Raw genomic sequence first — 57,671 nt, forward strand, 5'->3', positions numbered from 1 at the left:
CGATGCTGGCGACTGCCCGCTGTCGTCCCCGCGTTGTGCCGCTACTTGTGACGGATAAAAAAAGACCGATTTCTGGCCCGACATGCTCTAGCCAATGCCCACGCACTGCTTTCTCTATCCCTTCCAAGCTCTTGACGGCTTCTGGAGCCGTCTCTTCGTAGAGCAATTCGGCTAACTCCTGAGTGAGTTCTTTGAGGCGGGCTTGCTTAGATGCATCCATGGGTCTGACCGGTTTCGTTATGAACTGCCCAAAGCTTAGCTCTTATGCTGCTCTTTAAGGGTAAGCATTTTTGCTTATTGCATAACTGGGATGCACCCGATAGGCGCATAAAAAAAATAGATTTGTCTGGAGTAAACCTGAGCGGAGCGATTTTTCGGGACGCTGTTCGTTCTGGAATTGGGACTCCTCGCTATCGTCTAAATTTACGGAATGCCAACCTTTCAAATACAGACCTAAGAAATGTTGATTTTTATGAAGCCAATCTAGAAGGTGCCGATCTATCGGGGGCAGACCTCAGAGGAGCCAATCTCGCGAGTTCTAAAACGACTGGAGCTAACTTGAGTCGTGCCAATTTAACGGATGCAAGTATATCTGACGCTCGGTTAGACGAAGTCGATCTACGTGAAGCAAACTTGACGCGAGTTTATGCAGGCGGATGTGACTTTAGTGGAGCCGATATGACCGATGCGATTTTGATTGAAGCAGATTTGAACGAAGCTCCCTTCATGGGGACAAATTTAACGAGAGTCAATCTTCGTGGCGCGAAGTTCGGCTATTACTATTACGAAGAGGATGAAAATTATCAGGAGATAGGGGAAGAATTGTTCGAGCCTCAGGTACCGTTAATGCGCGAGGCAAACCTGACGGAGGTTGACTTCAGTGTAACAGACTTAGCTGCTGTAACAGATGTAACAAACATATCTTCTGTCTGTGACAGAAAGTGGCAGAATGCTGTTTTCTGCAATACAGTCATGCCAGACGGCACAGTCAGAAATTAGAGAGGTCGTGTTGAGGGATTGCGACCCTCAACACGAGAACTTGTTGAATTTTTTTATATTTTATGCTGTTAGGCTGACGCAGAGGGAAAATCTTCTACTCTGTCGGTTCCGCTATACTCCTTGCCTTTGAGTGCATTTCTAACCTCTTCAGGAAGATTGGAAAGTAAGCTCAGTCCAGTCTTCTCTTCAATGTATCCAATTCGACTTTGTGTGCTGCACCCAACTACCACTTTGTCGTGCTGGATCGTTCGGCAAGACTACGCCAATAACTGTTGTGTCTGCGGTGATGTCAACCAGATCTTGACCGGGTTTGAGAAGAAGGTTAACCTGCCAGATACTTTCAGGAATATTTACCCCATTCGGCACGAGAGGGTTGTTTGGAAAACTGTTATTCAAGCTTCCAATTCCACCAGCAATCGTATAGATATTCCAATTTTTACTATCGACGAGTCTTTTATTGAATACTTCTAGATTCCTCCACATTCCGTTCTGATTAGTAAATCCTTCCTTCATGAGGAAGAAGATTCGAGGTAAAGTAAGTTGCAAGCTGATCTTTTGGAGTTCTGTTTCGCAATTCTCTAGCCATTACATGACCTCGATCGAAACTACGAGCGGGATCGGTATAATCTGAAGATTTGACCGAGTTAATTCCAGCGTTCCTGAGAAACGGATCGATCCTCCATCTATCAGAAGTTTCTTCTCGCTTCAAATCTCCAAGCCATGCTTTATTCGTGTGCCAGCTCACCCAATTTGCCCCTTTATCACTCTCATTATAAGAAGCACTGTACTGCGGTCGCTCGATTAGGAAATTGTTTTTGTCTTGACCTGCAATCCGATGGTTGAGAGTTGGATTCCCCAGTAATAAGTGTTGGCTCTTGAAGAATACATCATCTAATAAAACCTGAGTGCTACCTTCAACATCAAACTCTAATGTAGCAACCTTTCCGCGAAGTTCTTGAGGAATTTCAACGTGAAACGTTTCAAACCCTTGGTTTCCATAGCCAATACGGTATTTATCAGCTGCATTATAGCTCTTTGCATTGCTAGCAGGTTCTAAAAATATAGTTTCAGTTTTACTTGAAGAGTCTCCTTTGACGGTCACCTTAACCTCTCCACCATTGGGTTCAGGAGCATAGAGATCGAAACGCAATACGCCCCAATCGGGAACCACAAAGCGATTGTGTGTAATCTTGTTACCATCTCCCAGCTTCAGCGCGTAATCCATTTGATACCCATCCGAACTTGGATTGTTCCCCACTTTCTGTAAATGCTCGGCCAACAGGTCATCCCGGACTGCTTCTGCCTTCAAATCCACCAACTGAGAAGTCGAAACCCGATTCCCCCCATTGTGGAACGACCAACCGGGAACCGCATCAGAAATCAAATTACGGAACCCATCCTTCGGCTGAAACACCGCATCGAAATTTCCATTAAACAGCGTCGGCACCGCAAAATCTCCCCGCATCGGCGCATCGTAAGTATTATCAAACGCCACCGGAACCCGTTCCACATCCGATGACGGACGCAAATCTAACGCCGCACCGCCTCCCAACACCGAATAGAACCAACCCGTACCAATCCCTTCCCAAGGCGCGCTCTCCTCTCCATGAGCGAACTCCGACCCCAGATGGTCCGGCGAATACCAAGGACTCACATGAGGAAACGCCTCATCATATAAATGGTCGTAGTAACCATCTCCCCGACGGCGGAATAACGCTCCCTCATCCGACTCGGAATCGAACGGGAAATGAGTCGGGAACAAATCAGCCGTTCCTGCATACCAGTTGGGAACGCGAGTGTGAGTTCCCCCGAACCCGAAAAGAGGATCGGTTTCGCGAGTAAAGCCAACTCGTCCGTCTTCGTAACCCTCCTCTCCCTGACGAGTTCCCAACTGTATTGAAACATCGGGTTCTCCCAGCAACGGCGCGTTGGGGTCGGGATTCCAATTCGCCCATCCTTGACGGGGAAATTTTAGACCAGCGGGATCGATCGTTTCTGTTGTGGGAAGACGAGGAATATCTCGACCGCCCGGCGTGAACGTCATTCCTTCAAGCTCGGGAACCGTCTGATAGTAATTATCGGCAAAGGTGACGTTCTCCCAAACTTGTACTTTCGGCTCCCGGAAATCGGAGAAATCTAAGTCCAACAGTCTCAGGCTCGGTTGATTGAAATCATGGGGGTCGAGGGTCGTCATTTGCAAATCCCGAACGCTCGAACCGATTTTTCCACCCGCATTGGGGAAATACGTTCCCAATCGCTGTACGATTTCACTGTTGACCACCGTACCGCGACTGAAGCCGATGAAGTGTAGGGGAGAGTCGAACAGCGCTCCCTGTTCGGCATCTGAGTTCGGTTTGAGCAAGTTGTCGAGCTGGACTAAGGAAGAAAACAGCGAGTCGCCGGGGGCTGCATTCAACGACACGACATCGACTGTCGAAGCCACTGTGAGACTGTAATCTTCACCGTCTGTCGTTATGGGAGCCAAAGGATCGTCCGGATCGACCTCGTAGCGCCGTTCTCCTGTTATTGGGTTTTCTGTGGTTTTCAACCGTCCCGCCAGGAAAATATTCGGATTGAGTTCCTCAATCGGTTGAGAGCGCAAGTCCTCCCAATGACTCGGGTTACTCGCCGTTGCCAACATCTGCTCGACATCGAAAACGAAGGTACTTTCGAGTCCCGGATAGGCAGCGTACAAGGCTTTTCCATCACCGGAGAGCGCCACGCCGTTAACCTGAGCTTCGGGGAGCGATCGCGTCCCCGCCACCAATTGCGGGTTGTCGCTCAGGGCGTCTTTAATAATGCCGATGTTGCCTTTACCGTTCCAACCGGGGAGTCCGAGACCCAAGGCGCGATAGTTATGACCGGCGACAAAGGCGTAGTGAGTATCTTCGTAAGGAACCACAACCACTTCAACGGCTTCGTTGACATCGAAATCGTCGAAGGGACTGCCCAGAGACAGCGGCGTATAGTGAATCGTGGCTTGGAAATCGCTGGGGTCGTTGTGGGTAATCGACAGCACGCCGTATCCCTTCCCGTCTTCGTTGCGGTTGGTAAAGACCATTTTGTCGGGGTCGGGAGTGGCAGCCAATCCTTCGGGTCGCCAGCTCGTTTCGATCGCGGCAATGGATTCGTGCCAGTGTCGGGGATTGGCTTCGCCTTCAAGGGGGCGATCGGCCGGGTCGATATTGAATACGAGAAGCTGACCGTAAGAGTTGCCGCTATTGGCTTTCGGCGTATCCGTGGTCGCGAACAGGCGAGTTCTATGTCGTTAGCGATACGTTTTCCACGTATGACCGGTTTTACTCAGCGAAACAACGGATTGGGGTAAGGTGCATCGACAGGTAGGAGATGTGCTTGACTCAAATCGACTTCAGGCGGAATCTGTGCGTCACCGTAGATATAGGTATTTGTGAAGTCAGTATTTTCAAACTGACAGTCTTGAAATGAGACGTTTCGTAAATGTGAATTCTTAAAACTTGCATATCGCAAGCTCGATCCAGAAAAATCTGTATCTCGTATTAGAGTGGTAATAATTTGACAAAAACAGAGTTGAGCATTCTGTATATTTCCTCTAAAAATATATAGTCCTACTAGAGAAGCATGATTTAAATTCGCAAAATTCAGATTGAGATCGTAAAAAGTAATAGGAGAAATTTGAATTGGGTTGACCTCATTCAAGTTAATTTCTTTTTTATCAACGAGACTCAAATTGGCATAGCTCAAATTAGCATAACTTAAGTTAAGATTACTAAGACCAACACTATTTTCACCAGCTAAACCTTGGATTCGGCTAAAGTCAGCATGACTCAAATTAGAGTGTGGCTTCAAAATATAAGATTTTGTAAGTTTGTCTAAGGACACATCTGGTACATAATATAATCGTATCTGTTTACCTTCTTTATTTCTGCCAAAATTACGATAATTAGAGTTATTATAGTAACGAAACAAAGAACCTTCAAAATCCACTTCTGTAAAGATGCAATTCTCCTCAATATAGGAATCTAAGAAGTTAGAGTATTTAATTATCGTGTTGTTAAAATAACAGTCTTGTAACCATAGCTGCCTTGCCACACAGTAAGATAAGTTTGTTTTGTTGAAATTGACAAACTTCAGTGTCATATCAGATAAGTGTGAATAACTTAAGTTAGCACTTGAGAAGTCAGTGTAGTAATTTTGAGAGCTGCAAATATATGAAGATCTTAAATTAGCTTTGTCGAAAGTAGTACCATTTAGGGTTTTACAGTAATCGATACGACATCTTTCTAAGTTTGCACCTGTAAAATCTGCATCTTCTAAGTTTGATTCAATAAATTTAATTTCAGGTATATGAAACTCTCGAAAGCTTTCACCACTTACATCTTTTGATATAAAATCTCTTATACCTAAGTTATACTGCTCCAGTAATTCTAATGCTGAAATCTTGTCCATGTTCATTTTAAAACGGCTTGATTTTTTATCTATTTAAATGATTTTGGATTTGGTTTTTCTCCTTTTTTGTTTTTGAATTTTACTTCATATTTTTTCAGATTACTAGCTAATTGATTAGGTAGGCGGTTGAAAAAAATCAAGTTAGTTTGGTCTTCGATAAATTCAACAGTTCGTGTCCAATCTTGCCAGGTAGTAGTTTCTTGTGGCAAATCTTCTCGAGTATTAGGCATCCGAACAGCAATGACATTTTCAATGTCTTCAGCCTGAATTTCTGCCAAGTTTAAGCCAGGCTTATTCAGGATCAGAGCGACTTTCCAAAAATACTTGGGAACTCGAATTTCTTTATCTGAAATTTGTTCCTGCTCTCCATAACTTCCTGTAATAATATGTACATCTTTTTCGAGATTTGCTTGTTCTTGAAGATATTTTTCAAATTCATCCCATATTCCCTCATTAACAGTCTGATACTGAGGATTAATATTTGACAAAATAAATGTTGCCATATAGTCTTTTTCTGTTCGAGTGCGATCAGTTGCAGCAGTTAGATGGCCTTGAGCCCAGCCCCCACGATAGTCCTCTGTGACTGGATGAGGGGCAAATTCATCAGGTAGCGTTAAATCCATGACAAAGTTGTCTGGTCGTTTTTGCTTCCCCGATAACCAAGATTGATTGAGCTGAAAGCTAACCCAGTTAGCATTTTTTGCCTCATTATTATAAGAAACAACATACTGTGGCTTTTCAATCAGATAATTATTTTCATGTCCAACAGCCTCTTTTCTAGATTCAAATCCGTCTAGTATAGGAATCCCTGATTGTGTATGTTTGCTACTAAACAAGACATTGTCCAAATAGATTGACTTATTTCCCTTGACTTCAATTTTCAACAAACCTGGTTTTCCACGCACCTCACTTGGAACGTTAACAACAAAAGTTTCAAATCCTATTGCACCGTAATCAACCCGATTTAAATTCTCTTGCACCCATAAAGGTATATCTGTTGAAGTTACTTCAGGCTCTACCTTTAAGTATGATGGGCGAAGATCGACTGCTAAGTCAGTGTTGGCGACTACTTTCTGTTCATTTATTTTAGGCTGAGGTTTCGTTGCCAAACTAGGCTCAGCAATACTCTCTAGAGTATACTGTTGACCATCAACCTCCAAAGAAATATCTATATAATTCCCCGTTTGAAGAAGCAGGCGATTCCGCTCCTCTTCCGTTTCCGCTTTCAGATCGGGAACAAACACATCGAGATGCAGCGAACCCGAATCGGGAATCAGGAAGCGATTGTGAGTAATACTATTATTCTGACCCGGATTGAGATGGAGAGCAAAATCGGGTTGCGTTCCCGATCGATCGAAAGAATTCAAATTCGGAATGTCGCTCCGCTCAACTAGATTGTCTGTCGTTGCACTAAGATTAAGTGGTTTTCCATTATGGAACGACCATCCAGGAATGGCTGTCGAGAACCAGGGCTTTCGAGAAAGTCGATCGTTTTCATCAACGATCGCTACATCGAAGTTGCCATTAAACAGTGTCGGCACCGCAAAATCGCCCTTCATATACGATTGTGCCGTATTATCGTCTTTCACACTGGTCTGCCGTCGTATCAAAGGGTTTGGATATTCAGACCATCCCGGCCGACGACCCTGTCCTCCTCCAAGAACCGAGTAGAACCAACCGTGACCTGTTCCTTCTTCGGGTTTATTTCCATCCAGGGAAGAATACCAGGGTCGAACTGAAGAGCCTGAAAAATCATCCCCCAGAATTTCTGGGAGATCCGAATCACCGCGTCGATCGTAAATCGGTTCGGTTCTGGGTAAAGGAGCGCGATCGAGCTGAGAGGGCAACTGTAATTCCTCCAAGGCCAAATCCACAGTTCCAGCATACCAAGATAGAGCTTTTAAGTGCGGGCCGCCTACGCGATCGTCTGGCTTAAAGCCACTTAAATCGTTCAGACGATAGTTGAGATCCGCCCCATCGGGGGTCAGGATATCGATCTCTTGACTCTCATCAACATTGCCGAGCGATCGACCGTTAGGGGTCAGAGTCGTTCCCTGTTCGTCGGCAACAGTTTGGTAGTAATTGTCAGCAAACGTAATGTTGTCCCAAACTCGTACTTCAGGTTCTTGAAAATCGCTAAAATCTGCGATGGGAGAACCAAGATTTTCTTGCTTGAAGTCGTGAGGATCGATGGTTGTCATGTGTAGGTCTCCATCTCCCTCTTCTCGAACACCCGCATCGGGATAGTAAGTTCCCAAGCGTTGCACGATCTCACTATTGACAACTGTTCCCCGACTGAAACCGATAAAATGCAATGGTGAGTCAAAAACTGCACCTTGTTCTCGAATGAATTTCCCTTGTTCTGGATCGTATTGGGCGCTACCGCCAAGTAACCGATCGAGTTCGACTAGGGACGCGAAAATTGCATCGGCTGCTCCCTCAGTAAAGCCAGTATCGGAAATTACCGATTCACCACCTGATGACCATTCAGGTAATAGAACCAGTGGCTTAAGTAGTTTTGGACGATCGGGATTACCTCCAATAAATTTTTCAGTAATTATCTGTTTCAAAGCATCTAGATAACTTTGCCTAGCATTGAGATAACTTGGTCTATCATTCGCGTTTTTGATATCATTTAGGCTGTCAATTAGCCCCAACTGGATGTTGCCTGAACTGTCAGTTGGAACCCAAACCCCCTCTCTTTTATCGTAGCGCAAGATTAAACCGGCGCTGTCAGCACCAGTTGTAACGTTAGCAATCTTGTCAGCCATTTTGTAGAACGACTGGGGAATTCCAAATGGTACTGGTAGAAGCGTAAAGCCATGTGTCAAGATACTCACACTACTGAAAGGTGTAGAGTAGTCAAGCGAACTATAAGTTTGAAGAACTTGCGTCTCGGTTTCTACTTCACCGCTACGGCTAATTGCCTCAACTCCCCAGTGATAGGTTTGTCCTGCCATTAACTGGCGATCGTCCGGTAGTGTCAACTGCGTCGCCGTATTGGGTGGAGCGCCTTCTGAGGTAGCCAGTAGCGTCGAACCGTCATAACTGTACCACTGTCCGTCTCGCCAGGTTGCCGTAAGAATCCGACCGGGATTGAAATCGTCGTAACCGTTCCAATCTCGCGTTAGCAAGTCTCGCTTCTCTGACGAACTGAGGTTCGGCAGCACTGAATTATCCGAGAGATCGACAACTTCGTCCCAAGGGAACAACCCTTCTCCTTCCTCAAACGTGCTGACAAATACATGAATTTCCGAAATGTCGTCCTCGTCGATTTCTTCAAAATCCCAAGTTAACGTCGGCGTGAGATCGTCGCTAGGTGGTGAATTCAACGACACGACATCGATCGTCGAAGCCACCGTGACGCTGTAATCTTCACCCTCAGTACTGAGGGGAGCCAAAGGATCGTCCGGATCGACCTCGTAGCGTTGTTCCCCAGTCGCGGGGTTTTCAATCGTCCTCAACCGTCCCGCCAGGAAAATATTTGAATTGAGTTCCTCAATCGGTTGAGAGCGCAAGTCCTCCCAATGACTCGGGTTACTCGCCGTTGCCAACATCTGCTCGACATCGAAAACGAAGGTACTTTCGAGTCCCGGATAGGCAGCGTACAAGGCTTTTCCGTCACCCGAGAGCGCCACGCCGTTAACCTGAGCTTCGGGGAGCGATCGCGTCCCCGCCACCAATTGCGGGTTGTCGCTCAGGGCATCTTTAATAATGCCGATGTTGCCTTTACCGTTCCAACCGGGGAGTCCGAGACCCAAGGCGCGATAGTTGTGACCGGCGACAAAGGCGTAGTGGGTGTCTTCGTAAGGAACCACAACCACTTCAACGGCTTCGTTGACATCGAAATCGTCGAAAGAGCTGCCCAGAGACAGCGGCGTGTAGTGAATCGCGGCTTGGAAATCGCTGGGGTCGTTGTGGGTAACCGACAGCACGCCGTATCCCTTTCCGTCTTCGTTGCGGTTGGTAAAGACCATTTTGTTGGGGTCGGGGGTGGCGGCCAGTCCTTCGGGTCGCCAGCTCGTTTCAATGGCTGCAATGCGTTCGTGCCAGCGTCGGGGATTGGCTTCGCCTTCAAGGGGGCGATCGGCCGGGTCGATGTTGAATACGAGAAGCTGACCGTAAGAGTTGCCGCTATTGGCTTTCGGCGTATCCGTGGTGGCAAACAGACGAGTTCCGTCGGGACTGACGGCGAGGCGGTTGAGTCCTTTATCGCCGCCCTCGAAGTCCAGCGTGTCGATATGCTGGTTGAACGTTTCGGAGTTGGGGTCGATATCGATGACGTAAATGGCTCCGAGGCGACCGTCGGCAACGTAGGCGTAGCGATCGCGCGCGCCGATGGCGATATCGGTCAGAAAAGCGTTAACCGGAAGGTCGATGGCATCGAGAGCCTGAGTTTCCGGCAGCGCATCGACCTGACGCAGTCCCAATAAATCCACTACGGCGACTTTTGCCGAATCTTCTAAGGTCACGTAAGCTCGAGTGGCATCGCTGGTATTGGCAACAAATTTCGGTCGAGCGTCGATGCCTTCCCCCAGAGGAATCTTCGCTTGCAGCAAGTCTTGAGATCCCGTGGCAGCGACCACCTCGTGAGGATTGAGAGCATTGAGAACGTTGAGGGTTTTCCCGTTGGCGGTTGGTACTAACGCCAAGCCAATCGCATCGGGAACGGGGAGCTTGACCGTTTCTGAGGTGAGGGTTTCTTCAGCCGTCCTACCTAAACCTATTTCAGGGGTTTGAGTGGCTTCAATTTCGAGTGTGGCTACAGTTTTTTCCACAGAAACGCGAGCTTCCCCATAAGGAACTTTATCTGTCACCACTGCTAACCGAGCATCAGTTTCCGTCAACTGGCTCAATTGAGGTAGGATTTCTCCTTCGTAGGTTTTGTCACCGAGATGGAACTGAACGGTGAGGTTGTCGAGATTTGTCCCAAAGTTTTCTCCAGTTAGGAAAACAACTGGCCCGGCTTCTGGAGCGTCGGGAGAGACGCTCACCTCGACTTTTGTAATAGCGACCGCGTCGGGATCGGCAGGAGGCGGAATAATATCGGTTAGAGTACCAACTTGGCCGGGATTGAGTTCGACACCCGACTCAGTGGTAAACGGCAATCCAACCCTAGGAATTGAGACAACATTAACCCGTGGTCGCGCGGCTTCTTTTAAAATGAGAATCGCCTCGGCATACTGAAGTACACCATCAGTCACCTGTCCGATTCCCCGGCTCAATCCAACACCTCGAGAAAGGGGATTTGAAGCTGAATTCCCCCCCGAACCTCCAGTCAATTGTCTTAGAAGACTGTGCGATGTTATGCCATAGGCTGAAGCCACGCCTTGAGCGGTTAAAAACACTGCTGACATTGCACGATCCAACGCCACCAAAACTCGCTCGACAGAATACTCAAATGTAGGAACAACTAACGAAAACTCACCGGAACGAACTGCACCCGGCCAAGGTGGCGACTGCGTTAAGATTCGCTGTCCGTCTTCGCTGACGATACCCGACTCTCGAGCGAACCACATCGGATTGAGAGTCCCCGTCTCGTCGGGTAACTCGCCCTTCCGCAAGAAAAATACTTCCGTTCCAGGTTCCAAGTTCGCCCCATCCGGAACGGGGATCGCCAGTTGTGCGGGAACGGCTAACGGCTCGTCACCGACGTCTAACTTAAAGCCCCCCACAAAACTGTATTCCTCGGGAACGGGTGTCGAGAGTTCGCTTTCGGCTAGGGGTTCGATACTCACCGTCGTCGCCTCGGACAGCGCCCCCGGTGCTAACAGAACCAGAGAGCCGTCCGATCCGGCGATCGCCCCCTGACAAGGCTATGATTGTAAGAGAGAGAGAAAGAGCCGACAAAGAGAAAGCCGTAGACTCGTTTAGGAGAAGCCATGAAATACAACTCAGCTTACCTCAAACAGTGGTCGCAAGAAGTCAGTCGTCATTTTCCGAATCTTTCCTTGCCACAAGTATCAGGGCTAGCCACCTGGAGCTTTGGCATGATGATGAGTCGCTCTTCAAGTCTGACTCAAGTGTCAGAGTGTATTGCCCAAGTCAACGGGGAAAAATTCACCAACGTACGTCAAAGACTACAACAGTGGTACAAAGAAAAACGCCAAGCTTACGGTCGTAAATATGCTGAGCTAGATGTAGCCAGTTGTTTCGCGCCGCTGCTGAAGTGGGTCTTAGAGCTATTAGGAGAGAGCGACGACCTGTTCCTGGCCTTAGATGCGACCCATATCGGTCAAAAATTTATCGTCTTGTCACTCAACGTACTCTATCGCGGCAGTGGCATTCCCGTGGCCTGGAAAATCGTGAAAGCTTCCCAGAAACACCCCTGGAAGCCCCTGTGGCAAGACTTGCTCCGTCGCTTGAGCGGAGTGGTTCCCGAGTCGGTCAGGGTTTGGGTTTTGGCCGATCGAGGACTCTATGCTTGTTGGCTGTATGAGGAAATTGTGGCTCTGGGATGGCATCCTTTGTTACGTATTAACTCACAAGGCTATTACCAAGTGCGCTCGGGGGAAACTCTCGCCGACTGGCAACCTCTCGAGCAAGTGGTTCGAGTTGGTGAGAGTTTTAGTCAACCGGTACGCTGCTTTCGCCAAAATCCTCTCGATTGTACCCTGTTAGCCCGATGGGACGAGGATTACAAAGACCCTTGGCTGTTGCTGAGTGACGCCTCACCTCAATCGGCTTCGGCTGCCTTTTATGGCTTTCGCTCTTGGACTGAAGCGGCTTATCGCGATCTCAAGAGCGATGGCTTTAATTGGCAACGCACCCGTTTGACTCATCCTCACCGGGCTGAGTGTCTTTGGCTGGCCATGTCTGTGGCTTTACTTTGGCTCATCACCGAAGGGGCTTGTCGGGAAGACTCCCAAAAGCCTTCGACTTCCCCTCGGACTGACTCTGACTCGACCGGTCTGGCCGCCGCGACCCTCAGACCGAGAACTCTTTCTTGTTGGCGCCTTGGCTGTATCTCTTTTGTCGTCCGCCTCTTTCAAGGACTTCCCTTGAGTTGGGGACGCCACCGTACTTCTCCCTATCCTGGGGCTTCTTTGGCTTTCGATACCTCCTAAGTAAAAGTCATAGCCTTATCAGGCGATCGCCCCTCCCTCTTCCGTCACCACATCCGGGCCGGGAACGGGAATATCCACCAGCAGCGGAATTAAGGTTTCTGCGCCTCCGTGAACGACGGTCACGTCTGCAATTCCCGTCTGTTTGACGGAAATGCGTCCGTCTTCAGAAATCTCTAAGACCTCTGTATTGCCAGCGTAGTAGCGCGTTCCCGCATCGCCAAACTTCAGATCGGGAGAGTCTTCTAACCCGGCAATTCCCACTAACAACTGTCGTTGAATGCCCTCCGCTAACGTAATCGCCGGAGGATAGACATCGAGACCGTAGGATTCGGCCAGACTCACGTTGAACTCGTCTTCCGTCGTAGGAGGCGGAAGTTCGCCAACGCGCAAAGCCGTCACCGCCTGAACCGGCCCTCGCGAAGCCCGCAAGACCGAAACTCCATCGGCGATCGCGGTGACTAAACCCGTTTCGTCGAAAGTGGCAACAGCGATCGCGTCAGAGTCGTAATCGAGATAGGAATCCGGTAGGACGACATCTTTTTCATCGGCAAAATCGCCGACAACCACGAGTTCGGTGGTTTCGCCCGCATCGAGGACTGTGGCGCGATCGACGAAATCCAATCGCACTAACGGCGCGTCGCTCACCTCCAAGGAAATGGTTTGTCGAACGGGGTTATCAAACCCGTCGTCTACCACTAACTCGAAGCTGGCACTGCCATCGATATCGACATCGGGGATAAATACCGCTGTCTCGCCGTCGCTGGCTAAGGATACCGTTCCGTTCGTGACGTTTTCAACGCTGTAGGCGAGCGAATCGCCGTCGGGATCTCGCACGAGATCGGACAGCGAAATCTGCTTTTCGAGTCCCTCGTGGGTGAAGAACGTATCCGGCTCGATCTCTGGCGGACGGTTCACGGTTCCGTTGCCAGTTTGATAAACTTCAACTCCACCTTCAGAGTTAATTACGCGAACGATCCAGTGGGCGGGGTCTTCACTGTAGACGAACTGAGTCGTCTCCATTTGAAGGTCTTCGTAATCGAACGCCTTCGCGCTGACGAGATCTCCGGCGGCATCGTATCGATAGACGGCGTCGTTGGCTCCCGGAACGTCTACGGCAGTGATTCGTCCCTCGCGATCGCGATCGAAGGTGATTTGCACGCCCGACTCGCTCGAAACGCCGTTTTCGGTAAAGTACACCTCACCGCCACTTTCGCCGATCGCCTTCACGAGATCGCCACTCTGACCGTCGATGACGTACTCGATACCGTCTCCCGTTTCCAGAACGTACTGACCGCCGAAAAAGGGATTCGCCGGGTTGTAAGGTTCTCCGATCGCCCAACCGTAGTATTGGTTGCCCACTTTCTGCAAGTTGAAATCGGGAACCGTCAACTGACTCGTCGAGTTCGGGTCGTCGGGAACGAAGGCTGGATGGTAGATTCCGGGGTCGCGACTGCCAAACTCGCGATCGAACTTCTCGGCGATGTCCGGATCGGGGGATTGCGGAGGAGCGCTCACCTTCAAGTAAGAATTGATGAAGTCGGGACGTGGCTCGAAGGTAAAGCTTTCGCGTTTTCCGTCGGGCGTCGTGACGTAGACGCGCGTTCCTTCTTCAAAGGCAATGGTGGGACGACCGAGTTCGTTAAAGACGTCGTCCGGTGGCAAACTGGTCCGCAAGTCCGTATCGAGCATTTCGAGCCGCCAACCGTACCCCAGTCGTTCGGTGGCGTCGGCGAGGCGACTGTCGTAAGACCGGGTAATTTTGACTGGCACGCCGTCGAGGGTATCGAACCAGTCTGTATAGGACAGTTCCAGATGTCCCAGCTTAAATTCTCCGCCGATGTGAACGGTTTCGTCGGTAAAGGCAGAGTTCCCTTCTAAGTCGATGGCGGTGAGTCGCAGGCGATAGCTGTCGTTGATGAGGGTTGCCGGATCGATCGCGCCGAGAAGTCCGTTTTCAATGGGATTCGGATCGTCGTCGCGGAAAAATTCAACGAACTCCCCTCCCGAAACGGGGGCAACGGCGAGGGTGTAGTAATCGAGATCGACATCGTCAACGGTTCCGACGAGGTCTGTGGCTTCGGTGATGAGACCTTCACCGAAGTCGGTGGCCAGAGATACGGTCGGAGCCATGCCGTTTCCAGCATTGTAGACGGGGAAGTCGATGGCGACAGTTGCCTGTTTGCCCGAGCGGTCGGTGGCGATCGCTTCGATGGTGTAGGTTCCACTTTCGTTAAAGTCGAGGCGAGTTCGTCCGTTGGGATCGAGGGCGATCGCTTCTCCATCGATCGTCAATCCCAGCGAAGAAATACCCGTATCGTCGGTGGCGGAAACGATAAAGGCGACGGACTCTCCGACGGTGGCCGATTCCGAACTTTGGAACAGTTCGACTTCGGGTAACGCCGTGTCTCCGATCGCTTGGAGTTGATAGCGGGACTTAAACGGTAAAAAAGGTAAAATAAAAGCAAAACCCTTGACTGACAAGGATTTAAGGTGGAGAGTGTCCCCATGAGAGAGACCACCCCAGCCGCTATGCCACCCTGCTTTGAGAAGTGGTGCAAGCGTTTCGACCCCGACTTCAAAACCCAAGCACAAAAAAAGGGGTTTAGACACTATTTGGGAGGATTACTCGGGGAAAGCCAGCGAAAAAACATAACTCAGATGGCAAACGACTCGGTGGGAGTGGTTTACAACCGCTTACATCATTTTATAACGGAATCCCCTTGGGAGGAGAAGCGTATTAACGAACGTCGTTTAAAGGTGGTGGACTCCTGCCATCAAACCCGAGTGGGTCGGGGATTTGCCTTGCTGCTCGATGATACAGGACATCGAAAAAGCGGCAACTTCACCGCAGGTGTGGGAAGACAGTACATCGGAGAAATCGGCAAGCTCGACAACGGAATCGTGGCGGTAACGACCCATCTCTATGATGGCAAAAAAAATTTGCCTCTGGATGTAGAAATCTATCAGCCAGCCAGTTCCTTACCCTCAGGCAAGAAAGATCCCTCTTTCAAAAAGAAACCCGAAATCGCCTTAGAATTAATTGACCGGAGTTTAAAGAGAGGGTATCGACCGGGAATCGTCCTCATGGATGCCGGCTATGGTAACAACACAAATTTTTTAAAGGGACTCGAATCTCGCCGACTGAAGTATCTAGGAGCCGTCGCCAAAAATCGGAAAATCTGGCTGAATCAATCGGGAGAAAATTGGCAAAAGATTCGCCTTGATGAATATGCCAAAAGCTTACCAGAAGAGGACTTTACGTCAGTTTCTCTAAATTCAAACAAGCCCAAAACCCTGTGGGTGGCGACGGGTACGGCAGAGCTGTCACGTCTACAAGGAGAAAGAACCTTTGCTATCGTCATGAATGCAAGTTCTTATGCGGACGCGACAGAAATTGATTATTTTATCACGAATGAAGACTCCGAAAAAGTGACTGCCGAATGGGTCGTGAACACTTACTCAGGGCGAAACTGGGTAGAAGTCTTCTATCGGGAAGCCAAAGGATGGTTGGGTTGGAGGGAATGCCAGGCGAGAGGTTTGAAGAGTTTACAGCGGCATTTAATTTTGGTATTTTGTGCCTACACTTTTATCCTTTGGCATAAGTTGACGGGCGGTTTACGAAGGAAGTGGGCGAACCAACCTTTGGAAACTTTTGTAGATGCTTTAGAGGCTTTTCGGACAGCCATGTCTTTTCGTTTTGTGGCATGGCTGAACGAGAATCGAGACCTGTTTGCCGCTCACAAAGCGCGTTTTGGCTTGGTTTGGGCTTGAAATTTGTTTAAGTACCGATAGGACTGAACGTCGGTCGCCCCGAAACGATCGGTGACGGTAACTTCGACGGGGAAACTGCCCTCGTCCGTTGCTTGCCACTGCACCCGACCGAAGCGATCGAGACTCATTCCCTCTGGGGCTTCGGTTAACTGATACGAGAGCGCGTCGCCATCGATATCCAAAGCTTCGACGGTATAGCTGTAATCACCGCCGACGACTGCTGTGGCGATCGGTTCGGACGTAAACCGAGGGGGTGAGTTATCGACAACGGTTAGAGTAAAGCGCTGTGCGCCCCCCAAACGTCCGTCGTTCGCGCCGACAGCAACGGTATAAGTTCCCGCTACGGGTTTGTCCCAAAGAACTTCGCCGGTGACAGCATCGACGGCCATTCCCTCGGGAGCTTCGAGGAGTTGGTAGTTTAGGGTATCGCCGTCGGGATCTTCGGCTTCGAGGGTATAGGTATATTCCGTCCCTACACCGGTCAGTCCTTGGGGGGTCGAGGTAATGCGAGGGGCTTGGTTGACGGCCGTCGGTTCGACGACGAGGGTGTAACGCTGGCGGTTGAGGTCGTTGTGAGAGTCGCTGGCGATAATTTCGACGGTGTGGGTGCCGAGGGTGGGTGCGTCCCACAGTACCTCTCCCGTCAGCTCGTCGACCGTCATGCCTTCGGGTCGTTCGCCCAAACTGAAGCGTAGAGCGTCTCCTTCGGGGTCGGTGGCTTCGACGGCGTAACGGTAGGGTTGTCCGACTCCGGCGGCGGTGGGGGGGACGGAGGTAATCGCTGGGGGCGTGTTGGTGCCGTTGACTTGGACGGTGAAGCCCTGTCCGCTGAAGCTACCCCGGCTGTCGGTAACGCGGACGGCAAATTCGCGATCGCCGAGTTGAGTTTCGGTCGGTTGCCAGCTCAAAACGCCCGTCAGCGGGTCGAGGACGGCTCCGGTGGGGGCGCTTGGCAATGCTGGCAGGTCTCGGGTTGATACTCGATGATCTCGCTACAGTGACTCGGTTCGTATAACTGTCGTCCAAATCCTTTGTGTCCTTTTTGCCCTCCCCGTTTACGTCTGCTTCCTTTGTCTTTCTTCTCTTGTTTGGCTTGAGGGGGTTGCTTTGAGGGGGGATGGAGCTGTTTGAGGCGTTGAGTCCCAGACGTTCTTCGATGGCGGCAATTCGTTGCTCTTGATTCCTCACTAAATTTTTCACGCTTCCTGGAGTCTTTTCCCAGTCCACGCAAGGAATCTTGATGTCGCCTATGGTTATGCTCTCTTCCATGTCCCTCAGTTTACACCATACCCCCCTGAATGGTTACAATGATTCTGCTATAGTTTATCCAAAAAACTGACTATTTCAGTATTTTTTAACTTGCGTGCTTTCATTAAAGGAGTATTTCCATAGCTATCCTGAACAGCCAAATTTGCTCCTGCATTTACAAGCAGCCTGACTAAGTCTAAAGATTGATTTTCTATAGCAAACATAAGTGCTGTTTTTTGTGTATCTTCATCACACAAATTTGGATTTGCTCCAGACTCTAAAAGTTTTTTGGCTGCCAGGAATTTCCCTTCTTGCACAGCCAACATGAGTGCTGTCATTCCATTTTCACACCAGACTCCACTTTGGCGACAAGTATCCACATCTATATCTGTATCAAGCAGAATTTCAATAGCTTGAATGTTTCCTTCAATAGCTGCGCCAATTAAACAAAATTCTCTTGTTTTTTTATCTGTAAATAGAGATAAGTACCTGAATGCTCCCCACTGCTCTGTGCTAGCCGCATACATTAATGCTGAATCTCCTTCCATATCAATTAGATTTATATTTGCTCCATTTTCAAGAAGTAGAGCGATTGCTTCTAAATTTCCATTAGAAGATGCCCTCATGAGGAGGGTTTCTCCACATTCATTTTGGAAATTTACATCATACCCATCAGCAAGAATTTGAACAATGTCTTGGATATCAACTTCTGAAATTAGATCGTCAAAGTCTTCCATATTATGAACCTACTGAAATATCCGATCGGGTTGCACGAAATAGACGATCCAAAAAGGACATATAGCCAGCCCCACTGATTCGTAAAATTCTGCAACCTGGAAGTCCCTTAAAAAGAGATCCCAACTGTAGAGGTCGTTTACAACTCAAATGATTTGGCCATATAAAACAGTAACTTCTATCTCGTTCGACTCAAAATAGGTGCAATTGCTGCAAAAACACCATAAGAACTAGAAAGACGCTTAATTCTTGCAAATTCAGCCTGAGTTGGACGATATAAGGTCACGTATAAAGCAGTTGGGTGGTACTGCCGCCCATTCTCAAAGCTAGCATACTCCATGATAGCTTTGAATTGCGATCGGTTGCCAAGAACTGTTTTCCCGGCAAGCTTAACATCCCCAATCAAAAAGGCTTTTGGTTTTTTGTCGGTTGTTCGAGGTCCTCCATCCTTTATAATAAAATCTGGCCGTTTACCGTAGAGTTCTTCCGTGAAGAACCACTGGTTTTCATTTTCAGGAAATTGACTTCCACAAGCCCATCCATCATCAAGTGGCTTTCCCTTTGATGAAATACGAGGTTGTAGCCAAAGATGCTGTGTGAATTGTTGAAATGATTCACCAATCACACTACAAATAGCTCCTCGAAGTACACTCTCAAATTCAGTACCTGCATCCATAGTGCGACCCATGTTGATGACATTCTGGAATTCGGTAAAGGGTACTAGCTGCTTCATAACAGACACAAGAACATCTCCGGCAACTCCCTTGGCTCGATCCAATAAATATTCCTTAGCTTGCTGAGCACTATAGTTTCGGATACCTTCCAAAATTTTCCTTACATGAATTGATGCAAGCAAATCTCCAAGCGGAATCTCCCCAGTCGGATCGCTATAAACCAGAGGATTGTTATAAACAAACTGATAGGGATTACTGCTCTCCGGCACCGTCTCGATGACCTCAACCGGGTCGCGACTGACAAAGCGTCCCGTCTCGGGGTCGTAATACCGCGCTCGGAAATGGTACAAATCCGTATTCGACTCCAACCACTGACCCTGGAAGCGGAAATCTCCCCCTAAACCTTCCGACAACGCCTCCGGCGTCTGCAAATTGCCAAAACTATCGTAGCGGAACTCCGCCACCTCTTGACCGTTGCCATCTACCAAACCGATGACACTTCCCATCGCATCCGTCAGGTAATACACCGGATTACCCGCCTCGTCCACCCGAGCCAGCGGCATATCCCCCGCATAAGCAAACGCCGCCTCTACCTCATTCTCTTTAACAATCAAAAACGGCGAGTCGAGTCCTCCCGTCGTCGGAGCCACCACCACGTCCCGTTTCCCTTGCGCGTCCGTCACCTCAACCCGACGACCCTCGCTGTCGTAAGTATACTCAACAACCGTATTGCCATTAACATCCGAAACGTTGGTCAACTGGTCGTTTTCGTCGTACTCGAACCGCAACGTCTCCCCATCGCGACTGACGGTTTCGACATGACACCCCTCATCGTAGCGGTATTCCGTGCGATTTTTCTACTAATTTTTGTGCCGCGAATTTAACCTTGACTCTGAGTCTGCTATCTTTCTCAGAATGTCTATATGCTCTGGATCTATGCAATTAACTAGTGGAGCTAGTTCCTCAAAAATATCTATATAACCGCCTCTAGCAGCAAATGACAAAGCTGTTTCACCATAACAAGTTTGAATGTTAGGATTGGCACCTGCAAGTACAAGAGTCTTGACAACTTGAATATGGCCTTTGCCAGAAGCAGCCATAAGACCTGTTAAAGCTTCATCCCAAAACTCTTCCTCTAAAAATTGATCGATATCAAGATCTATCTCATTTCTGTATTTGATGAGCATTTCTACAATCTCTAAACGTCCTAATTCACAAGCTAAAACGAATGGAATTTTAGTACAAACGCCCTCTTCCTTTGGAGAAAAAGTTAATTTACGATCGATCGCGTATTTTATAAATTTTATATCGTTTTCCTGAATGGCACTATTTAGTTGAGAAAAGTTGGCACTCAAATGAGGGTTAATTGGTTGGCTATAGTCCATAACTTGTAAGGGATTATTTAATACAGCATGATATAGCAGTACGACGCCGTTTGCGGATTGTTGTCAGGATAGATCGTTACGGAATGGGGTTTTCAGCTAATCTTTTTCCGCAAAACATTTAGGATTGCTATATCCTATGATGCCCGATCTCTATTCCTTAAGGGTGTCATTGATTTTTTAATCAAAAGGCAACTGGCAATCGAGGACTTGTACGCTCGTAGAATTCTATAATTTCTACCCTAACACCTTTCTTTAATCCCTCCTTTTTAACAAGAGCTTCATGTGTTGAATTTCCAAATAGAGTTACATACATTGCCATAGGAACATACTGATGTCCCCTCTCTCCTGTTCGAGGATTTAATTTCCAACTTGCATAAGCATAGTTAATGATCGAACGCCATTGACGTTTTGAAGTGTCAATTACCTCTGTTCTTAGCTTAAAGTCTCCAACTAGATAGCCTGGAGGTTTTCTATCATAAAGAGCTGGTTGTTTTGTTTTAAATACAAAGTCAACTCTCGGATTTTGATTTCTATCTAAAATAGATATTGTCCCAAGACCACGAGAAAATTGTGTTGGAGAGGGTATGGGTTCACCACATCTATATCCATTACTTCCAGGTGTCCCACTTGGCTCGATGTCAACTTCCAGCCATGTACGATTTTTAGCACCTTGTGGTAGTGGAATTGCGCCACAGAGACTTGACATCATTAAACCTTCAAATCCTCGTCCTCGCAAGCGTTGGTTACTTAAAAATTCAGTTACAGGATTAAATGGAATCAATTGACTCAAAGCTTGCTCTAGAACTTGGCCAGCTATTCCACGAGCTTGGTCTATTAATTCTTCTTTGGCTTGATTGAGTGATAGTCGCCGAACGTTATGAAGTATTTTATTGATTGTTTGTGCAGCATTCAGCCGATTAATCGTTATATTGCCATCTGGATCGCTATAAACCAGGGGATTGTTATAAACAAACTGATAGGGATTGCTGCTCTCCGGCACCGTCTCAATCACCTCAACCGGGTCGCGACTGACAAAGCGTCCCGTCTCCGGGTCGTAATACCGCGCTCGGAAATGATACAAGTCCGTATTCGACTCCAACCACTGACCCTGGAAGCGGAAATCTCCTCCCAGTTCTGATGGTAAAGCCTCCGGTGTCTGCAAATTGCCAAAACTATCGTAACGGAACTCCGCCACCTCTTGACCGTTGCCATTCACCAAACCGATGACACTTCCCATCGCATCCGTGAGGTAATATACCGGATTTCCCGCCTCGTCTACCCGAGCCAGCGGCATATCCCCCGCATAAGCAAACGCCGCTTCAACGTCATTCTCTTTGACAATCAAAAACGGCGATTCGAGTCCTCCCCTTGTCGGAGCCACCACCACGTCCCGTTTCCCTTCCGCGTCCGTCACTTCAACTCGACGACCCTCGCTGTCGTAAGTATACTCAACAACCGGATTGCCATTAACATCCCAAACTTTGGTCAACTGGTCGTTCTCGTCGTACTCGAACCGCAACGTCTCCCCATCGCGACTGACGGTTTCGACACGACCCCCTGCATCGTAAGTGTACGTCTCGATTCCCTGTGCCGTATCAATTTCTGTGAGTTGGTGAACGTTCTCGTAGCGGTAAGTTCCCTGAGCTTCCCCACCCGAAACCGTCTGACGGTTGCCATCGGCATCGTAAGTATAGACCACCTCGTCTAACAAGGTTCCAGTCGCATCGTAGAACGACTCTTTCTCCACCCGCAGCGAGGTATCGTACTCGATTTGGCGATAGGAACCATCCTCACGTGTTATCTTCGTCGGTTCGCCACTGGCAGAGCGATCGTAACTCACCGACGACAATACCGTCGTTTATTCCTCTGTTGCTCCTGCTTCCAATAACTTTTGGGCTACTTCATCATAATCTTTTTCTCGAGAGATACTAAGGGCAGTACGATTATTATTATTTTTTAAATTCACATTTACACCAATTTCTATTAATGTTTCTGCCATAGAAAAATTTCCACATTCTATTGCCTCTATTAATGGTGTGTTCCCATTAAAATTTCTGCAATTCATATTAGCATCTATAGATGATAAAAAAATAATTCCTGCCAATGAATTATCAATAATTGCACACCAAATTGCTTCCTCAATAAATTCTTGTAGATAGTTTTTGTTGATTAAAGGTAAAAGATATTCGTAAATTTCTTTATACCCACTAGAGGCAGCAATGGACAATGGTGGATTTGATTCTTTTCCTGCTGCATTTACATCAGCACCAGCATCAATGAGCCTTTTAACTAGCTGCAAATTATTTATGCTAACAGCACACATTAAAGGTGTCATGTCCATATCTGGATTAATATTGACATCTGCACCATGCTCGATTAAGAGATCGGCGATATCTAGAAATTCATTGTCTATCGCGATCGCTAGTGGACTTCTCATATACCACTGATTTGGGTCGGCATTCTTCACGCTAAGTAAAAGAGTAACTATTTCAATGTTGTTTAGTTTTGTTGCTGCTTCTATAGCACTTGATGCACATGAGTTATTAATGTAATTAACTTGAACTCCTTGAGCTATAAGTTCTTCAATTTTTGAGATGTTTTCAGCCTTGATTGCTTCAATCATCTGTGTATGCAGTGAATGTGTATGTGGCATGAGTATCGATCGTAATTTATTTCACAGAAAATACAAACAAAGCTACTCCAGCTTCTACTGCTTCAATTTCTAATTCTTTTGCATAAAGAAGCCCCCTCCTTCCTCCATTTTGGAGTGTAAAGTATGTAACAATTGGAGCATATTGATGCTGATTTTGATATTGTGCATGTCGAGTAATTGCTTTCCACTGATTTGTTTGGCTTTTAGCTGAATCTCTGACTGATTTTAAAGAATACTTAAAATCTCCAATTAGCCATGCTTTTGGAGGTTCTTGAGTTGGAGGTGCAGATTTAAAAATAAAGTCAGGAAATGAATTGATTCTAGTAGATCCTCTCCTTCTTCCATTTTCAATATTTTTGCAATTATAACCATTTCCATTTGGTTTTCCATCTGCTTTTCCTACAGCTGGCTCAAGCCAAAGTGAATCTGGATAAAAATTTGTTTCACCAATTATACCACAAATAGCTCCTTGAATAGCAGCTTCAAATCTATTGCCAGCTTGTCGAGCTCCTGCTCTTCCTGAAAATTCACTAAAAGAAGAATAGATATAACCAAATTGTTGAGGTAGCAGAGAGCTAAAGGCAGATATTGCTAGTTCACCTACAACTCCCCTTGCTTTATCTATCAAATAATCTTTAATTTGATTAGCTGTGTAAGCTTGTATCTTATTAAGAACACCTTGAATTTCAAAGGAAGTATTAACTTCAGTAATAGTAAACTCCCCAGTCGGATCGCTATAAACCAGAGGATTGTTATAAACAAACTGATAGGGATTACTACTCTCCGGCACCGTCTCGATAACCTCAACCGGGTCGCGACTGACAAAGCGTCCCGTCTCGGGGTCGTAATACCGCGCTCGGAAATGGTATAAGTCCGTATTCGACTCCAACCACTGACCCTGGAAGCGGAAATCTCCCCCTAACCCTTCCGACAACACTTCCGGCGTCTGCAAATTGCCAAAACTATCGTAGCGGAACTCCGCCACCTCCTGACCGTTGCCATCCACCAAACCAATGACACTTCCCATCGCATCCGTCAGGTAATATACCGGATTACCCGCCTCGTCCACCCGAGCCAGCGGCATATCCCCCGCATAAGCAAACGCCGCCTCTACCTGAGCGTTGCGAACAATCAAAAACGGCGATTCGAGTCTTCCCCTTGTCGGAGCCACCACCACGTCCCGTTTTCCTTGCGCGTCCGTCACTTCAACCCGACGACCCTCGCTGTCGTAAGTATACTCAACAACCGGATTGCCATTAACATCCGAAACTTTGGTCAACTGGTCGTTTTCGTCGTACTCGAACCGTAACGTCTCCCCATCGCGACTGATGGTTTCGACACGACCCCCCTCATCGTAAGTGTACGTCTCGATTCCCTGTGACGTATCGATTTCTGTGAGTTGGTGAACGTTCTCGTAGCGGTAAGTTCCCTGAGCTTCCCCACCCGAAACCGTCTGACGGTTGCCATCGGCATCGTAAGTATAGACCACCTCGTCTAACAAGGTTCCAGTCGCATCGTAGAACGACTCTTTCTCCACCCGCAGCGAGGCATCGTACTCGATTTGGCGATAGGAACCGTCTTCGCGCGTTATCTTCGTCGGTTCGCCACTGGCAGAGCGATCGTAACTCACCGACGACAATACCGTCGTTCCATCGACTGCTAAATGAGTCATCGATTCGACGAAATCGGTGTTCTCCTTGTAGGTATAAACCGTCTTCACCCCGTTCGGCAACGTCCGCGAGGTCAGGCGGTTGACCTCATCGTACTCGTAAGCGGTCGTTCCCTGCGTCGGGTCAGTCACCGCCGTTAGATTTCCCACCCCATCGTATCGATAGCGAGTTTCGTAAGCTTCTGCATCCGCATCGGCTTTCACCGTCACCGCTTCAACTCGTCCCAAAACATCGTAGTCGTAGCGAATTTCACCGCCGTTGGGATAGTCTACGCCAGACAACGCCTGAGTTTCGGCATCGTAGTGATAGGTGGTGGTTCCCGTGGCGTCGGTGAGACTTTGTAACTGTCCGGTGGCTTCGTTCCAGTCGGAGACGACTTCTTCAATCACTTCGTCATTGAAGGAAACCGTTCGTCGCCGTTCCAATCCCGAGGCTGTATAGTCGTAGTCCACCTCGAAGCCAGAGGGGAGAACCGCTTTTTCTAAACGGTTGTCTGTCTCGGAATAGGTCAGTTCTCGAGTTCCGCCGTCGAGGTAGGTGACGGCTTTCAAGTCGCCGTCGTCGTTGTACTCGTAAGACAGCAGCGTTTCCCCTGTCGGACTTTCGACGGCGTAGCCGTTGTCCTCGTAACGGAATTGGTAGAGGGTATTTCCCCAATCCGTAGCGGTTTCGAGGCGACCGAGTTCGTCGTAGTCGAACAGACGGTCTCGTTGGTTGCGGTCAGTGAGACTCGTCGGATAGTCTTTCGCTTCGAGGAGGTTGTTGCCGAACAGGTAGGTTTGACGTTCGGTCGTGCCGTCGGCGTAACGGGTTTCGAGGGGGAGATACTGGTCGCTGCTGATACTGACGGTTTGACGTTCTAAAGCATCGGTGATGGTGGTCGTGGTCGGCGTATAGTCGAAGAAGGTCGTGTTTCCTCGCGCGTCCGTGGAGGATTTGACTTTTCCGTCGGGATAGTACGTCGTGGCAGTCGTATATCGCGTGTCGGCATCGAGATGCACCGTTTGACCGCTGCGACGACCGAGGAGGTGGTCGGGAACGTCGGGGTCGGGGTCGGCAATCCCCTCGGGGAGACGGTCGTAGTGATATTCCGTCTTCAGTCCCGTGGCTTCGTCCGTCACCGTTTTGACGCGACCGATGGGGTCGTAGGTGTAGGTGGTGACTCGTCCGCTGGGGTCGGTTTCAGTTTTTAACTGACCGTTTTCGTTGTAGGTGAAGGTAATTTCTCCCTCTCCTGGGGTCAGCCAACCGCCGAGTTTGCCGTCTTCGGTAAAGCGGCGTTCGATGCGACCGATGGTCGGTGCTTCGAGGCTCGTCCAATCGCTTCCGGCTCCTTCGTAATCGTACTCGACAATCAGACCATCGCCGTAGTCGGCTTTGAGTTCCCGTCCCGATTTGTCGTAGAAGATTTCTGAGGTGCCGCTACTGTCGGTAAAGGTTTTCAGCCAACCTTGTTTGGTGTTGGTGCTGGTCGTCACGTCCCCGTTGGGATCTTTAATCCAAAGAGCATTACCAAAAGAATTGATGAGTCCGTATATCGTTGTCCCAAAGGGGTCGGTTTCGCTGGTGACGTTTCCACGACGGTCGTAGGTGAAGGCTTGGATGAGATTGCCCTCGGCATCTTCCATTCGCAGTAAGTTGCCGCGTGCGTCGTATTTTTGTTTGAAGGTGGCTCCTGTGGGTAGGGTAATGGAGGTCTGGTTGCCGTTTTCGTCGTAACCGTAGTGGGTGTACGACGGCTCGGTTCCCGGAGGATGCGGTTCGCTACGGCGGAGGAGGTTGCCGTTTTCGTCGTAGCGATAGGTGGTGAGGTTGCCGTTGGGGTCGGTGATGGAGGTGACTCGGGTGGGATTGTTGGGGTCTTCGTATTTGAGTTGGGTAATGTGACCGAGAGCGTTGACTTGTTGGATGACGTTGCCGCGATCGTCGTATTCGTAGAAGGTGGGGTTGTCGTTGGCGTCTTTGACGATTTGGGTGGCGTTATCGGGGTCGTAGCTGAAGCTGATGGAATCTCCCTCGACATCCAACGTCCGTTTCAACCGACCTTTCTCGTCGTACTCCGTCCGCACCGCCGGACGTCCCAAGGGGTCGATTATCTCGTCGAGATAGTGAGGACGCTCGTCCACACCGTAGCCGAACGTCGTCGTCATCTCCTCGCGGTCCGTCACCGCGACCAAATCTCCCGCCGCGTCGTACTCGTAACTCACCACTTCCCCGTCGGGGTCGGTAATTTCGGTGATGCGACCTTTTGCATCTCGCGCGAACGTCACCGCCACTCCCGTATCGCTAAAGATACCGTCGTCGGTAAACGTCAACTCGTTCCCGTTGAGGTCGGTCGCCGCGACCAAATCTCCCGTCGTCCCGTCAATTTTGTATTCAATTCCGTCCTTTGTCGTCAGCGTATAGGTTCCCCCAAACATTGACGATGCCGGATTGTAGGGAACGCCACTGACGCTCGTATAAGCGTTTAAACGGTCGTTCCAGACCAACGAGTGTTGGGATACGGACAGGGTCATGTGAGACCCGTCGTCTGCGACGAACTCGGGTGTACGGAACTGTAGAGTTTTCGGAATATAAGCCCCTTGACTCAACAGCGATTCGATTTGCGGATCGAGTCGAGGCTCGAAGGTAAACCCAACCCGTTTACCTCCCGGAACCGTCACATACACCCGGTCTCCATCTTTGAATCCCGGCAACTGTCCCAACAGCTCCTGTTCCGGCGTCGGCTTCGGCAAACTCGTCCGCAAGTCCGTATCGCGGAATTCCAAACGCCAACCGTAACCTAACTCGTCCGACCAGTTCGACGTTAAAGAATCGTAAGTCCGCGTCACAGAGATGGGAATCCCCGAAACGGGAATCTCCATGTCCGTAAACGAGAGTTGGAAATTGCCCAACTTCAACTCCCCGGCTACATCGACGATTTCCTCGACGCTCGAGAGGTTCCCCGCTGTATCGGCGGCGGTCAAGCGCAGGCGATAGCTGTCGTTGAGCAATGTGGTCGGGTCGAACTCTCCCAAGGTCGAATTCGCGTCCACGTCGGTATCTTCGACGCGCAGGAACTCCACGAACTCGCCCCCGGTCGCAGGAGCCACTTCTAAACTGTAATAATCCAACGTGCCGTCGGGGTCGTGTGCGGTTCCCAGAACGTCGGTGAAGTGGGTAATCGGGGTTTCCCACACCGTCGGGTCGAGGGACACTACCGGCGGATTCGTATCGCTGGGGTCGAAGACGGATAGGGCGACTGTTGCCGTGGCGACGTTCCCCGCCGCATCTGTGGCCCATCCTTCTAAGGTCGAGGCTTCCGATGCCGTCATAACTGCCGTCCCGTTGGCATCGAGTGCCAGGGGTTCGCCGTTGACGAACAACTGCAACCCCGTCACGCCGACGTCGTCTGTGGCGGCCACTTGCCAGCGCACCTCGTCGCCGAGATTGGCTTGATAGGTATCGTCGGCGGTGACGAAGATCGGACTCAAGGGTAACAGTTCCACCTCTGGGGCAGCGGTATCGGCAGCCACCGTCAGCGTAAAGGCTTGAGTCGTCGTCGCCCCAGACCCGTCGACGATCTCGATTTCGATGGGATGTTGGCCCAGGTCTTCGAGACCCGGCGTCCAGCGCAGGCGACCTGCATCGTCGAGGGTCATGCCTTTAGCGTGCGACTCGTCGTCGAGGCGATAGGTCAGCGGCGTTCCGTTGGGGTCGTAAGCCCGAATATCGTAGCGATAGAGGGTCTCGGGAACGGCTAACGTCGGCATATCGTTCGACTGAATCACGGGTGGCCGATCGTCAAACGCCACGACGGCAAAGCGTTGGCGAGCGATCGCTCCAGCGGGGTCAGTGGCTTGTAGGTCGAATTCGGTGCGACCGGAAGCCGTCGCCGTCCAAGACAGTCGGCCTGTAACGGGGTCGAGGGTGGCACCGTCGACGGGGGTGTTTAGCGCGTAGGTTAAGGAATCGCCGTCGGGATCTTCGGCTTCGAGGGTATAGGTGTATTCCGTCCCCACACCGGTCAGTCCTTGGGGGGTCGAGGTAATGCGAGGGGCTTGGTTGACAGCCGTTGGCTCGACGACGAGGGTGTAACGCTGGCGGTTGAGGTCGTTTTGAGAGTCGCTGGCGATAATTTCGACGGTGTGGGTGCCGAGGGTGGGTGCGTCCCACAGTACCTCTCCCGTCAGCTCGTCGACCGTCATGCCTTCAGGTCGTTCGCCCAAACTGAAGCGTAGAGCGTCTCCTTCGGGGTCGGTGGCTTCGACGACGTAACGGTAGGGTTGTCCGACTCCGGCGGCGGTGGAGGGGACGGAGGTAATGGCGGGGGGCGTGTTGGTGCCGTTGACTTGGACGGTGAAGCCCTGTCCGCTGAAGCTACCCCGGCTGTCGGTGACGCGGACGGCAAATTCGCGATCGCCGAGTTGAGTTTCGGTCGGTTGCCAGCTCAAAACGCCCGTCAGCGGGTCGAGGACGGCTCCGGTGGGGGCGTCGTCTAACTGCCAGATGAGGGCATCGCCGTCGGGGTCGATCGCCTCGAGTCTATAGCGGTAAGGTTGCTCGATCGTGGCGACGAGGGTTGGCTCTGAGGTGACGACCGGTGCGCTGTTCCCGGTTTGGTGGGTAACGTCGACCGTCCAGGTGACGAGTTCCGTCGCGCCCTGGGCGTCTTCGACTTCGATGGCGATGTCGTGGCGGCCGAACTGTTCGGCGGTGGGAATCCAGATCGCCCGGCCGGTGTCGTCGATTTCCAAACCCGTCGGACTCGGTGCGATCGCCCGGTAGGTCAGGGTATCGCCGTCGGGGTCGCGAACGGGGAGGGCGTAGGTGTAGGGAACGCCCACTTGCGCGCGAGTATTGGGCGCGGGGGACTCGGCGATTTGAGGGGGTTGGTTGGGCTGCGCTTCGATAACCGTCAGGGGGAAGACCTGCTGGGTTTCGGCACCGCGATCGTCCCGCGCGACGAGGGTGAGTTGGTGTTGCCCCAGTTCGCTGGAACTGGGCGTCCAGGTCAGCCGACCGGTTTCGTCGAGGGTGACTCGGTTCGAGGAACTGTCCGCCAAGCTGTAAGCGATCGCGTCGCCCTCGGGGTCGATGGCTCGGAACTCGAACTCGAAGGGTTTGCCCACTTGAGGCGAGGGGACGGCCGCGTCGTCGGTAACGAAGACGGGGGCTTGGTTGGGGGCCTCTACTGTCAGTTGGAAGGCTTGGATCGATCGCGCACCGCGATCGTCCTGCACCCGCAGTAAGAAATCAAAGGTTCCCGTTTGCTCCGCCTGGGGTTTCCAGACTACCAAACCAGTTTCGACATCGACGAAGGCGCCTTCAGGGGCTAAAGGAAGGTCGTAGGCGATCGCGTCGGCATCGGGGTCGAGGGCGAGGGCGGAATATCGCCATTGCTCCCCAGCCGTCAGGCGGTCTTCGGGGGCAGTCGTTTGGAACTCGGGGGCGGCGTTGGGCGGATCGCCAACGTCCTGCAGGCCGAACAGATGAGAGAAGGTTTCGCCGCCGGTGACCGTCACGGTATCGACGAACGAACCCGTCGGCGGTGCCGTTTCGTGGCGACCGTTGGGTACCACTTGTCGGACGTGGTAGGTTCCCGGCAACAACCCTTCAAAATTGAAGTAATAAGGGTCGCGATCGCCGACGAGCGAAAGGGTCGTGTTCGGTTGGGTTTTCTGCTGGGGTTCGGTCTCGTCGAGCTGTCCGTCGTTGTCGAGGTCGAGGTAGACCGTCACGTTCTCGAGCAACGGTTCGTTGCTCGAATAGAGAGTCCAGCCTCCAAAGATATCGAGTAGGTCATCAGGGCGAGTGATTCGTGAGGCATTGGGATCGATGCGCTGCATCGTATCCAAACTGGCTGTCGTACCGATGGCAAACGCTGACAGATTGACGTTTGGCTTCTCGCGAAGAGAGGTGACGGCTTCTTCGTCAATGCCAATAAAGCCATCGGACATAAAGATGACGTTCAGGGTCTCGTCATCCGGTAAGCTATCGGCGAGTCCTGCCGCCACGGTCATTTCCGAGGTTCCCACTGCCGAAGCACCACCCGATAACGGATTTTGAATCGCTTCTCGGTAATCGGCTAGATTGTTTCCATTGCGATCGGCAGCAACGTTCGTAAAGGGTTGGAAGCCGGGTGTCTCCACGTCCATATCCGTTAGGGCGTTACTGCCGAAGGCCATAAATCCCACCTTTACGTCATCGCCACGGTCTTGAGCGGACATCTGTTCGGCCAGCGCGACGATCGAAGCCCATTCGAGATCTTGAACTGACACGGGTCGATCGCCGAAGTTTTCCAAGGTCGTATTCGGATCGCCCCAATTCACCGAGCGGCTTCCCATGCTGGGCGACGTATCGACGACGAACAGGATGTTAGGGGACTCTCCCACGACGAAATTGGAATCGCGGTAGCCGTTCCCGTTGAGGTCGTCGAATACGGCGCCGCGAATCGCTCCGGTCGCTGACTGGACAGTAACTTCAAATTCCTGAACGTCTCGACCGCCGCGACCGTCGGATACTTCGACTTTAAAGCCGTAAGTTTCACCGGCTCGAGCGTCTTGAGGAAACCATCCGAGCATTCCCGTATCTTGCGTGACGACCGCTCCCGATGGTCCGTCGATCAAACGGTAGTTGAGGTCGTCGTCTTCAGCATCGAAAGTTTTGAGCTGGTATTCGTAAAACCGCTGGTTGAGGCCGAAATCGGTCAGCGGCGTGCTGATAATCTCAGGAGCCGTGTTGAGCGGGTCGGGCATCAAGCGGATCGTATATTCTTGAGCTGCCGTCCCCCCATTTCCGTCTGCCACTTCGAGAGCGACCGGGAATTCAAACAGCGCTCCGTCGCCACCGGATGCCGTGCGGCCGTCTCCAGGGGTGACGATATCGGGGCGATCGTCGTCTGCCCAAACTTGGAAACGGTAGTTCAGGGGAGATGCAGAGGTTCCACCCTCGAGATAGAGCGTGTATTCTCCATCTTCAGGCAACACGACATCTTCCAGGTCTGTGTTAAAGCGCTGCCTCTCGAGCGATTGGTAATTCGGATCGTAGAGTTCCCAGTACAAGCTCGACGTGCCTTGCAACAGATCGAAATACAGGCGCTGGTCGGCTCGACCGTTAATTTTGTAAACATCCCCGTACTGACCTGTGGGTAAGCTGCCTTCGACCGGCATCCGCAGCTTCACTTCCCGACCGGCACTCAAATCGAGGAGTTGGAATTGGTAATCGTTGGCGCTGTCGTTTTCGCCAGAAATCACCAGATGATAAACCCCGTCTAACTCGAGAGCATACGGATTGGTATCTCTCGAGTAATAGAAGTCATGGGAAAATACCTGCTCGCCGTTGGGAGTGTAGAGTTTGGCATCGACATTCTGTCCGGTCATTCCGTTCAACAAAATCCGTTGTCCGATCTGACCGTCAAAGTTGTAAACTCGAGCGGCGCGACCGTCTGTCGTTCCCGAGACGGCCTGACCGATTTGGATACGCTCGGAAGCATCTTGAGAGAACTCTAAGAGTTGCAATCCATACTCGCCACTCCATGGCGAGACTTTTACAACGTACTCACCCGTTTGGGTTAACGTTACAGGGTTTATAGTGTAGAGATCGTTACTGCTGCTTATACTAAAAGTTTCCGTACCGTCGGGGGCTATTAGGGTCGTCCGAATATAGTTGTTGACCAAGCTGTCGAAGTAGACCTGCATTCCCGCCGACGCCGTAAAACGGTGAGTCCGAGTTTCGCCGCTCGGCAAATTCCCCGCAATTTTCGTACCGAGACCGCTCGTGGCGATCGGCTCTGTCGAAATGTCCGTCACCTCAAAAGAATACTCGTTCGCTCCCGATCCAGAAGACGCCACAGCCAAGGTATACCGTCCGTCAAGAGGCAATGCTGCCTCAAAATCTAAACTCGCACTCTGCTTCTTAAACTCAGTAAGGGCGCGATTCCCAGGATCGTAAAGATTCCAATAAGCTTCACTGTCTGCCGAGAGCCAATCGAAATTTAAAACTTGCCCGGCCGTTCCCTCGATTTGATACAGTTCGACCTCAGAGTCTAACACCGTTCCAGAAACCGACTCACTCAAAGGCAAAGGTGAAGTGGCACTGAGATCGCTCAAGCGGAAGCTGTAATCTCCTGTGGCGGTATTCTCACCGTCAATTTCCAAGCGATAGAGACCGCTTTCTGTCAAAGTTAGAGGTTTCGACCAATCCTTATCTGGATCGACGGACGATAAAGCGCTGCCACCGGGGGCTAAGAGCGTTGCCGTTAAAGAAGGATCGGCAGACAATCCGTCAAAGAACAGCGACTGACCGATACGACCGGTAAATTCATAAATGTGGCGATCGCCTGCTCCCTCCAAGGTTCCTTCTACCACTTGACCGAAAGGAAGCGATAGGGAATCAAACGTAGCAGCACGAACGGTTAGAGCGTAATCGTTGCGCGTTCCGCCCCATCCGAGCAACGCTAACGTATAGGTTCCTTCATCTGTCAGCTCCTGCTCGATATCGAGATCGAATCTTTGGAAGAAAACCTCCGTTCCGTCGGGAGCATAGAGGGCGTACCGGTCGGTTGATTCTCCAGTTGCCTCGAAATATAGATGCGTTCGAGCGTCGCTTTCAAACTGGTACAGTATCGCTTCTCGTTCGCTGGTTCCGAAGTCGCCTGAAAGTTCGATGTCGAGAGGGAGTTCGGGACTGGAGGCGAGATCGAACAGTTGGAAGCCATAACCCGTAACAGCATCTTTCTCTCCATCAACGATGAGTTGGTAAGTACCCTCTTCACTCAAAGTAAACAGTTTTCGACCGGAGTATTTTTGCTGTTCCCAGAGTTTTTTACCCCCTTCGTCGAGTAAAGAAACATTAAGAGTACTCGAACTGAAGAGAGGCTGGTAAAACAGCGTCTGACCCAGCTTGCCGGTAAATGTATAAGTATGTTGCTCTCCCGGCTCGGTTAGCTCGTTCGTTACGGTCTCACCCAACGTTAGATCGAACGTTGGAAATTCTGGCGTGACAATTTCTAACCGGTAACTATTGTCAGTACCGTTACGACCGTCGAAAACGAGAACGTACTCTCCGTCTCGAGGAAGCGTTGTCTCACTATCTGCACTTAGTGATGGGTGTCGCCAAAACAATGACTGACCCGCCGAATCGTAGAGTCGGTAATAATTTGAAGAATCGCCAGTGAGTCGATCGAAAAACAGCGTTCGATCGGCTTCACCAGTCAAGCGGTAGGCATCGGCAGCGCGACGGCTTTCGCCAAAATCGCCCGTTATTTCTGTATCGAGGGCGACAGTCGGCGCCGCCATCAAGTCGAGAAGACGAAGCGAGTAATCGCCCTGTTGTTCTCGATACCCATCAATTTCGAGGGTGTAGGTTCCCGCTTCGTTGAGGAGAACGGGATTCGGATCGTTCCCGCTCAACAAAAGCGTTTGAACGTGGCGATCGCTCGGAGAAGTAACGGTCGCTTTGATAGAAAGGCTGTAGGCTAAGTTATCCAGATACAGCAGTTGTCCGGGCGCTCCCTCGAAGGTATAGGTATCGCGCTCTCCCACTTCTGAAATCGACCCAACAATCGTTTGCCCGAATTCGTAACTCGACTCGACGAAGTCGGGCGTTCCCAAACGCACTTCGTAGTCTGTCGTCGTCCCGCGACCTTCAACAACGAGGCTATAACGACCGTCTTTTGGTAAAACGGCCTCGAATTCCTCAATATCGCTCGATGTATCTGAAGTGGCGACAGCTTGTCCGGCCGCGTCGTAGATCGAATAGACATCGTCTCCCCGCAAGCGATCGACGTAGATAACTTGACCGGCTGTCCCGTCAAATCCATAAATGTGAGTTGCAGCGGGATCGGTGTCTACACCCACCTTGGAGGTCGAATCGAAAGTCGAGTCGAGGGCAATTGGGTGAGCGTCGCCTTCTGCATCAACGTCTAAAATGCGGAAGCGATATTCCCCAGTTTGGTCTGATGAAGCATCGATTTCGAGACGATAGGTGCCCGTGGTCGGCACTTCAAAAAGTTGGCGATCTGAACCGAGAGATTGTCCGCTCCAAATTCGAGCCCCTTGCGGATCGTATAGAGAACCTCGGGGATCGTAAGAATTTGTACTTTCGAGACCGTCAAACCACAACCGTTGACCGGATTCAGCTTCAAAGGTATAAACGTTAGCTTGACCGGGTTCGGCAATCTCTCCAGAAACAAGACTCCCGAATTCAAACGGCTCGATCGGTAACTGGGGAGGCGTGACGATTTCAAAGCCGTATTGTTGGGTGTTCGAGCGAGTGTTACCTTGAAGCGCTAGAATATACTCCCCATTTCCCGGTAATTCAAAATCGCCCAAATCGTAACTCAAACGTTGGTAATCAATTCCACGCCCATCTGGAGCGTACAAATGAACATAGTTGTAATAATCTCCCTCTAATCTTTCGAGATACAGGTGTTGTCCCTTCTCTCCCGTAAATCGATACAGTTGAGTGGCGAGTTGGTTCGATAAGTTTCCACTCACTTCGCTATCGAAGCTTACAGAAGCTGCCCCAAAGTTATCAAGTAATTGAAAACTCACCTCGGTTGCTGAAGAACGCTTAGACTCAATAACGAGGTCGTAGTTGCCATCTCGCGTTAAAGTTCTTAGTAGCTCGTCACTGTATAGATTGTAATTCTTGAAAACTTCTGTTCCAGAGGGGTCGTATAGCGTAACGTATACGTTAGAACCTCGATCGGACTCAGTCAGTCCGTCGAACCAAATTTTCTGACCGATCTGACCGGTGAAGCGATAACGCTTGGTTTCACCGGCTGCCAGCGATATAGATCGAGGGGTATTGAGTGCTAAAGGAATAGCAGGAACTGGCGGACTCGGTGTAAAATCATCCTCTACCGTGGCAATTTGAAAGCGATAGGTTCCCGTCGTATCGTCCTGTCCGTCAATTTCAACTCGGTACTGACCACTTTCAGTTAACGGTAGTCTCTCGGAGTCATCTACCGATTCCGAACCAAAGGATCGATTGGAGGGAGAAAAAATCTCGTAGTTCAGGTTTGAATTGCCTTCTAGCAATTCAAACGCAATATGCTGACCGATCGCTCCGGTAAAAGTGTAGATATCTCGTTCGCCTTTCTGGGCGATTTCACCATTTGCTGGCGTGTCGAGAGCGATCGAAGCTGTTTCTGGAACCGTTGCGACTCGTTCGATCGAATAGTTTAACGGTGTTTCCTCTCCCCCAAGAATGCCGAGGTAATAAGTTCCCGATCCGTGTAAATCGATTTCAAAATTATTCTTAAGTTGGCGACTGGCAATACGTTCGAGGTTAGAGTTGTAAAGATACCAATAAGAACTATACGAGGTTACACTTTCTAAGCTATCAAAGTAAACGGTCTCGTCTGTTCCTCCTTCAAACTGATAAAACTGAACAGAGAAACCTGGATCTAGAATTCCATCAAGAGAAGTTTGTGATTCGATTTTTGGAGCTGTACTGACATCTATCAGTTGGAAGCCGTAACGACCAGTTTGTTCCAAATCACCATCAACTAATAGTTCGTAAACACCATCTTCAGGTAGGCGAACGAGCAAACGATCTCGATCGTCTTTATAGTCAGAATAATATTTCCTAATAATAAGGTCTTCTGATGAGTAAGCTGTTTGACCACTGGGACTCGTTAAGGTTATCTCATGTGAAGATGTACCCTCTAGGGCATCGAGAAATAAAATTTGACCTTTATAACCGGTTAAGGTATAAACATCGCGATCGCCTTTTTCTGTGAGATTTCCGTAAACCGGCGTATTGAGAGCGAGCGTCTTCTCATAGAGATTGGGAGTGACGATTTCAAACTCATAATCCCATGGAGTCGAGGTTTTACCCACAACAGCTAATGTATAAGTATCTTTTCTGGGAAGGACGTATTCGGGGTCTTCACTCGGCCAATTCTCAGAACTAATTTTTTGATTTCCCGAATCGTAAAGCTTCCAATTTTCACCAGAAAGAGAACTCGGTAAGTCAACGAACAAGCGCTGTTCTGCTTCGCCGTTAAATTGATAGAGATGCGTTTCCTCTCCCGGATCGATCCTTCCTGATTGAAGGGTGTCGAAGGCAATACTCGGGGCAGCGTTGGCATCGAGTACGCTAAATCTGTAAGAGCCAGTATTCTCCCCTGACGCATCGACTACAATACGATAAGTTCCCGTTTCATCGAATGTTATTGGAACGTAGTCTTCAACCCTATTAAATTGGCTCTTTTTGAGATTTTGATCGCTCGGGCTGAAAATTGTAGCTTCAATCTTGCTGTTAGTTGAGAAAAGGCGATCGAAGAGAATGCGCTGTCCTTTCTCAGCCTCGAACGTATAGATATCCTCTTCGCCTTTTTCACCAATCTCCCCTGTAACAGAATGGGAATTGGCATTGATTCCTAATTGAAGCGGCTGTTCGATTTCGTCAGGCGTAACGATCTCAAAGGCATATTCAATGCGATCGTTAAGATTTCCCTTACCTTGTAGCACCAACACGTATTCGCCATCTTCAGGCAAATACAACTCCATGTCATTGCCAGAGAATTGGGACTCAACCGCGACATTATCCGGTCCGTAAAGAACCCATTTAAAGTTGCCGCTGTTCGTCGTATTATCGATGAAGAGCTTCTGTTCGGCGTTTCCGGTAAAGCGATAGATTGCATCTTGCGTACCCGTCTCTAATACTCCCTCGATCGGTGTATCGAAAGGCACGAAGGAAGCGAGATCGAGAGAGAGAACGCTAAATCCATAGCTGCCCGTCCGATCGGTGTTGGTATCGACAACAACGCGATACTCTCCATTCTTCAGAAGGGTTAGGAGGCGATCGTCACGTTGAGAATATAAGTCAGTAACCAGAAGTTCTTTTCCATCGGGATCGAACAGTGTGAAACTCCAATCACTCGCACTGCCCGTATACTGACGCGGATCGAAGTACACGCGCTGTCCGGCAGTTCCGTTAAAGGTAAACGAATCTTGCTCTCCAGGGACGCCGATCTGCCCGAGAACAGTGTCCCCGAGAATAAACGACGACGACGGCGTCCAGTTTACGACTCCGGTTTCTGAATCGACGGTCAGTCCGTCCGGCCCGTACGATACGCCATAGTCTAAGACATCGCCGTCGGGGTCGATCGCATCGGCATCGTAAACGTAAGGCTGCTGAATGTAAGCTTCGACAACTGGCGTCGAGGTAAAGATGGGGGGACGGTTGGGAGGGGGTTCGATCGCCTCTAGGATGTAGCTTCCTTCGACAACTCCCCCACGACCGTCTTCAACTCGTACCCGCAACGTGTGGTTGCCCTCCACGAGCGCCTCTTCAGCCCAGGTCAGCTCGCCAGTTTCCGAATCGAGGCTCAATCCGGGTGGCCCTTCAACCAATTCGTAACTCAAAACATCCCCATCGGGGTCTTCCGCCACAACCGAGGCGGTGTAAGACTTCCCAAGCAAAACCTCCGTCTCGGGGTCGCCGGTAATCAGCGGGTCGCGGTTGAGCTGACTCCAAACCACCAACTCCCCATCGAACTGCACGCCGTTGGGATTGTAAAACTCCAGCGTCCCCGCCTCGCTCGTTCCCCCCGGACTCAACGCTCCCTCAGAAACCAAGTCACTAAAGTCGTAATAGGGAACCCCTTCGTCCGTAACCCCATCCGTTCCCCGCAACCGCACCGTGGGGTCGCTAATATTCCTGACCCCCACCCGCAACGGTGCGTCGAACCAATAACTCCCCAGATTCTCTAACGCTAAATCGGCAAACAGAATCCCACTGTCGCGGTTGAACGACACCCGGCGGTACTCGAACTCGACGCTGGAGGACACGTCCACCCACTCCCCATCAGGGACGGGTTCCTCCGAACGACTCGGTGGCGTCGGCGTAACGGGGTCGGTCTCGACAATTTCTCCCCCTCGAATTTCAAACGGTCTGAAGCGAACGGAAGTCTCCAAATCGTTATCGTTATTGACCAACCGTACCTGTAACGTCGCCGCCGTTCCCGGTTCGATCTCCGACAAGTCCACCCGCAGCACTCGACCGTCAAATTCAGCCCCCGCCGCCGAAACCGCCGCTTGACCTTCCGTCAAATTGAACAGCGTATCGCGACCCGAGGCGATGGTTCTCACTAACGTCTGTCCCGCTTCGTCGACGATCGCCACTTCCAACGCATCCGCCATCGACATCTCGTCGCTGACATCGAAATTCAAATCCGTCAGTTCCAACGACAGCACCGACGGCGTCTCGGGAACCACAAACTCCCCTTCCCACAAGTTATTAAACAGACCGACATCGCCGTCTCGTTCTTCCAAGAGAATGTCGGGAACCGCCACCCGCGTCACCGTCTGTTGCTGTTCGGTGGTATTCCCGGCGATATCCGTCACCCCGAACGTCAGTGCGTTTTCACCGACTTCGAGCGTCACGTCGGAAAACTCAAACTGTCCCGTCGCGTCGGCGGTCACCGTCGTTCCCGTTCCTAAAAGCTGTACCCTGGCGTGAGCTTCCGTTTGTCCCGTCACAGTGACCGTTCCGGCGTCCGTTTCACCGTTACTATCGACACGGTCGCCAAAATCTAACGTCAACGGAGGCGCCGTCGTATCGAGTACGAAGGTCAGCTCGAAGACGCCGGACAAATTCCCGTACTCGTCCGCCGCTTGCAACGATACCGTATGACGACCATCGGTTAGGGGTTCGCCGTTGAGTTCGACTAACTTATCCGGAGAAATTGCAAAACTGCCATCGTCTTGCAATAAATCGGAAATATCGATCGCTTCGCCGCGTCCGTCGAGGTCGGCCAGGAGATAATCGATTTGACTGATGTCGACGATCGCCCCCACGATCGTCGGGTCGGACGTGTTGGCATCACGTCCCGAACGTCCCGTATCGTTGGCGAGCTGTGCGGAAATCACCGGCGGGTCTTCATCGACGGGTAACGGGTCGAGGCGCGTAACCGTCTGTTCGAGGGTGCTGGAATTCCCCGCCGCGTCCGTCGAAACGACCGTGAGCTGATTCTCTCCCAAGGTTAAGGTCACGTCGGTCAAGACGAAGTGTCCGTCGTTATCGGCTACCGTCACGCGACCGGTTTCGAGCAGTTCGACCCGCGCTCCAGGGTCGGTGGAACCGGCTAAGGTTACGGTTTCAAACGCCGTTTGTCCGTCGTCGACGGGAAGCGTATCGAACGCCGGGTCTAAGCCGAAACTGAGTCCCGGCGACGTGGTATCGAGGGTGAAATCGAGAGGGAAAATGTCAGAGAGGTTGCCGTACTCGTCTGCGGCCTGCAAGTAAAGCGTATGGTTTCCATCGGGAATGGCATTGCCAAAGATGGCGTCTAAACGGGTTCGGTCTAACACAAACTGACCGTCAGCCGATAAGGCGTCGCGGATGTCGACCAGACGGTCTGTGGCAAATCCCGCGACGAATCCCGCAATCGCGCTGCTGTCGGTAATTCTTCCCGACACCGCCGGGTTCGAGGTCAGTCCGTCGCTGGCTGAGGTTCCCGTGTCTTCTGTCAGAGCCGCAGAAACGACCGGTGGCGTCGTGTCGGGGAGCGTCGCGTTTTCTCGGACGATCGTTTGTACGACGGAGCGAGAATTCCCCGCACCGTCCGTCACCTGCATGTCGAGGACGTTTTCGCCTAGATTTAGAGAAACGTCGTGAAAGGTAAACTGTCCGTTGGCGTCGGCAACGACCGTCGTTCCGCCAAAGGTCACGGTCGCTCCGGCTTCCGTGGTGCCGATTAACGCGACGACATCGGCTTCGGTGATATTATCCCCTTGAGGGGGCGTATCGGAGTCGGGGTCGAGACCGAAGACCAACGCCGGTGCGTCGGTGTCGAGGGTAAAGGAGAGGGAGAAGGTCTCCGAGAGGTTGCCCCGGTCGTCGAGGGCTTGGAAGTGAAGCTGTCGGACGCCGTCGGGAAGCGGACCGAACAGGGTTTCTAACGCCGCGCGATCGAGGCTGAAATTGCCGTCGGCGTCGAGATAGGCGGTGGCGTCGACGGGTTGGGTCTGTCCGTCGAGGCGCACGACAAATTGCGAAATCTGGCTCTCGTCCGTGACCGTTCCGATAACGGCGGGATTGGAGGTGATGCCGGGGAGGGTTCCCGTGTCCTCTGCTAACTGTCCGACAATAACCGGTGGTTCGGTGTCGGGGTCGTCTGGGGTCAGTCGGACGAGGGTTTGGCTTTGTTGTCCGCGATTTCCGGCGGGGTCGGTCACTTCGATGGCAAAGGTGTTGTCGCCCAGTTCCAGTTCGATGTCGGTGAACTCGAAGTATCCGGTGTCGTCGGCGAAGACTTCTCGGGTCGTTCCGGATAGGACGATGCGACTTCCGGCTTCGGTTTGTCCGGCTAGGGTCACGGTCGCTAGTTCGGTGGCGTCGTCTCCTGGTGGTGGCGTGTCGGAGTCGGGTGATAAGCCGAAAATGGCGGTCGGGGAGGTCAGATCGAGGGTCAGGGACAGTTGGCTGGGGTCGGATAGGTTGCCGTCGAGGTCTTCGGTTTGGAAAACGAGGGTGTAGTCTCTGTCTTCTAACGGCGCACCGCCGAGGAGTTCGTTAAAGCGATCGCGATCGATCTCGAAACTGCCGTCTGTTTCCACCCAGTCGGTTATCTCGACGGGGTCGAATCCTTCGATTTCGACTTGCAGGCGAGACAGGCGATCGATCTGGCTGATATTGCCGGAAACGGCGATTTTTGAGGTGATGCCGTCGCGATCGGACAGTCCGGTATCTTCAAAGGTGGCGCTGACTTGCGGCAGATCCGGGAGGTCGTCGCCGTCTAAGATGACTCGGCCGAGGTCGCTGTCTCGCCAGTCGAGCGCCGGATCGATGAGGTCGTCGATGGACGTTGCCGTTCCGGTGGCACCGCGAAAGCGGAACATGACGTCGTTGTAATCGCGGTCGGAGTCTCCGTCGGCCCGTTGGTCTTCGATGACGAAGGTGCGACCGTCGCCGGTGACGTCGGCGACTTGTCCGACGTGGAAGGCATCGTCGGGGTTGGCGGTGGCCATGGAAAACAGCGGTCGCCGACTTCCTCCGAGTTTGGGTTTTTCGTAGACTTCGGCGACGGTGCCGTTGGGTACGAGCATGACGCCAAAGCGATCGCCGGGGGTCATCTCGACGGTTTTTTCGCCGTTGTACTGACCGCGATTCCAATTTTGGGGTTCTCCGGGGAGTCGTCCGTCGATTTTTGCACCTTCGCGGCGGTCTGAAATGACGATATGTCCCAACGTCGAGTCGCTGAGGCTGCGGCGAGCGGCTTCTCGAATCAAGTCGGGGGAGTCGGGAGCGAAGGCTTCCATTCCCGTGAGGCTGAAGATTGCCAGTTCTCCTTGGTAGTAGCCGCCGTCGAAGATGTAATCGACACTGACTCGTCCGCTGTCTCCGACGAGGAAGGTTCCCGAGTCGAAGTTTAAAGGTGAGGCGAGGGGGTCGGGAGAATCGTAGGTGACGGTGGGTTTTTCGGCTTCGGTTCCGGTTAGGAAATCTGTGCTTTCTGTTCGAGGGGGTTGGGGAAAGTCGAACGGTTCTCGAGCTTGGAGTTCGGTGAATTGGCGATCGCTACTCGACCGGTCGTCGTCTCCGCCGCTGGCAGGAGGCAGGGACGGCGGGGTCTCTAAATCGGCTTCAAACCCGTCGAGTTTGAAAGGATTTTTGAGGGGGTCGTTCGACTCGAGAGGAGCCGAGCCAAACTCGTCAAACGGTTGGGCAGTCACGATCTGAGATCCTGTAGATACACCGAATTCCTCTCGTTCGAGCGGCTGAAAGCTCGAGGAATTTGACTCGCAGTATGCCAGAGTTCTCCGAGTGATTTCTACAGAAAATATACGGAACTTTCGTACGGGAAGATCGGGAGTTTTAGGGAAGTATCGTGTTTTTCTATCGGTAAAATCTTAGAAATTCTTCGGAGTTTTCTGTCGAGCGTTCTGTAGTTTTACGGTTCAAATGGCGATAAATTTTAACTTTTTTAACGAGGCGTTCGACCCCTATTTAATTTCTCGGGTTCAATTTTCAAATTTTACGGATTTCGCAACAATTCTTTACAAAAAAGGCAGATTTAGCCGAATTTCTGCCCATCTTCTGTGGTTTTACGGAATTTTAGACGGCGAACTCTGTATTTTTTACACGGGACAGCAGATGTGAGCGGGAACGCGAATCTGTCCAAGCAATCCATGACAGGACAGGGACGGCAGTTCCTTTACCCCCAGTCAGACTGGCTCTTGACTAGAAGCCGGTTTGCCCGAGCGGTACGTTACTCTTTTATCCCTCTTCTTTTCCCTCTTCTTTCAAACCGGAATGAGATCCTATTAGAAAAAGATCCTGAAGCTCCCAACGTGCTTGCATTTGGGAGCTTCTATTAGCCAAAAGTCTACAAATTGTAGACTTCAAGTCGAAATATTTCTCAAACCCTCTCCTCGACAAGCGTTACACGATTGCGATCGAACTTTTCATTCCGAGAGTGACAGAAGAGGGTTATACGGAATCCGAATTTCAAATACTGGTTTTGCCCGACCTGACAAATCTCTCTCTGTGTCCTCTGTGTCTCTGTGGTGAAGACTTTTTGAAACCTAGCTTATCGGAAACCGATGGAGTATTAGAGCTTGGCGGCGTGTAGAGCAAGCTAGGGAAAGCATCGACCAACCGAGTAAAATAGCTTCTTAGAACTCAAATACTCCAGCTACTCTGACGATCGCCCTTGAGAACGCCCGTGCCATCGTCTTGGAGGCTTTAAATTTCCAAACTCGGACGTTTTCCGTAAAAACGATAGTTGCGATAATCCCTCAAAATGCGATCGTGGTCGAAACAGAGATTTGGGGGAAGTTCCCACAAGGAAAACACCTCTAAATGCTTGGCGTCGTCTCCCGCTTGGGGGATTCCCGTAGCGGTGGCGAGAAACACGACGCTGAGGGTATGTTTTCGAGGGTCTCGTTGAGGATTCGAGTACACGTGAAACTGTTCGATGAGTTCCACGTCTAACCCCGTTTCTTCCTTGGCTTCGCGAATCGCCGCCGTTTCGACGGTTTCCCCGTAATCGACGAAACCGCCGGGAATCGCCCAGCCGTGAGGGGGATTTAGACGTTCGACGAGGACGATCGAACCGGGAGGACGATCGATCGATTCGATGAGAATATCGACAGTCGGGACGGGGTTGCGGTAAGTCATAAACGGAGAGACGAGGGAAGACTCGAGAGAGCGTCAATGTTGAACTTAAGCCGAAAACTGAACCGGACTTGAGAAATCCCGTGTTAAATTCAACCTTGTAGCAAGTGGCGAGAGTTATGCCGTTTCCGAGATCTAGTGGAATTTTACTGCACCCGACTTCCCTTCCCAGTCGCTTTGGAATAGGCGATTTGGGAGAGGAAGCCTACCGTTTCGTGGATTTCCTCGCTGGAAGCGGACAGCAGCTCTGGCAAATTTTACCTCTCGGACCGACGGGATACGGGAATTCTCCCTATTTGTCCTATTCGGCGATGGCGGGCAATCCGCTGCTGATTAGTTTAGAACGGCTGTGTGACGACGGGTTGCTTTCACAAGAGGATTTGGCGGAGGTTCCCGAACTTCCGAGCGATCGCGTGGATTACGATCGCGTCGAACAGGTGAAAACTCCGCTGTTACAAAAGTCGTACCGTAATTTTCGCAGCGTCGCCACCACCGACCAACAGAAGGAATTCGTCGAGTTTTGCAAGGATAAAGCCCACTGGCTCGACGATTACGCTCTGTTTATTTCCCTTAAAACGCAAGTTTACAACGGAACGAGTTGGAATACGTGGGACGACGAGATCTCGAAACGCGATCCCAAGGCGTTGGAGAAATGGCGAGAAGAGCTTCACGAAGAAGTCGAATTTCGCAAATACCTGCAATTCGAGTTTTTCCGGCAGTGGTCGGCGTTGAAGGAATACGCCAACGATCGCCAGATTCAAATGTTCGGCGATATTCCCTTTTACGTGGCTCACGATAGCGCCGATGTTTGGGCCCATCGAGATATCTTTTGTTTGGACGAGGAAACGGGTAAACCCTCGTTGATGGCAGGCGTTCCGCCGGATTACTTCAGCGCGACGGGTCAACTCTGGGGAAATCCCATTTACGATTGGGAGGAGTTGAAGAAAACCAATTTCCGCTGGTGGATGCAACGGTTCCACGCAGTTCTCGATCGCCTGGATTTGATTCGTATCGACCACTTCCGAGGCTTTGAGGCGTATTGGGCCGTTCCTGGCAACGAAGAGACGGCGATGAACGGGGAATGGGTCGAAGCTCCGGGGTACGAATTTTTCGATCGCTTGAAAGAGGAATTGGGAGAACTGCCCATCGTCGCCGAAGATTTGGGCATTATTACGCCGGAAGTGGAAGCATTACGAGACCGTTTCAAATTCCCCGGAATGAAGATTTTACACTTCGCCTTCGATTCCGGTCGCGACAATCCCTATTTACCGTTTAATTACGATTCTAAAAACTTCGTGGTCTATACGGGAACCCATGATAACAATACAACCGTGGGGTGGTACGAGGCGCGATCGGATGAAGAAAACCAATGGGTTTGGAATTATATCGGCTGTAGTCGCGGCGAAGGATTCCATTGGGATTTGATTCGCTTGGCTATGAGTACTAATGCCAATCAAGCGGTGTTTCCGTTACAGGATTTGCTGGGACTCGGGGCGGATGCCAGGATGAACGAACCCAGTAAAGCGGAAGGAAACTGGGAATGGCGGTACGACCCGGAACTGTTGACGGACGAGTTACGCGATCGCTTGTTGTTTTATACCTGTGTTTACGGTCGCAATCCGTCGTAGTTTGACAAGGGTTTGAGAAAATTTTTGACGCCGAGAGGCATCGCCAATAACAACAGAAACGGTCAGTTTAGGTTTGACTCTTGAATCTCTGACCGTTTCGTGTTAAAAGCAAGATAATTTAGCGAACGAGAAACACGCTCGTTCGAGTTTTTCCGATTTGCGTTATGCTGGTTCGCTTGAAGCTCGAAAATCTATATTCCTTCAAGGCGATAGAATTTAGTGCGATCGCCTCTCGAGAACGCATTCATCCCCATCACGTTTATCCAGCTCGCAATCGTAACGACGTTCGTTTAACTCGCTTTGCTGCTATTTACGGGGCGAATGCCTCTGGAAAATCAAATTTTGTTAAAGCCCTCGAATTCGCTCGCAATTTTATTTTACACGGACAGCGACCAGGGGAAAAAATTCCCGTGGAACGGTTTCGTCTCGATTCCGACTGTTTAAAACGTCCGGCTCGGTTTACGATCGAAATTAAGTCTCGAGGAGTCCTCTACGAGTATGGTTTTGAATGCGATCGCGAACGGGTACATCGAGAATGGCTGTACAGCTTTACTCGTCAAAGCGATCGACTGTTATTCGATCGACAAACTCAAGCCAATGGAAACGCAACCCTCAAGTTCGGCGATTTTACCAAGTCTCTTAGTTCGGAAGACCGACAATTTCTCGAATTCGTCGGGAAAGGAACTCGCCCTAATCAATTATACCTCCACGAATGCGTCGAACACAACCTTGAAATTTTTATCGATCCCTATCGCTGGTTTCGTCATACCCTAACCATTATCAACCCCGAAAGTCACCCGCTGTCGATTGAATTAGACTTACAGAAAGATGAAAATTTTCAAACCTTTTTTAATGAAATTCTACAAATTGCCGATACGGGAATTAGTCGAATTGAAACAGAAGAAGTTGATTGGGATACTCCTGAAGGTCAACTGGTTCAAAACATACTGAAAAACCGATCGAACTCAGAATTCGCTGATGTCATTTACTTGCACGGTTCTTACGGGATGAGATTTACAGTCGTCAATCACCGTGAGGATTCAAAACTTCTGAAGTTAGTCACGATTCACCGAGACAGTCAAAATCGAGAAGTTCGATTCGATATTTACGAAGAATCTGATGGAACTAAGCGGCTTCTCGATTTAATTCCCTTACTTCACGAATTAATTGCTTCAGACGGAGAGCGCGTGTTTGTGGTGGACGAACTCGCACGCAGCCTTCATCCTCAGCTTTCACGGCTTCTGGCTGAATTACATCTCAAGTCTAACAATCAAAATAAGCCGACTCAACTTATCGTCACGACTCACGAAACGAACCTATTAGACTTAGAACTGTTGCGACGAGACGAGGTATGGTTTATGGAAAAACAGCTTAACGGTGCTACCGATCTTTACTCGCTATATGACTTTAAACCTCGCTACGAAAAAGACGTTCTGAATAACTATCTTCAAGGTCGTTACGGTGCAATTCCGTTTTTGGGAAATGCCCGTGCTTTGGGGTTAACGAAAAGTTCCTAACGTTCGTCTCACTTCGCATGGCTAAAAAGTCCAAACGCTCCTTCAGTCGCCCTAAACCGAGTCGGGATTTACGAAAAGTCTATTTTATCGCGACAGAGGGAGAGAAAACAGAAGCGATATACTTTGACTGTTTTAAAGGCAATCCGTATCGTCAAAATGTTATTGTTCGAGTATTACCAACACGCAAAGGTCGTTCGTCTCCCACAAGCGTCCTGAATCGTTTACAAGAGAAAATTAAAAAAACTCAGCTAAAACCCGGTGACGAACTTTGGCTCATTGTGGATGTTCCTGAATGGGAAAAATCCGAACTTCAACAGGTGTACCAAGTTTGTCAAAAACAGAGATATTTTTTAGGTGCCAGCAATCCCAGTTTTGAACTTTGGCTGCTTCTACACCAGAGAAATCCTCGTACCCCTGCAACGGTGAAGGAATGCGAAAGCGAACTGACTCGTTTATTGGGGAAACGTTACGAGAAAAGTAATTACGACGCTCAAAAACTCTTGGCTTACGTTAAAGAGGCGATCGCACATGGAAAACGTCTACATACTGACGAACAGGAATTTTGTCCGCAGCAAGTCGGAACTCACGTTTACCGTCTCGTTGAAAAGTTGATTGTTAAGACTTGAGGTTTTCTAAAAGAAGTCGTATAACAGGAGCATAGATCCCCGGTATCTCGGAGATGCCGGGGATCTGGGGAACAAATCCTTCGATGACATCAGATTTTCAACCCGAGAATTGAAGGAATTCTCAAGGCTGGATTCGGAAACTAGCCACTTGCCAGGGTTCGAGGTTTTCACTTCCCTCGATATCCCGTTCTAAACCATCGACGCGAGAGGCGATCGCACCGCCCAAAACACTGTCGAATTCGACTTTAGCGGCGTTTCCAATACTGTCGTATCCTCGCAGAATCCAGCCGCGAGAGGCGTCTTCGGCTTGTTTGAACGCTGTGACGATGAAGTGTTTGGGCTTGACGGTCAACCAAGACATCGACGGGGGAAGATGTCCGCTGGAGGTTTGGGAATTTCCGAGACGGACGAAAACGGGTTGGTTGAAACGATATCCCCATCGGACGGTTTCGGCGTCTCGCCAATCGCCGGAATGGGGATAGATGGCGTAGGAAAATCGATGTTCGCCGAAGTCGGCGTCGGGGTCTGGCCAAGTGGAACCCCGTAACAGGGTCAGTCGCAATTGGTTCGGTTTGGCATCGTAGCCGTGTTTGCAATTGTTGAGGAGACTGACGCCAAATCGATCTCCCGATAGGTCTGCCCATTGCAAGGCGGGAACTTCCCATTTGGCTTTTTCGGCCTCGGTTTGGGGTCGCGTCGGACGTGCGATCGCCCCGAAGGGTGTTTCGGTGGTAAAACTTTCGGCGTTGAGATTCAAGCCAAAGGCGGTTTTGACGAGGACGTGGGGTTCTCGCCAATCGACGCGAGTTTCGATTTTGAGGATGGGGGAGTCGATGTCGAGGATGTAGTCGCGGATAAAGCGGGAGTTGCGAAATCGCTGGACGACACGCACTCGCTGACGGATTTCGCTGTATTCTAGACAGGTTATCGATTCTAAGGTAGCGGCTTCGAGAGGCTTTTCTTCATAGTTGGGGTCGATATTCCACGCATCCCAATATTGTCCTTTATCTTCAAAGAATTGTAAGCGATCGCCTCCGGAACTGTTCAGGATTTCCTGTTGGGTTTCAATATGAAAAATTGAAGCTAAATTACCGGTGATTTCGTCAATTTTTACGCGAATTTGTGTGTTTTGAAGTTTTGTGACATAATTGGGTATGTCATAATTCCGCGCCGGAAGTGACGATGGCTCGATCCAGAGGGTAGTAATTCCCATTTCCGGCAATTTGGGGATATAAACCTGCAATGTGTCGCGAAACGGTATACTTTGCAGCGGCTTTCCGTCGATATCGCAAGCTCTCCAGGTTTTACTGGGGTCGGGAACCTGTATAACTACCACTTCAGAGCGATCGCCTCCCGCGACGTTGACACAATATATCGGGACAGCCTCAGAATGCTGTGGTGGTGGGAGTTTCAGCAGTTGGGTAAGGAAGTTTAGAGAGGTTTCTACCACCTCGGCGACGGTGCGATCGATCTCTTGCGTGGCGCGATCGGCGTCTCGGAAAACTTCGGGAATGGCAGAACCGGGGAGAATGTCGTGAAACTGATCGAAGAGCAGGAGTTTCCAAGCGCGATCGAGTTGGGCTTTGGGATAGGGGACTTTCGCCAATCTCGACGCGACGGAGGCTAACACCTCCGCCTGGTACAAACCGCGTTCGCCGCGACGGTTGGCGAGTTTGCGATCGCCGTGGGAGGTGTAACAGCCGCGATGGTATTCGAGATAGAGTTCGTCTCGCCAAACGGGGGGTTGAGGGGAGGCGGCGGTGAGGCGATCGAGGAAATCGGTGGCTTTGGAAAACTGGAGTTGGGGAAATTGGGGCGATCGCTGCCAGCGTCTGGCTACTTCTAGCATATCGCGAGTCGGACCGCCGCCGTGGTCGCCCACTCCCGGCAACCAGAGGGCTTCGGACAATCCCGTTTTCTCCTGCCAAGTTTGGGCGTAGCGGGCGATTTGCTGGGAGTCGATATCCTGTCCGATGGGAGAACTCATCCAACTGAGGATTTCCGACCCGTCGGGAGACTGCCAGCGAAACCACTCGTAGGGGAATTCGGTGGTATCGTTCCAGCGCAATTTCTGAGTGACAAAATAGTCGATTCCCCCAGCTTTGAGGAGTTGGGGAAGCTGCCAGCAAAAGCCGAAGCTGTCGGGAAGCCACGCCACGCGAGAAATTTCGCCGAATTTCTCTCGGGTGTACTGCTGTCCGTAGAGAATTTGACGGACGATGGATTCGCCACTGACGAGATTGAATTCCGGTTCGACCCACAATCCGGCTGCAATTTCCCAAACTCCCGATTTAACGCGGTTTTGAATTTCGGCGAACACGTCGGGGCGGTGGGTTTCGATCCAGTCGTACAATGCTGGAGAGGAATGGCAAAAAATCAGTTCTGAAAACTCTTGTTGAAGAGACAAGACGGACTCGAAGGTTCGTTGTGCGGCGTCCCAGGTTTCCGATACCGGCCACAACCAAGCCATGTCTAAGTGAGCGTGTCCGAGGAGAGACACTGTAAGAGAAGATTTGGGAAATTCAGTTTCGAGGATTTGGCGAAGTTGGGAGAGGGAACGATGGAAGCGATCGCGATCGCTCGGTAACGCCTCCCAGTCGATGACATCTATATATATAGAGAAATCTCGAACCTCTCGATGGAGAATTTCGCAAACAGCCAGTTCGTCGGCGATAAATCCGGGGTCGATTTCCTCGGATTCGTATATTAAATCAGAGGTAACTAACGCGCCGTCGTCGTGACCGGGACTGATGAGGCGAATTGCCAGATTTAAACAGTCGCCAGGTCGAACGGATTCCCTCAGCAACAGCCGTCCGAAACAGTCGAACAAATCTCCTTCTCGAATTAAAGTTCCGTTGACAAAAATTTTGGCGTCTTCCGCCCACCAGCGCAGAGACAACCGCAACGCCAACCCCGTCACATCGTAATCGTTTAAAAACTCCGGAACGACGAGGGTTTGACTCAGCCACAAAACTCGTTTTCCCCGATTCCAAGAAATATGTCGCCGGGAATTCAAGGTGACGGGTTGCCAATTTTGCCAAGTTTCCGGACGTAGTGCCAGTTCTTCTGTAAGATCGGCGTCGCAAAATCGCCAATTCTCTAAAATATCGAGGCGACAAAGCTGTTTTAATTTCGCGATCGTCTGTGCGAGTCTTTCCACTGACTTCCCCTGTGAAATCTAGGAAGCATTGTATCGCGAGAACTCGAGTCGAAGACGCAGATTCCGGTAAAATAAAGGGATAACCGAACTACGGGGAGTCGGAATCGTGTCTGCTTACACCGGTCCTTACCAAAGTCGCCTGTTCAACTTTATCGCCGATCGCTCCTTGCGTTTTGGCGACACCGCAGCCAAAGCCTTTCGTCACGCCAAACTCGCCGTACAAAACGCCGCGCAAACCTTGCTGTATCCGGTGTACGCGATTTTTCAAACCATAAGACACAGCGATCGCCAAGTGGCATCGGGGTCTACAGCCGAGGCGGAAGCGTTGCCACAATCCGACACCCCGATTCGCAACGTTTTAGAAACTCTCGATCGCTTAGAAGTTCGCGAAACGCCCGTTTGCGGAATTGCCAGTTCTCGCGAAGACCGAAAAATGGTTCTCGTCGTCACAGAAAATCACGTTCTCGAACCTCTCTCCCCGGAAAAACAACAACAACTCGAAGATCGTGTTTTAGCAGAACTGTCTCGAATTCCGCAGTTGTCGCCGTCGCTGTCTTCGCCACCCGTCAAATCAAAATCTAGAAACAACTTCGATCGCCTGATGGCGTGGGTTCGAGGGAGTGCGATCGCCCGTCGTCTCAACTGGTTTAACGAAGCTGCACTTCCGGCGACAACCGTAAATTCAGAATTTACAAACTCCGACACCCGAGCGATCGTTTCATCTCAGGCAGTGTACGAGATCGATCGTCGTCTCGCCACCTTAGAAAGCGAGTATTTCCTCCCCATCGCCGAATCTCCCGAACCACCGTTGGAGAAGTTGCGTCATATCCTCAAAGCGGCGATCGATTACTTTTTCGGCGGCGATCGATTCCGACACGACGAATTTTGGCTTGAAAAATCCCTAGAATCGCCATCGGGAAATCGAGGGTTTCTCAATTCCCACATCTCGGAGTTTCGAGACAGCGATCCGTGGCTGGTGAGTTCTCCCGACGTTGCATCTTTACCCGGAACGGGTGCGATCGCATCTCAAACTTCCCCAATTCCCACATCTAACTCGACAGTTTACGATTCCGCCGTTAACGAGTCTACCGTTTACGAACGAGTGCGTGCTCTCATCGAAGCAGCGATCGCCTACTTCTTCAATTTCGACGATCCTTTAAACGTTCCCAGCCAACCACCGCGAAAATCCTTCGCCACCGCCACAACTTCCCCAGTTTCAGATCCGTGGAATTTTGAAATTCAGGGGTTTGAACCATCGATTTGTGAATCTCTCAATTCCGATTTTTCCCAATTTGAAACGGCTTCCGCTTCCCCGACAGCGTTACCAGAAGGGAAGCCTTCAAATCCGTTCCGTCAAATTTCAGAAACAATCGATCGTTGGATTTCGACGGGTTCTCTGACAAAACCCTCGTTCCCGAATCGCGAAACGACGATTTCGACGACGGAAACAGCAGAATTGACGCCGAAATCCGTAGCATCGCCTCAATCTCCTTCTCGTCAATCTCAAGTTTCCCCATCGAACGGTGCGAAATCGAGAAGTCTCCCAACGCAACCGTCGAAATTTAAAACTCCCCAATTGAAAGATTCAAACACTCAAACCTCGAACTTTCACAATTCCAAAATTCAAACCTCCATATCGAGAAATCTCCAAACTCGCCAATCGCATCAAGTTCGGCGTCAAACGGAAACGGGAGCGATCGAATCTCCGCAAACCGCAGTGTCTCGAGTTCGAGACACTGCAAATTCTTCCAAAGCTAAGGCTTCCAACGCACCAGAATTCCATCCCGACTGGCTCGAGGCGCAAGTGGAGGATTCCGGTTATGTGAAACACCCGTTAGAAGTGGTGTTAGGATGGCTCGATCGAGTGATGTTGAAAATTGAATTGTGGATTGGGAAACTCTGGAATTGGCTGTTCGATCGATCGTTGAGATAAGTTAGGTTAGAAAGTTTTAAACCTCTAAAATCCAAGAAGCAGCCGAAAATTACTGTTTGCGATCGGCTGTTTTATTTTTTATGGCTAAAATTTCTAACTAGATCGATCGTTTTACGATATTTAATAACTAATATTTGGATTTTATAGTAAGATAGGCTAAACGAGATCGGACAGGTGTGATGGGATACCAGCGAATTCACAGACCCAGTCAAAACTCCTCTCAACCGCAACCGCGTACCTAGGCGAAGTCTTTAGAGAAGAAGCAAGATCCCCCGAAGTTGCGAGATCCATTTAATCCTTCAGAAGATTCCGATCCTAACAACTCAGATCGCTACGAGCTTCCCACGAGTGGGTTTAGCATTGTGGACTCACCCATGCCAATACATCCTCCAAATCTCGATCGGGAGTCATCGGTGAGTTCGGAGGAAGAAGAGGAGAAGACGACGGAAGAGGAAAACAACATCAGCGATCTGGGAGTTAAAAGCGCACTTCCGAACAGTTCCCCGACACAGCAAAGTGATGAAGATACATCTCTAGTAGCACAAATCTATGATGAAAGCAGGGCTGAGGATAGAGATTTCTTGCGCCCACTGGTAGTAGAACTCGCTAACAACGTATACACAATTCCTCCCGAAAAGCTCAATGACGGTGAAAAGCAAATCGTTGAAGAGGCTGCAAGGGATGCCATTCCAAGGCTTTTGAAGTTTTCTGTGCTTACTGGAATAACTCAACTCGAACCAATTGCTTACATCATTGCGACAGCCGAACATGAATCTTATTTTGGTGCCACCTTATACGGTCATAACTATATGTATGAATATTCAGGTGAACGACCGGGGAGTCAGCAAGAGCAAGACTATTTTAACAATGCATATGGAGGAAGAAATGGGAACGATCGAGTAAATGACGGCTACAAATATAGAGGTCGAGGTTTTGTCCAAATTACGGGAGAAGCGAATTACGATAAAATGCAGGAAGTTTACAATAGGGCAATTAGTAATCCAACCGCTCTCGAACGCCAAGCTAATATCGATCTTAGCCCCATCGACTTAGTTAACAACCCAGATATCGCAGCAGACGATCGTGATGTTGCCGCTCGAATAGCAGTTTTAGGTATGCAACAGGGTATATTTAGACCGCCGAATAACAACTTGCCATTCTTTTTTCGAGTAAATGCCCCACGTAATGAGCGTGCGCGCCGCCAGCGGTTTGAAAATGCACGTCAAATTGTCAACCCTGACGATCGAGCTGGATACATTGCAGGAAGGGCAGAAGCATATTATCAGACGTTAACTAGATTCTTTGAGAGTGGTTATTTGCCCAGCAGTATTGTTGAATTTTCATAAAAATAAGACGAGAGCAAGCCTAAATCTGGTGTAAAATACCAATATACATAATACAGGCTCTGGCTCCTGTGATGCTATCCACAAATTCAACGGGATGGCTCTATTTCTCTTTCTTCTATTGCTGTTGGAACTAGAACTTCGAGCGCAATCGTTGAATTTTGATTGAGGATAGAGTTTGAAACATCCCTTGAAATCCAGCTTTTCAGAAAGTTCAGAGCCTGCTCAAACAGGGCTTGATTGTGATTTCAAGAATCATTCATTTCAAAAAAATTAGAATATGAAGATTTTAAAAATTGCGGCTTTGCATGGATTAGATTTTTGGGTTTAGCCTTATTGCTAATATTCGTAAAATTTATATAGCAATCCTAAGTCATTCATGGAAAGCATTGTGCTCTAATAGAGTAGATTGAACTTAAACTCGAGAAACCTCAATGACCATTATCAATGAATTGAATGATTTTATTTCCCAAACCAAAGAAGCAAGAGAAGTGAAGAGAGCTTTGGCTGCCAAAATGATTTTATCTGGGAAGTCTTATCACGAAATCATGGAAATTCTACAAGTCTCTTCCAGTTTTATTAGCTACTGGAAAAACCAGGCACTTTTTCAGGAAGTTGAGAGTTTAAAACTTCAGTACAAAGGAAGTCAAGGCTATTTAAATTCTACCCAAAAAACCAAAGTAATTGAATGGATACAGGGGCGAGATTATCTAAGAGTCTCTGATTTAAAGCGTCATTTATATCAAGAATATAATGTCGTGTATGCCTCAGACCAAAGCTATTATGATTTATTAAAAAGCGCTAAAATGAGCTGGAAGAAGGCTCAAAAAAAGAATCCTAAAAAAGATGAAGAGCTGGTCAAGCAAAAAAAAGAAGAAATTGAGAAAAAATTAAAATCCTGGGAGGAAGACATAAAAGCTGGAAAGCTGGCTGTGGGGAGCATCTAGTTAAGGCAATGAGTAGAAATACGCATTGACAGAGGTTCGAGAATAGAGAGGAAAGCATTCCCCAGTCGTCAATGACCCCAGAAGAACGTCAAAAACTCAAACAAGCTGCCGAGACGATCGCCGATATCCTGTACCAAAATACCCCTAAAGAGAAAGTCCAAGACTTCGAGAGCATCGAGCTGAGCCTGCGCGACCACTGGCTCGAAACCCTTGGCCCGGAACTGGCCCTATTTTTTTGCCCAAAGCAGCCAGACTCGTAGCGGACGAGAACGAAAAATTAGGAGCTGTATTGGAGAAGTCTCCCTAACCAGTAATCAAGCCAAACGCTTAAAGGTTAAGCCCCGCACACGAGTGAGTCCTCATCTAGAACGTTGTTCGTTGCTCCTTTGTGCCAACGAATCCTTCGCTAACGCTGAAGTCGATATCGAAGTCCTGACTGGGGTCAAGGTTTCTCACGGCACTCAGCATCGCCAAGCCCGCCAAAACGCACTGTCATTGAGCCAAAGCCAAGACTCGGTGAGGGAAATGAGTGTTGATGGTGGCAAGGTGCGACTACGCACCCCTAAAGGACAAGAAAGTCTCTGGCGCGACTACAAAGCCATTGCTCTACACGGACAGGTTTGTGCCGCCGTCTTTCAAGACAACGCTCAATTGGCCGACTGGGTACGCCAACAGCCAAGGGCTGAGTCGGTGAGTGTCGTGGCCGACGGTCATCCCGGTGTCTGGAATTTGGCTCGTGATTGCCTCAAGGAATCCCAACGCCAGGAAATCCTCGACTGGTATCACTTGATAGAAAATCTGCATCGGGTTGGGGGTTCAAGCCAACGTTTAGAAGCGGTACGAGAGCATTTGTGGCAGGGTGAGGTCGAAGCCGCGGGGGCCGAGTTCGGCCAGTGGCGTACTCCAGAAGTGGTCAACTTCCTCAACTATATAGAGCGCCATTCTCATCGCTTACCGAATTATGCCCAACGCCAGGAAAACGGCCAGGTCATTGGTTCGGGGGAAGTTGAATCGACTATTAAACGCATTGGTTTGAGAATGAAGATTTCCGGAGCGCAGTGGAATCGAGAGAATGTCAATCCCATGTTGCGTTTACGCTGTGCTTATCTCAATCGCGAGTTGGCTTAAGTATTTTTACTCATTACTTAAAATAGATGCTCCCTGGCTGTGTTTATGATTGACGAATGCCATCTTCTTTGGGAAGACCTCTTAAGTTATGTGTGGGGTAAAACAAAAATAAGAGTCGAAATTCCCATTAAAAATGAAAAAAGTCGTCAAACTTATTCTGGAGCATTAGATTATCAAACTCATGAATTTATTGTTCGAGAATATCCTCAAGCTAATACCGAGAATACCATTGATTTTGTTGAGTATTTACAAGAACAAAGACCCGAACAGAGATTGGCTATATTTTGGGATGGCGCCAAGTATCATGACTCTAAAGAATTTCGTGAATTCTTAAAGGGATTAAATGGTGAATTAGATGAAGATGAATGGTTGATTATCTGCACGAAATTTGCTCCAAATGCTCCCGAGCAAAACCCAGTTGAAGATATTTGGCTACAGACGAAGAACTTTCTTAGACAGTTTTATCATCTCTGTGATTCATTTAAAATTGTCAGAGAGTTATTTAAGTTTTTTGCTGATGGTCAAATCTTTGATTTCCCCAAACTTCATCACTATGGAGTTTTGCCACAAGTCACTTAGGGTTGCTATATAAGCCAATTTAAAAAGATATTTGTTTTTTTAACATCGATTTTATTTGAAAGATGACATCATTATATTGTAAGCAATAATCATTTGAAAAAAAATTTAAAATTTTTCAAAAAAAAATAAACTCATTTTAGACAATATTTAAAATTTTAAATATTGTCTGATTAATATTATAGAAGCTCTTACTTAAAAAAGAGAAAAACAAAAATGAAGAAAGCCTTAACTGTAGCGTTACTATCAGCGATAACGGTCAATTTTTGCGATCGACGAGCCGTCGTTCGAGTTCCACCTCAAGAGTTTGAGACGTTTGGCGATTGGTGTCGAAACTTAGAGCAGTTGACACCGGAAGCCAGACATACCGTCAAAATCTTATTAAAAAAAGCTGACACAGAAGATTGCGATCGAGCTGAGGAAATTCTCACCAGCCTGACAGAACTGAGTTTATGGAACAAGCCAATTAAAGATATTACACCGTTAGCGAGTTTCACGAATCTGACCGAGTTGACCCTTGAGAGCCTTCAACTCGAGGACATCACCCCCTTAGCCCATCTCACCAATTTGAGAACGCTCAAACTTGAAGAGAATCAAATCGAGGACATCACCCCCTTAGCCAATCTCACCCATCTGAACGAGCTGGGACTCTATAAGAATCAAATCAAGGACATCACCCCCTTAGCCAATCTCACCCATCTGAATAAGCTTTGGCTAAGCCACAACCAAATCGAGGATATCACCCCCTTAGCCAATCTCACCCATCTGAACGAGTTGGCACTCATCAAAAACCAAATCGAGGACATCACTCCCTTAGCTAATCTCACCCACCTGAATAAGCTTTGGCTCGTAGAAAATCAAATTGAGGACGTGACCCCCTTAGGGAACTTGACTCACTTAAGATTGCTCAAACTCGAAGAGAATCAAATCGAGGACGTCACCCCCTTAGCCAACCTTACCAACCTCATCACACTCAACCTTAATAAAAATCAAATCGAGGAGGTGGCTCCCTTAGCCAACTTAACGAACCTAGAGATCCTGACTATCAAAGAGAATCAAATTAAAGATGT

At 49.8% G+C, this 57,671-nt stretch carries 23 protein-coding genes and 4 pseudogenes (1 of these 27 running past the window's edge); 12 read left to right on the top strand and 15 right to left on the bottom strand.

The genetic code is table 11. The annotated features are described in order from the left end of the window. Positions 1-220 (bottom strand): annotated as a pseudogene (locus GEI7105_RS38290) (ISKra4 family transposase); the annotation flags it as partial. A gap of 44 nt (positions 221-264) precedes the next feature. Between GEI7105_RS38290 and GEI7105_RS33210 the strand changes: the two are divergent. Further along, a complete protein-coding gene (locus GEI7105_RS33210; RefSeq protein WP_017659679.1) occupies positions 265-999 on the top strand; it encodes a pentapeptide repeat-containing protein in 735 nt (244 codons plus the stop codon). A gap of 186 nt (positions 1,000-1,185) precedes the next feature. Here GEI7105_RS33210 and GEI7105_RS40390 read toward each other — a convergent pair whose 3' ends face one another. The 4 genes from GEI7105_RS40390 to GEI7105_RS29385 all read right to left on the bottom strand — a co-directional run bounded on the left by GEI7105_RS40390 (position 1,186) and on the right by GEI7105_RS29385 (position 11,165). Next, positions 1,186-1,512 carry a DNA/RNA non-specific endonuclease gene (locus GEI7105_RS40390; RefSeq protein WP_144053697.1) on the bottom strand — a complete coding sequence of 109 codons (327 nt, stop codon included), beginning with the start codon at positions 1,510-1,512 and terminating at the stop codon, positions 1,186-1,188. Beyond that, a complete protein-coding gene (locus GEI7105_RS40395) occupies positions 1,493-4,087 on the bottom strand; it encodes a DNA/RNA non-specific endonuclease (protein WP_017659681.1) in 2,595 nt (864 codons plus the stop codon). Before GEI7105_RS40395 ends, GEI7105_RS40390 begins: the two co-directional genes overlap by 20 nt. Before the next feature lie 215 nt (positions 4,088-4,302). Further along, positions 4,303-5,427, bottom strand: coding sequence for a pentapeptide repeat-containing protein (locus tag GEI7105_RS34495; protein ID WP_245555382.1), 1,125 nt, complete (start codon positions 5,425-5,427; stop codon positions 4,303-4,305). 29 nt (positions 5,428-5,456) lie between these two features. Then, positions 5,457-11,165 carry a DNA/RNA non-specific endonuclease gene (locus GEI7105_RS29385; protein WP_017659683.1) on the bottom strand — a complete coding sequence of 1,903 codons (5,709 nt, stop codon included), beginning with the start codon at positions 11,163-11,165 and terminating at the stop codon, positions 5,457-5,459. Positions 11,166-11,309: 144 nt separating this feature from the next. On the opposite strand from GEI7105_RS29385, the gene GEI7105_RS29390 reads away from it, so the two are divergent. After that, the gene (locus GEI7105_RS29390; RefSeq protein WP_071591958.1) at positions 11,310-12,494 is read left to right on the top strand and encodes a transposase; all 1,185 of its coding nucleotides are present in this window, start codon (positions 11,310-11,312) and stop codon (positions 12,492-12,494) included. Between the two features lie 18 nt (positions 12,495-12,512). Here the strand turns inward: GEI7105_RS29390 and GEI7105_RS0106595 are convergent, their stop codons facing one another. Then, the gene (locus GEI7105_RS0106595; protein WP_017659684.1) at positions 12,513-14,975 is read right to left on the bottom strand and encodes an Ig-like domain-containing protein; all 2,463 of its coding nucleotides are present in this window, start codon (positions 14,973-14,975) and stop codon (positions 12,513-12,515) included. A gap of 24 nt (positions 14,976-14,999) precedes the next feature. Here GEI7105_RS0106595 and GEI7105_RS0106600 point away from each other — a divergent pair, with 24 nt between their 5' ends. After that, positions 15,000-16,265 carry an IS701 family transposase gene (locus GEI7105_RS0106600; RefSeq protein ID WP_026097477.1) on the top strand — a complete coding sequence of 422 codons (1,266 nt, stop codon included), beginning with the start codon at positions 15,000-15,002 and terminating at the stop codon, positions 16,263-16,265. Here GEI7105_RS0106600 and GEI7105_RS33215 read toward each other — a convergent pair. The 8 genes and pseudogenes from GEI7105_RS33215 to GEI7105_RS0106645 all read right to left on the bottom strand — a co-directional run bounded on the left by GEI7105_RS33215 (position 16,232) and on the right by GEI7105_RS0106645 (position 43,746). Next, positions 16,232-17,221, bottom strand: a complete 990-nt coding sequence (locus GEI7105_RS33215) for an Ig domain-containing protein (protein WP_017659686.1) — start codon at positions 17,219-17,221, stop codon at positions 16,232-16,234. The genes GEI7105_RS0106600 and GEI7105_RS33215 overlap by 34 nt on opposite strands. 360 nt (positions 17,222-17,581) lie before the next feature. Further along, the gene (locus tag GEI7105_RS0106610; protein ID WP_017659687.1) at positions 17,582-18,250 is read right to left on the bottom strand and encodes an ankyrin repeat domain-containing protein; all 669 of its coding nucleotides are present in this window, start codon (positions 18,248-18,250) and stop codon (positions 17,582-17,584) included. Positions 18,251-18,426: 176 nt separating this feature from the next. After that, positions 18,427-19,758 (bottom strand): annotated as a pseudogene (locus GEI7105_RS0106615) (RHS repeat domain-containing protein); the annotation flags it as partial. 24 nt (positions 19,759-19,782) lie between these two features. Continuing rightward, positions 19,783-20,307 carry an ankyrin repeat domain-containing protein gene (locus GEI7105_RS0106620; RefSeq protein ID WP_017659689.1) on the bottom strand — a complete coding sequence of 175 codons (525 nt, stop codon included), beginning with the start codon at positions 20,305-20,307 and terminating at the stop codon, positions 19,783-19,785. A 181-nt stretch (positions 20,308-20,488) separates the two neighbouring features. Continuing rightward, the gene (locus GEI7105_RS0106625) at positions 20,489-22,147 is read right to left on the bottom strand and encodes an RHS repeat domain-containing protein (RefSeq protein ID WP_158413173.1); all 1,659 of its coding nucleotides are present in this window, start codon (positions 22,145-22,147) and stop codon (positions 20,489-20,491) included. A gap of 18 nt (positions 22,148-22,165) precedes the next feature. Then, a complete protein-coding gene (locus GEI7105_RS0106630; protein ID WP_218959063.1) occupies positions 22,166-22,930 on the bottom strand; it encodes an ankyrin repeat domain-containing protein in 765 nt (254 codons plus the stop codon). A 46-nt stretch (positions 22,931-22,976) separates the two neighbouring features. Further along, complete coding sequence (locus tag GEI7105_RS0106635; protein ID WP_017659692.1) at positions 22,977-42,299, bottom strand: putative Ig domain-containing protein; 19,323 nt, start codon at positions 42,297-42,299, stop codon at positions 22,977-22,979. A 1,012-nt stretch (positions 42,300-43,311) separates the two neighbouring features. Next, positions 43,312-43,746, bottom strand: coding sequence for an NUDIX domain-containing protein (locus GEI7105_RS0106645; protein ID WP_017659694.1), 435 nt, complete (start codon positions 43,744-43,746; stop codon positions 43,312-43,314). A 116-nt stretch (positions 43,747-43,862) separates the two neighbouring features. On the opposite strand from GEI7105_RS0106645, the gene malQ reads away from it, so the two are divergent. From malQ to GEI7105_RS0106660, 3 genes are all read left to right on the top strand, one after another. After that, the gene (gene malQ / locus GEI7105_RS0106650; protein ID WP_017659695.1) at positions 43,863-45,371 is read left to right on the top strand and encodes a 4-alpha-glucanotransferase; all 1,509 of its coding nucleotides are present in this window, start codon (positions 43,863-43,865) and stop codon (positions 45,369-45,371) included. A gap of 164 nt (positions 45,372-45,535) precedes the next feature. Continuing rightward, positions 45,536-46,888: an AAA family ATPase gene (locus GEI7105_RS0106655; protein ID WP_017659696.1), complete on the top strand. Its 1,353-nt coding sequence runs from the start codon at positions 45,536-45,538 to the stop codon at positions 46,886-46,888. A gap of 17 nt (positions 46,889-46,905) precedes the next feature. Then, on the top strand, positions 46,906-47,514 hold the full coding sequence (locus GEI7105_RS0106660; protein WP_017659697.1) for an RloB family protein: 609 nt from the start codon (positions 46,906-46,908) through the stop codon (positions 47,512-47,514). Positions 47,515-47,635: 121 nt separating this feature from the next. Here the strand turns inward: GEI7105_RS0106660 and GEI7105_RS0106665 are convergent, their stop codons facing one another. After that, entirely contained in the window at positions 47,636-50,674 is a 3,039-nt protein-coding gene (locus GEI7105_RS0106665; RefSeq protein WP_017659698.1) for an alpha-mannosidase, read from the bottom strand. Between the two features lie 106 nt (positions 50,675-50,780). Here GEI7105_RS0106665 and GEI7105_RS0106670 point away from each other — a divergent pair, with 106 nt between their 5' ends. The 6 genes and pseudogenes from GEI7105_RS0106670 to GEI7105_RS29405 all read left to right on the top strand — a co-directional run. After that, positions 50,781-52,607 (top strand): hypothetical protein, encoded by a 1,827-nt coding sequence (locus GEI7105_RS0106670; protein ID WP_017659699.1) that lies wholly within the window; start codon positions 50,781-50,783, stop codon positions 52,605-52,607. A gap of 374 nt (positions 52,608-52,981) precedes the next feature. Further along, entirely contained in the window at positions 52,982-53,953 is a 972-nt protein-coding gene (locus GEI7105_RS38985; RefSeq protein ID WP_192816685.1) for a hypothetical protein, read from the top strand. A 431-nt stretch (positions 53,954-54,384) separates the two neighbouring features. After that, positions 54,385-54,885: pseudogene (locus GEI7105_RS29400) on the top strand (helix-turn-helix domain-containing protein); the annotation flags it as partial. Positions 54,886-54,968: 83 nt separating this feature from the next. Next, positions 54,969-56,025, top strand: a protein-coding gene (locus GEI7105_RS0106690; protein WP_445958257.1) for an ISKra4 family transposase whose coding sequence is annotated in 2 segments (ribosomal slippage) — positions 54,969-55,126 and positions 55,125-56,025 — 1,059 coding nt in all. Because the reading frame shifts where the segments join, the coding sequence is not laid out codon by codon here. 33 nt (positions 56,026-56,058) lie between these two features. Next, positions 56,059-56,604 (top strand): annotated as a pseudogene (locus tag GEI7105_RS0106695) (IS630 family transposase); the annotation flags it as partial. A gap of 213 nt (positions 56,605-56,817) precedes the next feature. Then, positions 56,818-57,671, top strand: partial view of a leucine-rich repeat domain-containing protein gene (locus tag GEI7105_RS29405; protein WP_017659705.1) — the 5' portion only. 544 nt of this gene lie beyond the right edge of the window; the window shows 854 of its 1,398 coding nt (coding positions 1-854); its start codon is at positions 56,818-56,820; its stop codon lies off the right edge, out of view.

The sequence above is a fragment of the Baaleninema simplex PCC 7105 genome, from assembly GCF_000332355.1.
GTDB lineage: Bacteria > Cyanobacteriota > Cyanobacteriia > Cyanobacteriales > Geitlerinemataceae > Baaleninema > Baaleninema simplex.

Bases quoted from the DNA above. Each gene is read 5' to 3' on its own strand.
- GEI7105_RS34495 (WP_245555382.1), bottom strand. From the start codon at position 5,427: ATGGACAAGATTTCAGCATTAGAATTACTGGAGCAGTATAACTTAGGT.
- GEI7105_RS0106645 (WP_017659694.1), bottom strand. From the start codon at position 43,746: ATGACTTACCGCAACCCCGTCCCGACTGTCGATATTCTCATCGAATCG.
- GEI7105_RS0106630 (WP_218959063.1), bottom strand. From the start codon at position 22,930: ATGATTGAAGCAATCAAGGCTGAAAACATCTCAAAAATTGAAGAACTT.
- GEI7105_RS33210 (WP_017659679.1), top strand. From the start codon at position 265: ATGCTGCTCTTTAAGGGTAAGCATTTTTGCTTATTGCATAACTGGGAT.
- GEI7105_RS0106660 (WP_017659697.1), top strand. From the start codon at position 46,906: ATGGCTAAAAAGTCCAAACGCTCCTTCAGTCGCCCTAAACCGAGTCGG.
- GEI7105_RS29390 (WP_071591958.1), top strand. From the start codon at position 11,310: ATGAAATACAACTCAGCTTACCTCAAACAGTGGTCGCAAGAAGTCAGT.
- GEI7105_RS0106655 (WP_017659696.1), top strand. From the start codon at position 45,536: ATGCTGGTTCGCTTGAAGCTCGAAAATCTATATTCCTTCAAGGCGATA.
- GEI7105_RS40390 (WP_144053697.1), bottom strand. From the start codon at position 1,512: ATGAAGGAAGGATTTACTAATCAGAACGGAATGTGGAGGAATCTAGAA.
- GEI7105_RS0106610 (WP_017659687.1), bottom strand. From the start codon at position 18,250: ATGGAAGACTTTGACGATCTAATTTCAGAAGTTGATATCCAAGACATT.
- GEI7105_RS0106620 (WP_017659689.1), bottom strand. From the start codon at position 20,307: ATGGACTATAGCCAACCAATTAACCCTCATTTGAGTGCCAACTTTTCT.
- malQ (WP_017659695.1), top strand. From the start codon at position 43,863: ATGCCGTTTCCGAGATCTAGTGGAATTTTACTGCACCCGACTTCCCTT.
- GEI7105_RS38985 (WP_192816685.1), top strand. From the start codon at position 52,982: ATGCCAATACATCCTCCAAATCTCGATCGGGAGTCATCGGTGAGTTCG.
- GEI7105_RS0106600 (WP_026097477.1), top strand. From the start codon at position 15,000: ATGAGAGAGACCACCCCAGCCGCTATGCCACCCTGCTTTGAGAAGTGG.